Here is a 51578-nt window from a genome sequence, read left to right on the forward strand (position 1 = left end):
CGCAGCTTGATAGGGAATTGAGGGAGATACTGTTTTCAAATAAGGAATTAAAGGACTTGGGGGACTAAAAAAAATTTAATTTAATATAAAATTTAATTATAATATAATTATAAACTTATGCTAGGTTCATTTCCTTGTAAAGGTATTCTGGAAGTCTTGTCTCCTTTGGTATATCATTCTCGTCAATTGTTTCATTAATATTGCTTAAAGAAAAATATGCATCAAGGAATTTTTTGATATAAACATCATTTATCATGCCCATGGTTCCAATTCTAATTGTATTTCCCGATATCATTCCCATGCCCTTGGCAACAACTATATTTTTTTCGGCAAGTAATTTAATCTTTTCACTATTATTATTATCATAAAAGCACACCACAGTACTTGAATATGTATCTGAATTTCCAAATATCTGTATATTATTCTGATTAAGCATTTTTCTTATAAACTCAGAGGATGCAGCTATGCGTTTTGCCCTTTTTTCTATGGTTTCATCCTTTAATATTTTTAATGCAACGTTAAGCGCATTAAATATCCCTGTAGCAGGTGTATATGCCGTTTCATTTTTTTCAAGGAATTTTAATGATGTTTTTAAATCAAGATAAAATGGGACACCTGACATATCCATTTCCATTACATCATTGTATGCATCCTTGGATAGGAATATTATTGCTATTCCAGGAACACATGCTATATTCTTCTGGCTGCCAGTGGCCATTGCATATATACCATCCATATTTAAATTGTATCCTGCATATCCTGAAACATCATCTATTAAGAGTTTGGCATTTTTTGATTTTACTATTTTTACAATTTCCTTTATATTATACAATGCTGTGCCGTTTGAAGTTTCATTATGCACCAAAAATAAATAATCGTAGTCTCTTGATTGTATATCTTTAATAAGGCTTTCCGGATCCAATTCATTATAATTTACAAACTCTGCATTTTTTGTTTTTCTTTTTATTGAATCTATAAGGCGCTCTCCAAAATTTCCATAACTTATTGAAAGAACCTTTTTGTTTGTATCTATAAGTGAAAATACCATTGATTCAACAGCAAGTGTTCCTGATCCTGTTACCATGACAGTTTTATATGCACCTGATAGATAATTAAGCATCTCCTCATTTTCCGCCATTATCTCTCGGAATTTCGAGGATCTGTGATTATCAAGATATGTGGCAGCATCGAGAACAGATATCGGTACCTCAACCGGTCCAGGTATTAATAACATTTTTACCACTCTTTTAGAATATTTTCTGCGGTCATTATTGCAATTCTTTTTTGAGCCTCTGCACTCTGGGCCCCAAGATGTGGGGTTATAAGCACATTCGGCATCTTTAACATTTCAAATTCATAATCCTCCCTTGCAGGCTCATGCCAGAAAACGTCAGAAACAAATGATTTTATTGTGCCATCCCTGAGATACTTAAGCATATCCCTGCCATTTATTGCATTTGCCCTCGATGTATTAACAATAATAACCCCTTTTTTTAACATTGATAATTCCTGGTCATTTAATATATATGGTGAATCCTTTCTCATTGTTACATTTATGGATAAAACATCAGAATTTTTTAGCAAATCCTCCAGGGTAACCTTTTTAACAAAGTCCTGGTATTCAACCGGATATGGGTCATATGCAATAAAATTCATGTTAAATGCCCTGGCGGCATCTGCTATTGCATGGCCAATTCTTCCATATCCAAGAATGCCAAGGGTTTTACCTGCAAGCTCAAAGCCTTTTAACTTTGTAAAATCATTTTTTCTGGTGTTTTCAATGCCCTTAACAAGATCCCTGGCACCCATAACCATCATTGCCAGTGTAATCTCCACAACGCTTTCGGTTGAGGAACCTGGAGCGTAAACAATCTTTATATTTTTCGCCTCTGCATAATCTGTATCTATGTTATCCACGCCAATGCCAGCCCTGGCGATTATTTTTAAATTTTTTCCCCTGTCAATAATATCCCTATCTATTTTTGTTCTGCTTCTCACAACAACAACATTATAATCATTAATAATTGATAGAAGCTTATCACGGTTAATTTCGGGCTGATATTCAACATTAAATTTTGATTTTAGTTTTTCTATAAGCACATTATCCACAGGGTCACATATAAGAACTTTTCCTTCCATGACAGGGTATAGCATTATTGCTTATAAAAATTTGTTTAAACGTTATAAATTTTAGAAAAATTTAAAATTTTTAAGTCTATCAGAAATAAAATATTACCAATAAGTATATTTTTGAATATTTTTTACAGCTTAAAATAAATTCATAAATTATCTGGTCATTAAATTGATTACAAAAATTAAAATAATGTTAATTAATTAATTATAGAATGATTAAATTTGGTGTGGCCGGTATACCCCTAACCAGTAAAGGTAGAACATATGTTGATTCTATAGAGGATACTGCTAATTTGGGTTTAAATTCACTGGAAGTTCAGCTTTTAAGGGTTAATGTAAGTGAGGATCCGGCAATGGATTATGCAGGCATGTATCCGAAGGATGTTGAGGACTCAATAATAGTTGATGTATTACGGCCAGACGAATCGGGAAATTATAACAGCGTTGGTACTGATACAGTTATAGAGGAAGACGACATTATTCAGGAACTATTCTGGAATATGGCCAGAAATTATGACGACCTAAATATTGGAAAACAGGTTGCAGAAGAGCTTGACATAGATATATCCATGCATTCACCTTACTATATGGACCTTTTAAATGGTGGTGAGATTGCAGATAAGTCTTTTAATCATTTAAAATGGTCATTAATAATTGGCAGGGCAATGGGTGCCAAAAGAATAATAACACATACTGGATTTTATTGCAAAACAAAAAATTGCAGTTCTAAGAAGGCATATGAAATATATTCAGAACTTGCAAGGCTATTCCCGCATGAGAAGGGGTATCCTTATATAGGTGTGGAAGCCTCAGGGAAAAAGGACATCTTTGGGACGCAGAAGGATTTATTTACACTGGCAGACAAAATAAGTGACGTTGAACCAATACTAAATTTTCCGCACATACATGCCTTAAATAACGGGTCATTAATAGAAACAAAAGATTTTGACCATGTAATATCTGCATTTTCAAAGTATGCTAAGGGGGATCTTTATACAGAATTCGCTGGAGTGGAATATGATAATGGCAATGAAACCAAAATTACTGCAATAAAGCACGGAGACCTTAAATTTGAAACCCTTGCAGAGGTTCTTATTAACCTTGACCAGGACGTTACCATAATTTCCATGTCCCCACTCCTTGAACACGATGCTCAGTATATGGAACTAATGTACTGGCGTGCCTTGTTAAAAAAATATCAGAAAAAACTGGCCAAAAAGGCATAATGGTGGTTAAATATGGTTAGAGATTATCCTGTAAAAAAAGGAATTAAAATGGATAATGATTATATAAAATCAATTTTACAAGAGTTTGCTGGAGGCATAAAGGAGGAAGGTGGACATATAATATCCAATTTCCCTGGGCTTAAAAGGATAGAATTATGGACTGACGGCAAAAAATTATTTGCCATAACAGAAACAGATACAAGCTATGAAAAACCTCAGGAAACCATAAAGAATTACAATGCATTAATAGAGAAGCTTACGGGTTACACAGCAAAAGAGAGGAAAAAACTTTTATCAAAATGAATAAAATTAAAGTACAAAGGAGCATAATGTAAATATGGCAAAAGATAAATTATTTATTTTATTCACAATAATTTCCGTGGTTTCTATTATATTTTTTATAGCATCTTTAAACGGTTTGGTATTCCAAAACCCATCAGTAACCAGATTAATAAATATAAGCAAATTGGGTAGCTGGCAGTACTGGATTTTGGTGGCATCATTTATTATATTCATATATTTTGTGTATGAAACCTCAGCTTATGTAAATGATATATTCAAGTTTAAAAAAATGATAAATACTGAAAGCAAAAAAATATTCCTAAAAAATTTGCCTGAACTTGAAAAAATCTCTAAAAAATTTGGTGGCAGTTATAAAATCAAACTTAATGAGGTTAAAAAAAGGTGGAATATAAAAACAAAAAATTAGTCAATCAATTTTTTAACAAATTCTGGAAGTTTAAAGCAGCCATTAAGCACATCTTCGTTAAAATATTTACCAAAGGATTTTTTTTCATCCCTTATGGACATATCTTTATTAGAACCCATGGTAAATGACCAGAGTCCACTTGGATATGTCGGTATGAATGCAATATATGTTAGTACATTATTAAAAATCGATTTCATTCCCTTATTTGCCATGGATAGTGCCTCAGGCTGATAATATGGTGACCCAGATTGTGTCACCACTATACCGCCATCTGATAAGTGATCGGATACATTCTTGTAAAAATCTTTGGAAAAAAGACCCTCTGCTGGTCCCACAGGGTCTGTTGAATCTATTATTATTCTATCGAATTTTTCATTTGAATTTTTCATATATTTAATACCGTCCCCTATTATTAATTCCACCCTATTATTATCAAAAGATTTGGCTATTTCAGGGAAATATTTTTTGGAAACGTCAACAACGTTTCTGTCTATTTCTACATTTACTATCCTTTCAAAATTTAAATCAACCAATCTTTTAGCCGCACCCCCATCCCCGCCTCCAATAATCAGGGCTGATTTGGGTCTTTTATTAAAATAAAAAGGCACCATGGTGATCATTTCATGGTAAATATATTCATCCTTTTCAGTTAGCTGTACAGTTCCATCTATAGATAAAAGCTTGCCAAAATCATAAGTTTCAAAAAGATCTATTCTCTGATAGTCGGTTTTGATTGAAAGAAGCTGATCCTTTACCCTGAATGAAAGCTGCAAGTTTTCTGAATATCTCTCTGAAAACCAGTTCTCTATTAATCTCATGGTAGTGTATGGTTATACAATATATAATTCTTAGCAGATGTTTTTATTTTATTTTTTTTATTATATTTTTGGAATATTCCAGAACTTCGATTTTTCAATAACATAATAAAATTGTAAACGAAAGATTTTAATATGTCTATGTATATAATGGTATTGGTGAAATAATGGTAGGGATAAGTGAGCTTTCAAAAAGCATAGCAAAGAAAACCGGAATAACACAGAAAAAAACAGCAGAAATAATTAACGAATTCCTTAAGGAGACAGTTGAGCAGGTAAATAACGGTGCAAAAATAAACCTGGCCGGTTTTGGAATTTTTGAAAGGAAAAAGCAGAGCGCAAGAACAGCAAGAAACCCACAGACAAAGGCAGAAATACAGGTTCCAGCTAAAGATAAGTTTGTATTTAGGGCCTCTTCAAAAATAAAATACAAAGAATAAATTTCATATTTTTTATTTTAATATTTATCATTTTGATATTTATAAATTTAAGTTAAAATATTAAAATGTAATTATAATCAAATGATAGTTCTTGGTATAGAGGGTACAGCACATACGATTAGCGCTGGTATAGTTGATGACTCAAGAATTCTCGCAAATGCATCATCAACATACATACCTGATCATGGCGGCATACATCCAAGAGAGGCTGCAATACACCATGCAGATAAAATAATGGATGTTATGCATAAGGCCTTTGAGGAGGCTAAAATAGGGCCAGATAAGGTAGACCTTGTGTCGTTTTCTCAGGGTCCTGGACTTGGCCCATGCCTGAGAATAGCTGCTGTTGCCGCCAGATCATTTTCATTAAAATATAATATACCGATACTTGGTGTTAATCATCCCCTTGGGCATGTAGAAATAGGTAGAAAACTTTCAGGTGCCATAGATCCCATAATGTTATACATATCAGGCGGAAATACCCAGATTATTGCACATGAGGCAGGAAGATACAGGGTTCTGGGTGAAACAATGGATATAGGTCTTGGTAATTTACTTGATAAGTTTGCCCGTGATTCTGGAATTCCATTTCCTGGTGGGCCCGTTATAGAAAGGCTTGCATTAAAGGGTAGGAAGCTGTTGGACCTACCCTATTCTGTAAAGGGCATGGATACCTCATTTTCAGGCATATATACTGCCTCAAAAAGGTATCTGGAGACAGGTGAGAGGCTTGAAGATATATGTTTTAGCATACAGGAAACATCATTTGCAATGGTTATTGAGGTGCTTGAACGTGCACTTTATTATACCAGTAAAAATGAAATTCTCCTTGCCGGTGGTGTTGCAAGAAACGATAGACTTAGAAGCATGATTTTAGAAATGGCAGAAAGTTCGGGCTATAAGGCATACCTGACGGATAAAAAATACTGCATGGATAATGGTGCCATGATAGCACAGGCAGGTCTTTTAATGTATAAAAATGGTGCCAGGCAGCAAATTATGGAAACACGGGTAAATCAAAGATTCAGAATAGACGAGGTTGAGGTTCCATGGATAAAATCAGTAAAAATTGAGGCATGTGTAAATCGTGGTGCAGAATCCAAAATAACCAGAAAGGATTTCTATGGGCGCGATGTGATAATGAAGGAGCGGTTAATTAAATCGTACCGTAACAAAAAGCTGGATAAAAAAATCAGAAATGAAAGAACGAGAAATGAATTTATGATACTTTATAAGCTCCAATCAGCAGGCATAAAATCACCTATGGTTTATGATTATGATAAATATCAAAATATATTAACTATACAGTATATCCCTGGCATTACGCTTAATCAGGCACTAAATGATAACCATGATAAGGAATTCTATTTGGATTTGATGGATAAGCTTGGAAATACAATAGCATTAATGCATAATAATAAGATTTCACACGGAGACCTAAATCCAAATAATATTATAATAAATGGAACACAGATATATTTAATAGACCCAAGCATGGGAAAATACCTTGCAAAGGAAGAAGATCTGGCAGATGATATATTCTTATTTACCGAATCATTAAAAAATCTCTATGAAAATGGGAAAACTTTAGAAAAATTATTCATTGATTCATATAAAAAATATTACAAGAATCCAGAAGATGTGCTTGCACTTGTAAAAGAAATAGCAGATAGAAGGCGCTATGTTTGAAAATTTAGCCTGAATACATAAATATTATTTCCTGCAATAAATAACCAAAGTAATTAAACAATATTAATATTAGGATTTATGATTTATTTTGTTACCCATAATAAAAACAAATATATTGAGGCATATAAAGAATTTAAAGAAAATGGTATAGATATCTCATGGATAGAAATGGAATATCCAGAAGTACAGGGAAATGACAATGAATTTATTTCCCGCTGGAGCTGTGAAAGCCTGGTAGGCCAGGTAAATGAACCATTCTTTATTGATGATACCGGCCTTTATATTGAAAACCTTAATGGTTTTCCTGGTCCATATGCATCCTATGTCCATGATACGCTTGGAAATTCTCTGATAGTTCGACTTGCATCAGGGTCCAGAGCATATTTTAAGACAGTTATATCATTTTATTATAAGAATAATATCTACCAGTTTTCAGGAATTTTAAAAGGTATAATAGCAGATGTGGAACATGGTGGACATGCATTTGGATATGATCCAATATTTGTACCAGAAAACTCTAATAAAACGCTGTCTGAACTTAGCATTGAGGAAAAAAATAAAATATCACACCGTGGTAAGGCCATAAAGAAATTCATGGCATTTTTAAAGGATAATAGTATTGTTTAAACTTTGATTTAAAAATCTATAATTTTATTAATAAGCATATAATAGGGAATAAATCAAAAAATTATGGTGAAATATTATGGCAGTTGCAGTTATTGCTGATAAAAAAACCGGGAAAACGTACAAAAAAGAATTTTCAGACGATGTTCTGGGTTCTCTAACAGGCAGAAGGCTCGGTGAGGAAATAGATGGCATATTTTTTGATATGCCTGGGTACAAAATGAAAATTACGGGTGGAAGCGCAAAGGACGGTTTCCCCATGAGAAAGGACCTTCCAATCATGGGTAAAAAAAGATTATTAATAACCTATGAAAGGGGAGAAAAGGCAAAAAAGGGAATAAGGAAAAGGGTCACATTCAGGGGCAATGTTATAGGGTCCGATATAGCCCAGCTTAATTTGGTTATTACACAGTATGGCCCAAAACCACTAGAAGAAAATAATACTACTGAGGGAGAACAGTAAAAATGCAACAGCCTTCGGTAAATATAGGAATGGTTGGTCATGTTGACCATGGGAAAAGTACGCTTACATATGCATTAACCGGCAAAAAAACAGATGTGCATTCAGAGGAAGTTAAGCGTGGCATATCAATTAAACTTGGTTATGCAGATACACCAATATATAAATGCGTTAATGCTGAAGGCAAGGTCTTTTATAGCAATAAAAAAATTAATGATTCGTGTGAACTTTCAAGGGTTATATCAATAGTTGATGCTCCTGGCCATGAAACATTAATGGCAACAATGCTTGCAGGATCATCAATAATGAATGGTGCCATTCTTGTTATAGCTGCAAATGAAAAATGCCCCCAGCCACAGACACGGGAGCATCTTACTGCCTTGGAAATAATGGGCATAAAGGAAATTATTGTTGTTCAGAATAAAATAGACCTTGTGACCAGGGAAAGGGCAATAGAAAGTTATAATGAGATAAAGGCATTTTTGAAAGGGAGTATAGCTGAAAATGCACCAATAATTCCTGTTAGTGCATATCATAACACAAATATAGATGTCGTTCTGGAGGCTATTGAAAATATAATAAAAACACCGAAATTTAATGAGAATGATGATCCAATAATGTATGTTGCAAGGTCATTTGATGTAAATAAACCGGGAACAAAAATAAAAGACCTTAAAGGCGGAGTTCTTGGCGGCTCATTAATACGTGGCATGCTCAGTGTTGGTGATGAAATAGAAATATCACCAGGTATACAGATTAACCGTGGCAATAAAACGGTTTGGGAAAATATGACCACCAGAATAGTATCATTAATGGCAGGATCCGAATCATATGACAGAATATATCCCGGAGGCCTTGCGGCTGTTGGAACAACACTTGATCCCTTTTTAACAAAGGGGGATTCCTTTACAGGTAGGGTAATAGGAAGGATTGGGAAGGTACCAAAAACAATTTTCAATCTCTCCATGGATTCACACCTGCTCAAAAGGGTTGTCGGTTTTGATGAGGAGCAGAAGGTTGAACCATTAAAAATTAATGAAATGATAATGCTTACAGTGGGAACTGCAAATACCATCGGCGTTATAACCTCTATTAAAGATGGAAATGTTGAGGTTTCATTAAAATATCCGGTTGCGGCAAGTATTGGGGATAGAATCGCAATAGGTAGAAGAATTTCAAATAGATGGCGTTTAATCGGTTATGGTTCAATAAAAAATATATAAAATGATTTCTGGATTATTACAATGCATTTTTATTGCTTCTATATTTTTCACATGACATGGATAAAACAAATGCGATTGGTATTATTGCAAGGTGCATAATTAATGCAGATATTGTGCCATTCATAAATTTATCAGCTATGTTGCAACCAGTTTACAGTTTCTGCTAACAATGTTAACATGCACCTTTGTAAGCTATTTTCTCGTTAATGCTTAACCTTCCTGTATAAAACCCAATAACCTATAAACCTATATTCCGTTAAATTATTCAGAAATTGAATTTTTTATAATATATCACTTGTATAAATGGTTATCAGTATTATCGATAATATGTATGGTAACTGATTTATATACTAAATTTTTATTCGTATAATATAATAAGTTATTAAGTATTAATATTTAAAAACTATTTGGTGATAAAATATATAAGAAAAAATAATACTTTCTATTGGATTAAAGGTCATGGAGTTAGAAAATCGTGTTAAAAAATATTTTGCTATTGAGGAAGAGGCCCTAAAAAAGGTCAAAATATCAGTTCCAAAGGAGTCGCATTTATACCAAATAGCATCGGATCACCTTGAAATGGTAAAAAATTATTACAACGATGCACGATATTTTTATGAAAAAAATGATTTAATTAATGCTTTTGCAGCATTGAATTATTCATATGGCTGGCTTGATTCCGGGATTAGGCTGGGAATATTTACAGGTGGTCCGGACTACCGGTTATTTACTCAGTTTAGATGATTAACCTCATCAGCATTATTTTCAACGCTATATATATTAAGGTTTTTATCTTCTTTGGGTATCTCTGTTTTTATTAGTTTTTCAATTACAGGCTCAAGTCTTGAATTTAAATATTTTGATGCCTTATTAAAGGATTCAACAGTTTTATTTATGTTTCTTGATAAATCATTCAATGCACCTGTAAAATCATCCAGCTGTTTATAAAATTCCTTTACATCAGCAATAAGCGAATTAAAATTATTGTATGTGTTAACATCCCTCCATCCCATATGTATTGTTAATAAAAGTGATATTAGGGTTATGGGTGTTGCAATGATAACCTTTTTTGATATAGCATCCTCTATTATACTGCTTGAATTTTCCATTATTATACCAAGAAGTGATTCCAAAGGTATAAACATTATAACAAAATCTACAGAATTATTGAATTTTTCCCAGTATTTTTTATTTGAAAGCTCTCTAACGTGGTTATTAAAGGCGGATACATACCTGGTCAGTTGATCCTTATTTTCTGGATTTTCTAAGTACTCAAAATATCCTGTCATTGGAACTTTGGAATCTATTATTACCCGCCTATTATTTGGCATTCTTATTATCATATCTGGTTTTGCCTCACTGTCATTAGATGCTGTTTGTTCTGAAAAATCACAGTAGGGAGACATTCCGGCCATTTCAACTATCCTCCTTAAAGTTATTTCTCCCCATTTCCCCCTTATGGATGGATTTTTTAATGCATATACAAGCTTATTCGTATCTGTTTCAAGGGAGTTTATCTTTTTATATAAATTTTCAATATTGTTATTAAGTGACCCAAGTTCCATTTTTCTGCTTTTTTCTGCACTTTCTAAATATTCATTATAGCTCTTTAAAGATTCTTTTAATGGCTCAATTATACTGCTTATTTTTAAAAGATTTTTCTCATTTTCCTGCCTTTCAGTTTCAATGGCGTTTTTAAATACCATTGAACCAGTATTAATTAAATTACTGTTCTGATCATTTATATATTTATTAATGACATCCTTAAAATTCATATTAAGTTTTTCAAGCATTGAATTCATAGTTTTTCTGGAAATAACGTAATAAATTAAAATGCCTGAAATAATACCGGCACCCATGCCTGAAAGAAACCACTGAAGATTTATATTTAGCATGGTTATAGGATTTAATATAATAATTTAATCTTTGTCATACCTAGTCCAACAAATACTGTAAATTTATTAAATAGTTAAGCATGATATACTTAAAATTATAATTTAGAAAATTAATTAAATAAAATATATAATCTGCCTTATAAAAATATTAATTTTTAAATCACGCTATAAATTTAAGCGGGTCCGAAGGGATTTGAACCCTTGACCGATGGATTAAGAGTCCATCGCTCTACCTAGCTGAGCTACGGACCCACACCTATGTATAACAAAATAGTATTTTAACTTTTAATAATTATAATCCTCTGTTTAATACATTTAAAATAATAACTTTTAATATTAGTATTGAATATAACCCGTAAATGGTAAGGTATATACCAATTGGCAATGGAAAATTGCTTGTTAGCTTTAATAATGATTATAATCTTACGGATATATATTTTTCAAGAGAAATGGCTGAGAATCATAGTGGTGGTAGGCCGTTTAAATATGGTATTTCAGTGGATAATAATTTTGTCTGGATGAACAAAAATTTCCTTATTTCCAAAGATTATTTTGATCATACAATGATTGGAATTGCAAAATATAAAATTTCAGACGTATATTTTGAGGATCAAAATTTTGTTGATATCTATGAGGATATCTTTGTAAGAAAGGTTAAGATTTTGAATACAACTGATACGATTAAAAAAATTAAATTATTTTTCCACCAGAATTTTTCAATATACGGAAATAATATTGGTGATACAGCTTTTTATTACCCATACAACAATTCTATAATACATTACAAGGGAAGGAGATATTTTATGATATCCACCCTGGATGGTAATACCTCCTTTGATCAATATTCCGTGGGAATAAAGGATTTTAATGGTTTGGCAGGTACATGGAAGGATGCAGAGGATGGTGAACTTGCAATGAATACAATTGCAACCGGATCCGTTGATTCAATAATTAGGCATACAATTTCCATAGACCCAAAAGCATCATTTGAACTGTATTATTATATACTGGCAGCCAGAGATTTAAAATCACTTCTTGAAACATCAAAGGAGATAACTGTTGAGAACCTGGAAAGAATGCTTAAGAGAACTGAAAATTTTTGGGAATTATGGGTGTCAAAATTTCAGGTTAACCTTGACAATTCATTGAATGAAATGTTTAAAAAATCGTTATTTATCATAAGGTCACATATTAATGATAAGGGCGCGGTTCTGGCATCAAGCGATAGCGAAATCCTTAGAAGCAATATGGACTCATATTACTATTCATGGCCTAGAGACGCGGCATATGCAGCTATTTCAATGATTATGTCTGATCACGGAGACCCTGCAAAATTATTTTTTGATTTTTGTATATCCACAATATCAGATGATGGTTATTTTTATCATAAATACAATCCTGATGGTAAAATAGCAAGTAGCTGGCTTCCATATTACATGAATGGAAAAAGAATACTACCAATACAGGAGGATGAATCCGCCCTTGTCATCATAGCCATTTATTATTATTATTCCGTTTATAAGGATATAGAATATATATCTTATCTTTATGAAAAATTGATAAAAAAAATAGCAGATTTTCTATATGAATTTACATACGAAAACGGTCTTCCCAGGGAATCTTTTGATTTGTGGGAAGAAAGATTCGGAATTAACACATATACCGTGGCCACCGTGTATTCTGCACTTAAATATGCCTCAGCTTTTGCACAGATATTCAATGACATAGATCTCTCAAAAAAATATATGGATAAGGCTGATTTAATGCTAAAGACATTTAAGTCAACATTTTATTCTGATCTAACTGGTTATTATGGCAGAACAATGAATAATGGGAAGATTGACTTTACTCCAGATTCCTCGGTCCTATCACTTATAAACCTTGATGTGCTGCCCCCAGACGATCCGACAATAAAATCAACTGTTAATAATATTGTCTCCAGATTATGGGTTCCTGACACAGGTGGCCTGGCAAGATATGAAAAAGATTTTTATCAGAGACGGGATAACAGATATGATATTCCAGGAAATCCATGGATCATTACGACGCTATGGCTTGCGGACTACTATATCAAGATCAAAAATTTTGATAAGGCCAGAGATTTAATTTCATGGGTTGTGAATCATAGTGAGGCCTCAGGTATATTGTCTGAGCAAATAGACCCTATAACAGGTCAGCCTCTTTCAGTATCCCCATTAACATGGTCACATGCACAGTTTGTAATTACATTAATTAATTATAAAAATGCCATAAATCAAAAATAAAAATTTACAATTGTTTTTATTTAAAATAAAATATTTGAAGTAAAATTTCATATTATAAAACAATAGAACGTGTGATATCTAAATCAAATGTAATTCAATATAACAAAGTTAATAAATATTAAATTAATAACCTTAAAAAAACCATACACATTTGGGCAATGCATTTATGCATCCCGGTTTATCAGAAGTTCTTTCTGATATGGCAGGTGTAACGGTTGGTGATAAAAGATGGCAACTCCGCATCATTCCCGTAGGGGATCAATGGCGTACTATCCCAGGGTACGCGCTAAAAAAATTGGGGCTGATATTCGCTCTTGGCCTGAAATTGAGGGTAAGGCGAAAATTCAGGCATTCGCTGGCTATAAAGTTGGAATGACACATATACAGATGACAGACTATAGAAAAAATAGCGTTACAGCAGGTAAGACAATAATGGCTCCTGTCACCGTTGTTGAGGTCCCTCCGCTTAATGTAATAGCCATTCGTTATTATGAGGAAGGAGACAATGGTCTGCAGGTATTTGCAGAGGAACGTGCAGAAAATATAGATAAATCTGTATTTAGGAGAATACCAGAAATTAAAAATAAAAAGGAATTAAAGGTTGAGATTAAGGACGTTGCAGATGTAAGATTAATAGTCCATACAAATCCAAAAATGGTTCCAAGCATACCCTCAAAAACCCCAGAAATATTTGAGATAAGGATAGGTGGTTCAACAATAGAAGATAGAATAAAGCTTGCAAAGGAAAAACTTGGAAAGGAATTAATATTCAGTGATTTTGCATCTGCCGGCTCGTTTATTGATGTTATATCTGTAACAAAAGGAAAAGGATTCCAGGGCGTTGTAAAGAGATTTGGAGTCAAACTTCTTCCAAGGAAAAACAGAAAGCATAGAAGGATGATTGGTACACTTGGTCCATGGCATCCAGACTGGGTCAGGAATACTGTTCCCCAGGCAGGCCAGGTTGGATTTCATCAGAGAACACTTCATAATATAAGGGTTGTTAAAGTTGATACAAAAGATCATGTTGATGATATAAACGTTAAAGGAGGTTTTCTTAATTATGGCCTGGTTAAAAATGATTATGTCCTGCTTTATGGTTCAATATCCGGACCAGCCAAAAGGTTAATTAAACTAAGAGACCCGGCAAGACAGACAAGGCCAAATGTTGAAAATATAGATATAACCTATATATCAAAGGAATCAAAACAGGGTGATTAAACTTGAAGGTTAATGTATATAATATTGATGGTGAGGTCGAAAAACAGATAGATTTGCCTACTGTATTCGAAATTATGCCCCGGGAAGACCTTATACATAAAGCATTTAAAGCCATTACCTTATCATTACGGCAGCCATATGGGTCTAGCCCGGCTGCGGGAACACGCAGAGTTGGCCATAATCTGGGCCCAAACCATGGAATATCAAGAATACCAAGAATCGCTGGCGGTTCACGTGGAGTACTTCTGGCAAGCATGGTTGGTGGTAGGAGTGCCCACTCACCCAGAAGTGATAAGGTCTTATATAAGAAAATTAATAGCAAAGAATTAAAATATGCAAGATTAAGTGCAATAGCATTAACTGCCAGTAAGGAACATATAATAAAGAGAGGGCACAGGCTTGATGAGGATACAACATCAAATCTAACATTTCCAATAGTGGTTGATAATGACATTGAATCAATAAATAAGGCCAAGGATGCTATGAAATTCCTACAAAATCTTGGTCTTCTGGATGATGTTATTAGGGCAAAAAACGGTGTTAAGATAAGGCCAGGAAGGGGAAAAATGAGGAACAGGCCATATAAACATCCAAAAAGTGTTCTTATTGTTGGGTCATCACAGGAAAAACTTAGGGCATTTGCAGGCTTGCCGGGCGTTGATGTTGCCACAATAAACAGCCTTAGCATAAGGAAACTTGCCCCAGGAGGCAACCCCGGCAGGCTTACAGTTTATACCGAAAATGTAATTGAGCAGTTAAGAGGTGTTTATTAATGGATTATATAATTACTCCTATAATTACAGAAAAAACTACGTTGATGATGGAAAAGGAAAATAAACTTACATTTCTTGTTGACCGTAGAGGTAAAAAGGATCAGATTAAAAAAGAGGTAGAGGAAAGATTCAATGTTAAGGTTAAATCTATAAATATTATGATAACAAAGAAGGGCAAAAAAGCCATAGTTAAATTAACCGATGACTTTTCTGCTGAAGAAATAGGGGGGAGAATAGGAATATTCTGAGGTGAAAATAAATGGGAAAACATATAATTGCACAGAGAAGGGGGCACGGGTCACTTACTTACCGTAGCCCTAGCTTCAGGCACGTTTCCGAAATTAAACATTTAGGCGATGGTAATTATAAAATTGAGGATATAATACAGGCACCGGGCAGAAATGCACCTGTACTTGTATTAAAAAATGAAAATAATGAAAAAAAATATATGCTTGCATTCAACGGAGCATATGTGGGTCAGGAAATTACGGTTGGTAATGCTGAATCAACATCCGTTGGTTCCACAAATTTTCTTTCAAAAATAGATGACGGTGCCCTTGTATTTAATATAGAGAGCAGGCCAGGGGATGGGGGGAAATTCTGTAGAACTGCCGGATCCTATGGACTTGTTATAAGCCATGGTGAAAGTGTTTCGGTAAAGCTTCCATCTGGCAGAATTAAAGAGTTTAATCCGGGATGCCGTGCCACAGTTGGTGTTGTTGCCGGTTCTGGGGCACGTGATATACCTATATTAAAGGCCGGAACCCACATTAAATATCTGCAGAGCAAGGCAAAGAAGCCATATACAGTTAGAGGTGTTGCAATGAATGCTGTAAATCATCCACATGGTGGAGGTAATCATCAGCATGTCGGCGGCCCAAGCACTGTAGGTCGTGGTGCACCACCAGGAGCAAAGGTTGGAAGATTATCACCTAAAAGGAGGAATAAATCATGGTAGTTAGAAAACAGGCATCTGTAAAATCAATTAAGAGAAGATCACGAAAGGCGCAGAAGGCCATAACAGGGAGGGCAAAGGAATTCCTTTACCGTGGCCATACACTTGAGGAGCTTCAGGGTATGGAACTGGATGAGCTTTTACCGCTACTTCCTGCTAGGGCAAGAAGATCATACAGCAGAGAAATGAATCACGAACAAAAGAAGTTATTTGAAGATCTGCTCAGTGATAAGCAGGATATAAAAACACATGTAAGGGATATAATCATACTGCCACAGTTCGTGGGAAAAACCATAGAACTATATAATGGTCATAGCTATTTGAAGTTTGATATTAAGGGAGAAATGATCGGCCATTACCTTGGAGAGTTTGCCCCTACAAGGAAGGAGGTAAAGCATTCTGGTCCAGGTGTTGGTGCCACAAGGTCATCGAAGTTCCTTCCACTGAAGTGATATTATGAGAGGATACAGCATAAAAAATTTACCGGAAAAATATGCGCTTGCAAGACTTAAGGAAGAAGACATCTCACTTAAGGATGCAGTTAACATAGCACATTTCTTAAAGGGCAAAAAACTAGAATCCGCAAAAAATATACTTGATGGTGTTATAGAAAAAAAGGTACCTGTACCCTATTTTAGGTATCTTGACTCCGTATCACATAGAAAGGGCATCGGACCCGGCAGATATCCGGTTAAGGCTGCCAAGGCCTTCAAAAGGCTGCTTAACGATGTGTCAGCAAATGCTGAATTTAAGGGTCTTTCAGAAAATCTTTTAATATATTCCATAGCTGCATCAAAGGGCAGGGTAATAAAAAAATACACCCCAAAGGCCTATGGAAGGGCAGGCGCATTTTACAAGGAGCTTATTAACGTTGATGTTGTTGTAACTGAGGAGGGTCAGCAATGAAAGAGAAAAAATTTGTCAGTGACAATATAAGAAAGCTACTTGTTAGTGAATACCTAAGAAGGGAAAATGATAGCGCCGGCTTTGGTGGCATGGAAATGAAGAGAACACCATTTGGTACAAACATAACGCTGTATGTAAACAGGCCTGGGCTTGTTATAGGCCGGCATGGAACCAAGATAAAGGACATGACGGAGGAGCTGGAGAAAAAATATAAACTTGAGTCCCCACAGATAGAGGTAAAGGAGGTGGATAATCCAGATTTAAATCCACAGATTATATCAAAGAAGATAGCCCTATCTCTTGAGAAAGGCTGGAATTATAGAAAGGCAGGGAATACAACATTAAGGCGCGTTATAGATCAGCATGCACGTGGCGTATTAATAAGGATCGGCGGTAAAATATCAGGCGAAAGGGCAAGAACGCAGAAGTTTATGTATGGAGAAATTAAATACTCCGGGGAGCCTGCAAGGGCAGGAGTTGATGGCGGCTTCTCAGTTGCAATGCTTAAAACTGGTGTCATAGGCGTATATGTAAAACTGTTAAAATCTGATTACAGGCTTCCTGATGAGATTGGCATTAAACAAAACCCTGTACAGCCTGTAAATGAATCGCCTGAAAATAATGAGGTGGAGGATAATGGAACTGAAGAGTAAGGATTTAAGATCCATGAGCAATGAGGAGTTAAATCAAAAACTCAAATCCCTTAAGGATTCATTGCTAAGGGAAAGGGCATCTGTTGCAATGGGTGGTGCCCCATCAAGCCCTGGCAAGATGAGATCCATAAGGAGGCAGATAGCCAGAGTGTTAACAATAATGGAGGAAAAAGAAGAATGAAAGATAAAGATTTTACCGGGATGCCGAAGGAGCTGCAGCCATGGGAGGGCTTTAACAGGAATAATGAGGTAGTTAGAATAAGTGTAGATAAAAGACGGTACGGAAAAACAGTTACTGTTATTGAGGGAATAGACCCAAAATCCGAAAACCTCAACGATATTGCCAAGGTATTAAAGAAGAAGGCTGCCTCCGGAGGAACAGTTAAGGACGGTAAATCTATAGAACTTCAGGGAGACCATAGGGAAACCATTAAAAAAGAACTAGAAAATATGGGATTTAAGGTTCAATTAGTATGATAAATAATGATATATATCTTCAGGAATTCATCGGAAACTATATAGAAGTCATATCCTCATCAAATAACAACAACATTGGCCTGCATGGATATGTGGTTGATGAAACAAAGAATACATTGATTATAGATCATTCAGGCAAACAAAAGGTCGTACCTAAGGCATATTCAAAATTTCGAATATGGATATCAGGAAATCCGTATGATCTGGAAGGTTCATTAATAATAATGAAGCCTGAAGATAGGACAAAAGAAAAAAAGAAGATATTTAAAAAATTAAGGAGAAATGATTAAGATGAAAAACATAGGCATTGATGTTAAACTGCCGGAGAAGGAATGCACTGACGTTAACTGTCCATTTCACGGGCATTTGACAGTAAGAGGGCAGATAATAGTAGGTACTGTTGTATCCAATAAAATGAATAAGAGCATAGTTGTCAGAAAGGAATCCAAGGAGCTTATAAAAAAGTATGAGAGGTATGCAACGAAATTCTCCAAATATCATGCACATCTGCCGGATTGCATCGATGTAAAGCCCGGTGATAAAGTAAAAATTGCTGAATGCAGAAAGCTTGCAAAAACCATTAGTTTCGTTGTAATAGAAAAGGTGGATTAAATGAAGGGTATATCTGGGAATGAAGCAAGAGGTTTACCACTGGGTGCTGTTATCCCATGTGCGGACAATACCGGTGCAAAATTGGTTAGCCTTATAGGTGTAAAGGCACTTCATACAGTCGCAAGAAGAATACCTGCAGCCGGTGTTGGAGATTTATTAATAGCTAGTGTTAAGAAGGGCACACCAGAAATGCGAGCCAAGGTTGTATATGCAGTTGTGGTAAGGCAGAAACGCCCATACCGCCGTGCAGATGGTAACCTTATACAGTTTGAGGATAATGCTGTTGTTCTTGTTACCCCTGATGGCGAGGTTAGGGGCTCTGAGATAAAGGGACCTGTAGCAAGGGAGGCTGCTGAAAGGTGGCCCAGGATTGCTGCTATAGCTTCAACAATAGTGTGAGGTAAAATTATGATAAACAATAAAATAAATGTATCATTAAGTAAAGATTTAAGGAAAAAATATGGGATAAGGCGTTTCCCAATTTCTAAGGGTGATGTTGTAACCATAATATCAGGGTCAAGAAAAGGCGAGGGTGGCAAGGTAATTGATGTTAACCATAAAAATAAGAAGATATCAATTGAGGGCATAACAATAGCGAAGGCAGACGGTAAGCAGGTTGCATACTATGTGGATCATAGCAATCTGCAGATAACAAGGCTTGATCTATCAAGGACAGACAGACAGGCCAAACTTAGAGAGATAACTGCCGCCAGGAATCTGCCACCTCCAGAACCGGAAGAAATTAAACAGGAGGAAACCACAGAGACTGTAACAGAAGGCGGAGAGTCAGAAAAAACGGCAGAAGATGAAGGTAGTGAAGAGGAAATTAATGATGAAAATAATAAAGATGTAATAAAAGAAAATGGTGATAATAATGAAAACTAAAATAATGATGGCCTCAAATAGATTAAAAATACCCAGAAAAACCCATTTCTGGTCTGTTACACCATCTCCGGGTACCCATAAAAAGGAAGACGCACTACCATTATTAATTGCCTTAAGAGATTATCTGAAGCTTGGTGACAAGGAAAGGGAAATAACAAGAATACTTGCAAATGGAGATGTAATGGTAGACAACAAGGTTGTAAAGGATAGGAGATTTCCGGTTGGATTCATGGATACAATATCCATTAAGACCATAAATCAGGATTTTCTCGTACTTTATGATAAGAAGGGTAAAATAATAATTACAAAAAACCCCGAGGAAAATAAGGGAATGAAACTATTGCAGGTAAAAACAAAAACAGTAATTGGCAAGGATAAATATCAGATAGGGTTCCATAATGGCTTTTCAATAATAACGGATAAAAATGACCTAAATACATATGATGTTGTACTTGTAAAAATGCCAAAGGTTGAGATACAGGAGGTTATGAGATTAATACCTGGCAATAAAGCGTTTATTATCGGTGGATCACACGTTGGCGAAATAGGCACAATAAAATCTGTTGAGGTTAATAAATCCTCCGGAAGCAATTTTGTGCATTTCAATGAGGGATTTACAACCGTTAAAAACTATGTGTTTGTTATTGGCAATCCAAAATACACATTTAAAATACCAGAAAACGAGGTGATGGCATATGATGAGTGAACAGAAAACAAACCCCATGAGTGCAATTGTTATAGACAAGGTCGTTATAAATATCGGTGTTGGGGCTGCTGGAGAGCGCCTAAATAAGGCTGCAAAGGTTATAGAACTGTTAACACACCACAAACCAGTGTTTACCAAGGCAGAAAAAACAATAAGGGATTTCAATATAAGAAAGGGACTTAGTATTGGTGCCAAGGTAACATTAAGAAAAGATGATGCATACAAGTTTTTAAAGGAAGCATTTTATGCCAAGGATTATAAAATACCCGTATATTCATTTGATAGGCAGGGTAATGCATATTTTGGAATAACAGATTATACAGATTTTAAGGGAATGAAATATGATCCCGATATAGGTATATTTGGCATGGATATAGCAATAGTTTTTAGAAGGCTCGGAGGATACAGAATATCAAAAAGAAGAATAAATCCAAAGCACATACCCAATAAAATAAGAATAACCAAGGAAGAGTCCATGAAATTTTTAGAGGATAATTTTAATGTAAAAATAGTGAGGTGAACATAAATGAGTCAAATAAAGCTTCAACCAAAGAAAAATTTCGGGCATGTAAACGGCTGTGTGAGGTGTGGCAGAAAACGCGGTATTGTAAGAAGATATGGAATCAATATGTGCAGGCAGTGCTTTAGGGAAACTGCAGGGAAAATTGGATTTAGAAAATACAGCTGAGGTGATATTAATATGAAAAGTGATCCATTAAATGATGTAATAAATTCAATAAAAATGGCTTCAAGAATAGGAAAGAATGAAATATATCTATCACCAGCATCGGTAGTCATAGGACGTGTGCTAAAGGTTATGCAGGATTATAACTATATAAAAAGCTTTGAGGTGGTGGATGAAGAAAGAGGAGGAAAATTTAAGGTGGTTTTAAGCGACACAATAAATAACTGTGGTGTAATAAAGCCCAGATTATCTGTAAAAAAATCCAATATAGAAAAATACGAGGCAAGATACCTCCCAGCCCAGGACTTTGGTATTATAATACTTACAACCACGAAGGGCATTATGAGCCATCTTGAGGCCAGAAAATATGGTATTGGTGGGAAACTAATGGCCTATGTTTATTAAAATAAATGGTGTTTAAAATGATAAAGTGGGAAGAAAAATCAAGAATAAAAATTCCTGGAGACGTTCAGGTTTCAATGGATGGAACCATCCTTAAGGTTAAGGGTAAGCTTGGGGAAACATCCAGAAACTTTAGGGATAAATATGTAAGGGTATCAATATCAGAAAATAATGTAATTATTGAGGCAAGCAAGGAAAACAAGTTCATAAAGGGCATAGTTGGAACATGGGTGTCTGAAACCAATGCAATGTTTGAGGGTGTCACAAAAGGCTATAAATATGAAATGAAAATAGATTTCACACACTTCCCAATGAGGGTCTCAGTACGTGGTGATAGCCTGTATGTTGAGAATTTCCTTGGTGGAAAGTCCCCAAGAATAGCAAAAATTCTTAAAAACTGCAAAGTTTCAGTCAAGGGTGACAGGGTAATAATTGAGGGCATAGACAAACGCGACATTGGTGATACTGCAGCCAACATAGAAAAGGCAACATACATTAAGCACTTTGATTCAAGAGTATTTCAGGACGGCATTTATTTATTAAAGGGGGTGAATCCTGATGAGTTATAAACCCGCACTATCTAAGGAACAAAAGAGATTATTGAAGAAGAAGAATGAGGATAACAGAAGGCGTGTTGAATTCCACAGGCAGGAATGGTTCAGATATAAGAAGCTTGGTGATTCATGGAGAAGGCCAAGAGGCAAGCATTCAAAGATGGCAAACCATGTTGGTTACCGTCCTCCTGTAGTAAAACCAGGATACAGAACGCCAAAAATAGTGCGTGGTCTGCACCCCTCAGGATTTAAGGAAGTTCTTGTCCATAACGTTGCTGAACTTAAAAAACTTAATCCGGATCTTGAAGGTGCAAGGGTGGCATCAGCCGTTGGATATAAGAAAAGGATTGAAATAGAAAGCGAGGCTGAAAACCTTGGAATTCATGTGTTCAATAAGGTGGTAAGATGAAAATGGAAAGCGTTAAGGCTATAGCTGCTGAGGAACTCAAGGTTGGAAAATCAAGGGTATGGGTGGATACAAATAACCTTGATAAGGTGCTTGATACAACATCAAGGGATGATGTTAGAAAGCTTATAGACCTTCATATAATACAGAAAAAAAATAAAAAAGGCAATTCAAATTACAGGTTAAAGAAGAGGATTTCCCAGCTTCAAAAGGGAAGGAGAAGAGGACCAGGTTCCGTTAGAGGAACAAAATATGCTAGATATCCACGTAAAAGAAGATGGATCACATTAATAAGGGCTCTTAGATCAGAATTAAGAACCTTAAAGGCTGAAAACAAAATAGATCAAAAAGTATACCGCAGATATTATAGAATAATCAAAAGCGGAACTTTTACCTCAAGGGCCCAGCTGGTTTCACATCTAAAATCTTCATCAAATATGGCAGGTGATAAAAATGAAAACAATACCAGTTCTTAAGAGAAGAAAGGAAGGAATTACAGATTATTATAAAAGATACAAACTTCTGAAGGCCGGGGCAACCAGGGCTGTTGTAAGGCCGAGCAATAAGGGCTTTACAATACAGTTTACAGATTATTCCCCAGACGGGGACAGAATTTTACTTACAGTTACAGATAAAACACTAAAAAAGATATACAATCTTAAGGGAAATAACATTCAGATGTATTACCTTGGCGGTTATCTAGCAGGTAAAATGGCAAAGCAGAAGGATATAAGCGAGGCCGTTCTGGATACCGGCAGGTATAAGTTCATGCATGGTGGGCGTTTTGCCGCAGCATTGAAGGGTATGATAGACGCCGGTATTGACATACCTGCTGATGAATCAGTGTTTCCATCTGAAGAAAGATTAAACGGTGGACATTTAAAAAATGCAATAAATCTTGAAGAATATAAAAATAAGGGTGTATAAATATGGATGAGGAATGGGTTCCAAAAACAGAACTAGGAAGACTTGTGGCAAACGGCCAGATCAATACAATAGGTGAGGCACTTCATACTAAATTACCATTGAAGGAATACCAGATAGTTGACTATCTTGTTCCTGATCTTAAGGATGAAATTATAAATATTGAAAGGGCTCAGAGAATGACCGATTCCGGTAGGAGAATGAATTATTCCATAACAGCTGTTGTCGGCAATGGCAATGGTTATGTTGGTATTGGCATGGGAAAGGCAAAGGAGGCTGCACCTGCCATAAGGAAGGCAATAAACAATGCAAAAACCAATATAATAGAAATAAAAAGGGGATGTGGCTCATGGGAATGTGGTTGCGGAAGGCCACACTCATTACCATTTTACATTGTTGGAAAATCCGGATCGGTTACAGTAAAATTGAAGCCTGCGCCACAGGGAGTTGGTCTTGCTGTAGGTGATGTGGCAAAGGTTATACTTAAAATGGCAGGAATAGAAGATGCATGGGGATTTGCATCAGGCCATACAAAAACAACAGTCAATTATGCGCTTGCCACTTTTGATGCGTTAAAGAAAACGGTATCTATGAAAATAAATCCAAAGATTACGCTTTCAACGCCAATTTATGTAGGGGGTATAGGAAATGATAGCAATAATAAGGATTAGAGGAAGCACAGGAATAAAACCAGGTATAGAAAAAACATTAGAACTTTTGAACCTTCACAGCATTAATCATATGGTAGTTTATGATGAGACGCCAAGCATTAAGGGCATGCTTCAAATAGCCAAAGATTATCTAACATGGGGAGAGGTTGATGCAGATACACTTGAATTATTACTTGAAAACCGTATATTACTGAGAGGCAGGAAAAAAATAGACGATGAGCATCTTAAGGCCATGGGATTCTCATCATATAGGGATCTTGCTGATGCAATTATATCAGGAAAAGTTAAATTAAATAAATCTAATGATATAATTCCTGTAATAAGGCTTAATCCTCCCAAAGGTGGATATGAGGCAATACAGAAGCAGTATAAACAGGGCGGATCTGCAGGTTATCGCGGGAAAAATATTAATGAATTAATTAAAAGAATGATTGTATCTGGGGTTGATTTAAATGGTCAGAACGAGAACTAAAAAGCTAAGAGGTGGCCATTACGGCCGAGGAATGAAAGCCGGTAGAGGCAAGGGTAAGAAAGGAGGAAATGGAATGGCCGGCCTTGGTGGCCATAGAAAGATCTGGCTCCTTAAGAACGATAGAAATCATTATGGTGTTCATGGTTTTCACTCACATGCACAAAAATATGAAAATTCAATTACATTAAATCAGCTGATGAATATCTATGATGATCTTAAGGCAGATGGGTATGTCAATGATGATGTAATAGATTTAAAATCAGCAGGATATACAAAGCTCCTTGGTACCGGTAATTTTAACATTAAGTCGAAAATAATTATAGACAATGCAACCGAAAAGGCTATTAATAAGCTTTCCAATTACGGTATTACGATAGAAAATGACAGAGATTCACAGGAATAAAGGGGCTGCCATTCCAGTTATATTCGTATTTGCAATACTACTTGTAATTTTTTATTATTTTGATCATTACACTGGCCTTAAACTGGCAATTGCAGGAATTCTTGTTGCACCCGTTTTCTATATAGCATATCTTTTGTTAAGCTATACAGGGCCAAAGAAAAGCAGGTTATACGGTCTGGAAAACCTAACTGCAAAACTTCCTGCAATAAAAAAGCCATCCGGGCATGTGGAATTCAAGTATAAGATGTTATGGACAGTCCTGATTGTCCTGCTTTATTTTGTTTTAACAAATGTTTACATATATGGTTTAAATACAAAGGATACAATAGATGTATTTGCATCTTTTAGGGCAATATTCGCAGGTGCTTCAGGATCATTAATGGATTTAGGTATTGGCCCCATAGTTACTGCAAGTATTGTTATGCAGTTATTTGCCGGGGCCAAGATTTTCAATTTAGACCTTACAAATGCCGAGGATAAGGCCATTTATCAGGGTGTTCAAAAGCTGCTTGTTATTATCATGATATTTGTTGAGGCAATACCCCAGGCCTTTGGTTTCCTGGTTCCGGATGCCTCTCTTGTTTCAAACCTTAATGCGGCTGCTCCTGGCTATGGAGAATTTCTTGCACAGTCAATTATAGTTTTGCAGCTTTTCTTTGGATCATACCTTGTATTTTTAATGGATGAGGTTGTTTCCAAATATGGTATAGGTTCAGGTATTTCATTATTCATCGCTGCAGGTGTATCACAACAATTATTTACAGGTACATTTAACTGGGTGCCATCCACAATTACAGCCCCATTATCGGTAAGCAACCCACCTGCAGGTGCAATACCCAAGGCAATATACCTATTTTTAAACAGTCCGGCCAGTTTAACAAATACCGGCATGGAGCAGATACTATTTGCGCAGCCAAATCCCATGATAGCATTAGTCGGCACCCTGTTAATATTCTTTATTGTTGCATATTTCCAGAGCAGCAAAATAGAATTGCCAATATCACATGAAAGGGTAAGGGGTGCAAGGGGAAGGTACCCGCTTCAATTATTATACGCATCAAATATACCGGTCATACTTGCCACAGCACTTCTGGCCAATATATCAATGTGGACATTATTATTCTGGAGCAGTCCTGTGCTAAGCAAGATACCCATACTTGGTCATAATAAACTTCTTGGTGGCTATCCATCAGCAACACAGGTAACCGCATTGGGAATATCAAACACAACCCCAACCAGCGGTCTAGCATACTACTTATACACACCAAATGGGCTATCGGACTGGCTGTTCCCTATACTCGAACCAAAAGTTTCCCAGAATGTACTGTTAGGGCACACACCAATAGAGGAGGTTATACACGTCATTGTATTTATGGCATTTCTCGTTGGTTTCAGTATTTTATTCGCTAAATTCTGGATAGAAACTACAAACATGGGTGCAGGTGCCGTTGCCAGGCAGATAAGGTCAAGCGGCATGCAGATACCTGGTTTTAGAAGGGATCCGAGGGTAATGGAAAAGGTTTTAAGCAAGTACATACCTGCAATCACAATATTTAGCGGCGCCATAGTTGGTTTGCTGGCCGGTGGTGCAGATTTAATAGGAACCGTTGGTGACACCAGTGGTACCGGCCTTTTACTTGCTGTTGGTATAGTAATTCAGTTCTACGAGGCAATGGGAAGGGAGCAGTTAATGGAAATGCATCCCATGATAAGACAGTTTTTCATTGGTGGATAAATGAGGGTAATAGTTTCTGGTATTCCGGGGGTTGGCAAGTCCACTGTTATCGATCTGGTTTCGCAGAGATCCGATTATAGTGTTAAGAACTTTGGCACAATAATGTTTGAAACTGCAAGAACAATGTATCAAATTAATAACAGGGATGAAATGAGGAAGCTGGACATAAAGGCCCAGATAGAACTTCAGAGAAATGCGGCCATTGAACTTGGAAAGATGGATAATATAATTATCGACACACATATGTCAATTAAATCACCATCAGGATATCTTCCAGGACTTCCTGAATGGGTTCTTAAGGAGCTAAATATATCATCATATTTTCTAATTGAGGCGGACCCTGATAAAATACTAACTCATAGATTGAATGACCCCACAAGGATTAGGGATAATGACACAGAAAAAGATATAAAAGAACATCAGGAAATAAACAGGTATTATGCCGTTGCCTATTCTGTTTATTCAGGTGCCACAGTTAACTTTATATATAATCCAGAAAATCATCCAGAGGAAGCAGCAGAAAATATTTTGAGGAGGTTATAAAAATGCAACAGGCAAATAAACCCGCAGCCCAGCAGCAGATGCAAAAGTTTTTGATGATAGAGTTTATATTCATGTTTGCTGGTCTTGGGTTAATATTTATTATTAGCGATCCAGCAATAAGGAATCCCATAGGATACGATATGAACAAGGTATTTATGCCAATACTTGGATTTCATTATCAGTACCCTATCTTAACCATAATGCTTACAGGTATTATATTAGGTTTAATATCATCGATACCAAGGTATTTTTTCACTGACTGGATTAAAATGGGTAAGGCACAAACTGTCAGCAGGGCATATCAGCAGGCGATGAGACAGGCGATGCGTGATGGTGACAGGGTAAAGGTTCAGAAACTGCAAAAAATGTCCATGGAGAGACAGATGGATCAGGCTGCAATATCAATGAATACAATGAAACCTCTATTTGTTACAGAGGTTTTTTTCTTTTTGATCTTTATCTGGCTTTATGTATTCATACTGACATTAAATTATCAGGTTGTTGCAATGCCATGGGATTTTGATCTTAACATAGTAACCACAAAGGTTTATATAATACCATTATGGATGGCCCTTTATACACTTGGAAACTTGGCTGTCGGTTATTTTGTAACAATGATCATGAAATATGTTGATTTTACATACAAAATAAAGAAAATTGAGGAGGAGGAAGCCTCTTCACTATGATAGTTACAATAAGTGGTGAATCAGGATCAGGTAAAACAACGGTTGGAAAATTACTGGCAGATAAATTAAATTATAGATTTTATTCTGGTGGTTATTTTTTTAGAAAGAAGGCTGAAGAGTACCACATGAGCCTGATTGAGTTTAGCAAATACGCAGAGGAAAATAAAAATATAGATATGGAGGAGGACAATTCAATTCTTAATTTTATGAGGGAAAATGACAATATAATAATAGAATCAAGGTTGTGTGGATATCTTTCAAAACATAATAATATAGATGCCTTAAGAATTTTTCTGGAGGCTGATGAAGAGACACGTATATCAAGGATATATTCACGCGATAATAATGCCGGGAGATCATCAATAATATGCCGTGAGAGGTCTGAATTAAGAAGATATATGACATTTTATGGTATTGATTATCGAAATTACATATATTATGATTATATAATTAAAACAGAACTGTACCGGCCGGAGGATATTGTTAATTATATTTATTCTATTATCAATAGATAACATGGAAAATATTAAGTGCATAATCTCAATAAAGCTGTAACTTATGGAAAATATTGAAAACAGTATAAATGGATTCATTGTACTAGATAAACCGGCAGGTCCAACAAGCCATCAGGTGGATTCGTGGGTAAGGGATATTACCGGTGAAAAAAAGGTTGGCCATATAGGCACTCTTGATCCAAATGTTTCTGGGGTTCTTGTCATGGCCCTGGGCAAGGCCACAAAGCTAATTGACATAGTGCATGAAAGGCCAAAGGAATATGTTGCAGTTATGAGATTTTATAAAGAACTTCAAGAAAAAGATATAAGATCAGTATTCTCCCAATTTACTGGAAAGATATACCAGCTTCCACCAGTAAGGTCGGCCGTAAGCAGGGAATTAAGGATAAGGGAAATATATTCATTGGATGTACTTGAAATAAAGGATAAGCTTGTTTTATTTAAGGTGAAATGTGAATCCGGTACTTACATAAGAACATTATGCACTGATATAGGTTATGTTGCAGGCCCAGGCGGACAGATGGCAGATTTAAGGCGGTTATCGACTGGAGATTTCACAGAGAATATGGCACACACCCTGCAGGATTTGAGTGATGCTGTTATTTTGTCAAAACTTGGTAAGCCCGAATACCTTAATAATATGATTATAGGTATGGACTTTATTTTTAAGAACACACCAAAAATTATAATTAAAAAGAGTGCCATTAAGAACATTCTTAAGGGATCAGATATATTCCCACCCGGCATTAAAACTGTGCTGGGGAACCCCAGAAAGGGGGACAGGGTGGCAGTGTATTCAGAGGAAAATGAATTAATAGCCTATGGAACAATGCTTGTGGATACACTTAATGACCTAAAGGCTGTTGACATAGATGGGCTTCTTGTGGAGAGTGATAACGGTGGAAAAGATAATGTGGTACGGCGTGGTGAGGAACGGAAAAATATACCGGTTTATAAACCTGGAAAAAGATTACATAAAAATACTGAACATGCTAAGGAGCGGAATAATACCGGAAACGGAAAAAAACCCATCAGAAACCATACCGGATTTAAGGGAAATAATTCTTTCTTACGAAAAGGAAAGAATAAATGAGGAATTCTCAGGAGACCAGTACATTATAAAAATATATTCGGTTAAAAGGGAACTTGATGAGATTATAAATTTATATCTTGAAAAATTACTGTCAATTTATATGATTATGGACATAAACTACGGTAACGATCCATGTGCATATTTTAATAAATTATTAAATTCCGATGTAAATGATATAGACCGGCTAATAGCAAATATGGGCATTGAGTTATGCCAGTTCAGGGAGAAAATAAGCGATTATCTTTATTCAAAATTAAACAATTACATGCCAAATACAGTAAAATTAATAGGGTATGATTTATGCCTGGAATTTCTCTGGAAAAGTGGTGGTTTAAAAAATCTTGTAAAGTACCCTGCAAGTACATTACAAATTCTGGGTGCTGAAAAGTCATTTTTTAAGCATATGCGTACAGGGTCACCATCACCAAAATATGGCATACTTTTTAATTATCCCGGCCTTTCCTCACTTCCGGTAAAAAAGCGTGGAAAGATAGCAAGAATAATTGCCAATAAGATGGCCATAACCATAAAAATGGATTATTTTGGGAGGTCAGGAGACGTGCAATCCATGAGGGATTATATACTTGAAAAAATGAAAAATTAGGTATAATTTGGCTTTGCAAACGGTGGGATTTCCTCAGGATATCTGCCTGTCAGGCAGCCAGTACACAGATTTGATATGCCTATGGCCTTTTTAAGCCCGTTTATTGAGAGATACCCCAGTGAATCCGCACCTATCTCATTTTTAATGTTCTCCACTGTCTTTTCGTTTGCAATAAATTCATCCTTAGTTTTCATATCCACACCAAAATAGCAGGGTGCAATAATTGGAGGTGACCCTATCCTTACATGAATTTTTCCCGCGCCATCCTTTTTAAGCAGGCTAATAATGAATTTCATTGTATTTCCACGAACAATACTATCATCTATAAGAACAATATCCTTACCTGATATCTCTGATTTTATGGGGTTAAGTTTTAATTTTATTGCATTATACCTGCTTTGCTGATCAGGCATGATAAAGGTTCTATCAGAATATCTATTCTTGATCAGCCCCTCACTGTACGGTATTCCAAGCTGCACTGCATATCCCAGGGCCTGCGACCTTCCAGAATCAGGTACAGGTATTACAACATCAGCCACTGCAGGTTCTTCTATTGCAAGTATTTTCCCCAGATTATACCTGACATTAAAAACCTCCCTGCCATCTATAATGCTATCAGGCCTGGCAAAATAGACATACTCAAACATACAGTGGGAATGCTGCCATTCTATGGTAAATATGCTTTTAATTACACCATTGTTTATCTCAACAAGCTCACCTGGTTTAACATCCCGTATCAATTCACCTGAAACTGTGTCTATTGCAGCGCTCTCTGAGGCTATCATGATGCCATCAGAATTCTTTCCTATTACCAAAGGCCTGTATCCCCTGGGGTCTCTTAAAGCATATAATGTATTATTAATTAGTATGGCCGCTGCATATGAACCTTTAAGTTTAAACATGGCCTTTTTAATTCCATCATATATTCCATATTTATTTATCTCACTGGCCATTAAAATGAGCATTACCTCAGTATCGCTGGAGCTTGTGAATATATATCCATTTTTTTTAAGTTCCTCCCTGAGATCATGTGCATTGGTTATCTCACCATTGTGTGATATCCCTATATAACCAAGAGAACTGGAAATAACAAAAGGACCAGCATTTTCAATTCCCTTGGAACCTGAGGTAGAATACCTGTTATGGCCTATTCCTATATTACCAGGCAAAGACGACGATTTAAAAACCTCTGATACAAGTCCCATGCCCTTGTTTATATGTATACTTCCATCATAGGTGGCCATTCCTGAACTTTCCTGGCCTCTATGCTGAAGGGCCTTTAATCCAAACAAAATATTTATAAAGGCATTATTACCGTAGTATCCAACCACGGCACATTCTTCACTTGGCTTTTGCCCAGTTGTAGTGTCTGATTCTGGGTGATGGGAATCCACAGTAGGAACACCTTTTTTGCCTTATATTATAACTGTTATGGCCGCACCTTCTGCAACGTATGTGCATTTTTTTATTATTCATTTTTCCCATTGCTGCTGTACCATTGCTCATTTTAATCTCCTCCTGATGGTGATATAAATATTATATTGTCACCTCTTAAAAGCATCTTATCAAACACACCCTTATTCTCTCCATTAATTGTTTCTGATACATTTTTAAGTACCAAGTTCATGTATATATCATACCCTTCAAGTATCCCTGAATAGCTTCTGGATCCCTTAACATCTATCATAATGTTTTTCTCAAGTGAATTTTTTAATGTATCCATGGGTCTCGCAATGAATCCTGGTTTATTATTTGCCATTATTTTCACCATCCAAATTATTAATTACAACGTAATATAGAAATGATATAATAACTTTTATGAAACTTATATAATTTATGTTTAATTATATATATTATTGGTTATCTATTTTAAAAAATCTATTGGGTTTTTTTAATATTTTGTCTTGATATTATAAAGCTTGAAAATGAAAGTGCCACAATTAAAACTGAAATTGATATAATCTCATTAAATTCTATTGCGGAAGAAAATTTGGCCTGAAAAATTATTAATAATATTTCCCTTGCTGAAAACGAGATGGCTGCATTTAAGATATACTGTACTGTTTTGCCTGTACCATCAAAAAAGTCTGATACACTTTCATATATCTCAAAAATAACAACCGCTAAAAGGGAATTTTCAACTATTATATCTATGAATGTATATAAAATGTTCTCCCCGCTGCCTTTATAATACAAAACACTGTTATATATTGCAATGATCATGTAAACTATTACAGCAATAAATGCCGCCAGAAGAAGAATTTTTAACAAAACTGTAATCGCATTAATAAGCTTTTTATCCAGATTTTCAAATCTATAGTTCATGTAAAATTGCATCATATAGATTTATTTAATTATTTTTCTAAATCAATTTAGTAAAAATATGTAGGGAATTTTTAATTGAAAAATTCTAAATTCTTAAAAGGTATTAACAATAATGAATTCTGAGGAATTATTTAAGGAGGCACAAACCTTATTTCCAATGGGTGTCAATTCACCGGTGCGTTACTATAAGCCAGTCCCTGTAATATTTAAACATGGATATGGGTCCAAAATTTATGATGTTGAAAATCACGAATATATTGACTATTCCCTTGCATTTGGCCCCATGATACTTGGCCATGCCAATAAAACTGTAGCAGAAAAGATAAAAAATCAGGTGGATTCAGGCATACTTTTTGGCTCACTTACCGAAAATGAGGTAAAGCTTGGAGAGATTATACGGAATGCGGTAGGATCGATAAAAATGATGAGGTTTACCAACTCTGGAACAGAGGCAACAATGCATGCTATAAGGCTTGCCAGGGGGTTTACCGGCAGAAAGCTTATAGTAAAGATGGAGGGTGGATATCATGGTGCACATGATTATGCATTGATTAAATCTGGAAGTGGAAATATAACATTCGGCGTCCCATCATCTGCCGGCGTTCCAGAAGAGGTTTCAAAGACTGTTCTGGTTGGACAGTATAACGACATTGAAAGTATAGAGACATTATTTAAACAGTACGGCAATGATATAGCATGTGTTATAACAGAACCTGTACTTGGAAACATAGGCGTTGTAAGTCCAAAAAATGACTTTTTAAAATCTCTCAGGGAAATCACAGAAAAATATTCTTCCCTTTTGATTTTTGATGAGGTTATTACTGGATTCAGATTCGCCTTTAAGGGTTATCAGGACATTATTGGCATAAAACCTGATCTTACAACCATGGGTAAAATTATAGGTGGTGGAGCCCCAATAGGTCTTTTCGGAGGCCGTGAGGACATCATGGAAAAGATCAGCCCAAGCGGGGATGTCTATGAGGCTGGAACATTTTCAGGAAATCCATTATCAACCGCTGCAGGGATAGCCACACTGGAAATTTTAAGAAATAAGGATTATAACTACATTAATAACTATGCCAGCATGCTGGGAAAGGCTCTGGAAGAAATTACATCAGAACTGCATATGGATGTCCAAATAAATGTTGCATATTCAATGCTCCAAATGTTTTTCAATAAAACTCCTGTTGTTGATTACAGAACTGCCATTTCATCAGATGCAAATAAGTTTAGGAGGCTCTTTATGGAATTATTAAAACTTGGCATATATGTACCCCCAAGCCAATTTGAAACACAGTTCATAAGCTTTGCACATACAGATTCAGATCTAAATAAAACTGTGGATGCATACACAAAGGCCCTGGAAAGCATTAGAGATTAATATAAGTGATATATAAACAAATTATGGCTAAATTTTTTAGTTATTAAAATTTTTCATTTACCAACTAATTTATATAATTTCAAATTATTAAGATTAGACACGTATGTCCCTAATAGACCTAGTTTCCTGGAATTATAAGGATACACCAGAAGAGTTTAATAAACAGGTTAGAAATGGGTACGAATATTTTGAGGATTTAATGATTAAAAATTCAATAGATAACTTTGTAATTCTAATAACATGTAACAGAATAGAGATATATTTTGAAAATAAGTTGCAAAAAGAAATACCTGCTGATGGTGCAATAAAACTTTCGTATCCAGAATCGGTTTTTCATTTATTTAATGTATCCTCCGGTCTTGAATCAATGGTTGTTGGTGAAAATGATATACTAAGGCAGATTAAGGACGCAGCAGATTTATCAAGAAAAAGGATGCATATGAGCAAGATTTTGGATTTTACATTTCAGAAGGCACTATCTATTGGAAAGCTTGTAAGAACCCAAACGAATATAGCACATGGAAAAACCTCAATGGCAGCCATTGCCACCGATATTATAGAAAATAAATATAATTCTTATCATAATTTATGTATAATAGGTACTGGCAAAATGGCAGAATCACTTTTAAATTATTTAAAGGGTAATAATGGTATTAAAATAACAGTTGCTGGAAGAAATATAGAGCATGCAAAAGATCTTGCCATAAGATATGGATGTTATTATTCAGATTTAAGCGATATAAATGGTATTGTAAATAAAAATGATATTATAATCACGGCCACATCATCAAAAAAATACATAATAGATTCTGGGATTCTGGCAGGAATTAATGATAAAAGAATCTTAATTGATCTTTCAAACCCCCCCAATATAGAAAAAATTGGCAGGAAAAATATCGAAATTTATTCATTTGAAGATATTGGGAAAATATCTGAAGAAACCAGAAAACAGAGGGACATAGAGATAAGAAAGGCAAGAAGTATAATAGAAGATGAATTTAAATTATATGAGTATAAAATTAACCAGATAAGATCAGATGATATAATAGCAATATTTTATAAATTTGCTGAAAAAGTAAAGGAAGATGAAGTAAATGAACTTACAAAAAAGGTTGACCTTAACGAGGTTCAGTTAAAATACATTAATTTGATGATGAATTCATTTACAAATAAGATATTATCACCATACACAAACAGCGTTAAAACATTTATTAAAAATAATGAAAGGTATTCATATATACTCAATGAGTATGAAAAAATGCTTAATGAACGCCTTGGCAGCAATTTAAAAAAGTTATTGGAGGAAAATTAACTTCCATAGATGATATTATATTATTATAACATTGATTTTTAATAATTACCCAGAATCGTATAATTAAATTAATTTAAATGGATGAATTTTCAATATGGTTAATATTAGGCTAATTAGAAATATGAATGTTAAATATGGTGCAGTATAAATAAACAGTCTAAATGAAGAATTTTTATCATTATTTTTAATAAATAAATATGAATAATAAATGACAGGTATTGATAATATTAAAACTATAATAAGATAGATATAATTGAATATCCCTATAAAATAAGGTATAATTGAGAATACTATCAAAAGTATTGATGAGAATGATATGGCAATTGCTGTTGTTTTATCTGAATAAACTACAGGAAGCATCGGGACATTTGCCTTTTTATAATCGTCCTTATACCTGAAGGCAAGGCTCCACACATGAACAGGAATCCATATCATAACAAGTATAAACAGTATCCAGGGAAGCCATGAAAATGAGTTTGTAATTGAATACCAGCCAATTAAAACAGGAAAAGCGCCGGAAAAGCCACCAAATATTATGCTAAATGGTGATATCTTTTTAAGCCAGTAACTGTAAATCACAACGTTATCAAAGATTCCAAGAAGCATAAATAATGCTGAAATAAATTTTAAAAAAATTATTAAAATTACTATTGAGGATATTGACAGTATGTAACCGAATAAAAGTGCCCCTTTCTTTGATATCTCTCCCCTTGGTAATGGCCTGCCCTTTGTTCTTTCCATAACAGAATCCATGTTATAATCTATGTAATTTGTAAGGCTCTCTGCACCCATTGACCCAAGCATAACTGAAACTGTTGCTATAATAATATATATTACATTTTCAACACTATAATCTTTAACTGCCAAAATTGCACCTGCAAATCCTGTAAAAACTAGTAACCACCATACTCTTGGCTTTGTATATTTAATGTAAATCGAAATTTTATTTGACATCCATACGCCTTGATATTAACCAGATATTTAACTTAAATAAATAACTTTATTGATTTTAAATGAAATAATGTGTAATTGAAATGACGGTATGTTATACTCAGGCTTCATAATAAATATAAAAAGTAAAATATACGTAAAATACAAAATTCAGTATTGGGCTTTAAAAGTAGTGTTTGTGGGGTTATATTATTTTTCAATAATTAAAATATGAAAAATTTATAAATAAGTTAACAATAGATATGTATGTCACAGTCAGATAATATTAATAAAATAATTAACAAGGCAAGATTAAACAACTCATTAAGAGATTTACCATCGGTCCTTGTTCCAGTATGGCAGATAAAGATAAGGGAAAGATTTGGCATTAATGTTGATAGGGAAATAGCAGAATATATAGTTCTGGCAGCTCATGAGAGTGGAACGTGGAAGAGGCAGAGGGCCATTAGAAAGATAGAGAAGCTTCTTATCGAAAGGGGTGGAGATAAAACCGAATCATATAATATTGCAAAAAATATAGTGGAGATGGCAGTTGGTAACCCACAGCAATAACATTTCCAGGAAAAGCCTTGAAATATTTCTTCAGAATATTGAAAAAATTTCATCTTATAAAATAAATTTAGAGCAGTATCCCACTGATTCCTATACTGCATCATTTATCTTGTGGAATGCCTATTTCGATGGGAACATAGCACAAAAAAATGTAATAGACCTTGGAACTGGAAATGGCATCCTTGCCATGGGATCAGTATATCTTGGGGCTGCAAGTGTAACCGCTGTAGATATAGACCCTGAGGCAATAGAAATTGCAAGGCGCAACTCCATTGAGAATGGCCTAAATATAAATTTTAAAAACCGCGATGTTTCAGACATTTCAGGTGAATATGACACTGTTATTATGAACCCTCCATATGGGTCAGTAAACCGGCATGCAGATCTGCCTTTTATTAAAAAAGCATTTGAAATAGGTTATTATATATATTCAATACATAATTTTAAATCTCTTGATTTTGTAAGAAAATTATATGAAGAGTGTGGGGAAATAATAAGAATGAATGAAATTGAAATTGCCGTTCCGCATATTTATCAGCATCATAAAAAAGATTTGTACCATATAAAATCAGTGCTCATTTATGCAAAATCCAAAAAACATGAAAAAATTATATAGCTAAAAGTAATATTAAGCAAAACCTGATCCAGTATGGTTTTATAATGGCCGGGGTGGGGTAATGGATATCCTTGGGGACTGTGGATCCCCGGACCCGGGTTCGATTCCCGGTCCCGGCCCTCTTTTTATATAATGCAAAAATTAACCATAGTTTATCTGGTATTAATATTGTAATATTAAAATATTTTAAAATTAAAATCCACGTAAAGAGACTTAATTATATTTTTATATTTATTTTATATATTGTTATATGGCAGATCAAATAAACAGAGATGAGCTATTAAAAGACCCGGTTAAAGATGAGCATATTAATAAAAATACAACCCTTGGAGAATTAATTAATATTTTTGCCAAGAGTGGTGGATTTACCTCCAAAAAAATTTATGAGGGGTATGAAATACTAAAAGAAGAATTTACAAGTGATGAAACCACATTTCTGTCCTTTCCTGCAGATATTATATCAACAGGAACAAGAGGTATTATAAATCAGCTTGTAAAAAATAAACTGGTGGATGTTATAATTACAACAAACGGTACACTAGACCATGATATAGCCAGAACATATACAAATTATTATGCAGGTACATTCAATTTCGGTGATACCTTATTAAGGGATTTAAGAATCAACAGGCTTGGTAATGTGTTTGTACCGGACGAAAGTTACGGTGAAATTATAGAAAAAAAGGTAATGCCAGTACTCGAGGAGCTTTATAAGGTCAAGAAGGAATGGGCAGGCTGGGAACTCATAAGGGAAATAGGGCTTAAAATGCACGATGACAACTCAATATTGTACAACGCGGCAAAAAATGATATACCCATATTTGTTCCCGGCATTACTGATGGTTCTGTTGGTTCACAGCTCTGGTCATTTTATGAAATGAACCATGACTTTAAAATAAATTTATTGGAGGATGAGCATAAATTATCTGACATAATATTTGATGCAAAAAAAACAGGTGCATTAATGATAGGTGGCGGCATATCAAAGCACCATACAATATGGTGGAACCAGTTCAGGGATGGTCTGGATGAGGCGGTTTATGTAACAACAGCCCAGGAGTATGATGGGTCATTATCTGGTGCAAAACTTGAGGAGGCAATAACCTGGAAAAAGGTTAAGGAAAATGCAAAATTTGTAAATATTTATGGAGACGCTACAGTTATATTGCCAATACTTCTTGGGCCATTCCTGTAAATTTAATTTATTTTTAATAAATTATTATCATTTGTTCTGATATTTATTTAAATTTTTACGTAAGGGATTTATTTTTTGTTTCGGGTGCGTATTTAATTGTAATTATAAGTCCTATTAACTCGAATACTGCGAAGTATATTACTATTGTTTTTAAACCATACAATGCATCAATAATTGGAAATGAAAAAACTGCAAGTATGGAACCAAGTCTTGATACAGATGTTGCAAAGCCCATTGCTGTTCCCCTTATACGTGTTGGGAAAATCTCTACAGGATATGCATATGTCATTGGGCTTGGCCCCAGATTATGGAAGAAATGTACAATACCAAATGCACTGAAGGTCATAATTAACCCAACAACCATGTATATATTCATGAAAAAGAATATAATAAGTGCAATGAACGATCCTAAAAATCCAATTATTAGGAGAGATTTTCTGCCTATTTTATCCACATAGTATATTGCTATTAAAAATCCTATAAATACTGGTATGGATTCTGCCATACCTGTAAACACTATATAAAGGTCTGCATAATAGGATGTGATCTCTGTTGAAAATATCAGGGGTGAATATGTCCATATGCCATAGCTAACAATGTCATAGGAAAACCATGCAACTGAAATAAAAATGGAATAGACAAGATATTTCCCCTTTAAAACGTCCCTGATTTTAGAACCACCAACCTCAAGTTCAGGGATTTTATTTATTCTGTATCCTGTATATTTTTCCATTTCAAGCCTTGCCCTCTCACCAGCATTTTTACCAAATTTGTGCTGTATCCAGTATGGGCTCTCTGGCATTTTTTTCCTAGAATATAATACCAAAATGGGGAATATTGCACCGATTATATACATAAATCTCCATGCATTTACACCAGTAAAAAGCACCAATGGAACGGCGACAAATAAAAAAATTATTGATCCAATTGAAAATGAAAAAATGTTAATTAAAAGGTATTTTCCCCTTACCTTTTTTGGAGAAAATTCGGCCTGTATTGATGAGCTTATTGGATAATCAGCACCAATACCCAACCCCACAAGAAATTGAAAAATTGAAAAGTTTACGTAATTTGTTGAAAATCCAGTTAAAAAAATAAATATGGAAACTGCTATTAAATCGTAGACATAAATATATCTCCTGCCATAAATGTCTGCCATTTTACCAAAAATAATGCTGCCAGCAAAAACTCCCAGAATTGATGAAATACCCATAATTGAAATCTCATAGCTTGTTAATGCCATTACCTTTATTAAATATAGAAGGGCATATGAGAATACAGTAAGTGTGTATCCATCCATCATTATACCCATGGAGGATAGAATTGTTATTTTCTTTAACATGGGGGTTTGTGGTATGTCCTCAATAGTGTTATACGCCATCATTAAATGTTAATTACAGGTAAATATATAAAAATTTTTGTAATTACTCATATATAAGTAATATTGTCCATCCATTACCGCGAAAATATTATATACCGGCATGTAATTTCTATTAGACGACGGCCATAACATCGGGGAAATACCAGGTCTCTTTCCGAACCCGACGGTGAAGCCCGGTGTGTTTCATACTGTACTATCTTCCGCGAGGGGATGGGAACTATGTTTCGCTGTCGTTATTTATATTTAACAAAATTAATTAACCCTCTTATTATTACCTTTTATGATTAACCCTTGGAGTTCAAAACAATATTTTGATTATGAAAAATTAAAAAAGGATTTTGGAATAGAAAATACAGATAATTTTTTTAATCATTACCTTTTTACAAGGAGATTAATCTTTGGTCAGAGATCCATAAGTTATATAGAGTTTGCAATAAAGAATAAAATGCCTTTTAATGCCGTTACAGGGCTAATGCCATCTGGAGAAATGCATCTGGGGAATAAGATTACCATAGACCAGATGATGTATTTTCAAAGCCTTGGTGCCAGGGTTACAATAGCAGTTGCTGACCTTGAATCATATGCAACAAGGGGCATATCATTTGAAAAGGCAAGAAATATTGCAATAAATAATTATATTGTTAATTACATATCCATGGGATTAAAACCCTGCAATATATACTTTCAATCAGAAAATTTTGATATGCAGAAAACTGCATATGTTTTATCAAACGAAACAAACATGTCTGAACTGAAGGCAATATATGGCCTGGAGGATTCATCATCCATTTTACATGTAAATGCCCCAATAATACAGGCATCAGACGTACTTCATGTGCAGTTAGGAAAATACGGTGGCCCTGCTCCAACAATTGTTCCTGTCGGAGTTGATCAGGACCCTCATATAAGATTAATGCGCGATCTTGCCCAGCGGTACAGAATATACAATGTAAAGAAGGAAAATACTGGAATATCAGTATATATCAGGGGAAAAAATGACCCGCATGAGTTTATTGATAGGGCTGTTGAAATCCTTTCAAAGAATTTATACAAAACCGAAATTAATTATGAATACAGATCAATAAAAATATCAAATTCAGTCCCAGAGGATGATATTAAAATCGATATCATTCTGGCAAACCTTGAAAAGGACTTTAATGATATGACATTTATAGGGCCATCTGCAACATTCCAGAAGCTTGAAACTGGTCTAAAGGGCGGAAAAATGTCCTCATCTGTACCAGATTCATTGATATCACTCAATGATGATCCAAAGGAGGCTGAAAGGAAAATAAAAAATGCGGTCACCGGAGGAAAAAAAACTATTGAGGAACAGAAACAGTTTGGCGGCAATCCAGATATATGCCCGGTCTTTGAACTTTATGCCTACCATAATCCTGATAATGAATATGTTACAAGGGTGTACGATGAGTGCAAGGGTGGTGCAAGAATGTGTGGCTCATGCAAGGCCGAGGCTGCTGAAAATATATCAAAATTCTTAAAAGATTTAAAAGAAAAAAGGGATGAATCCATGACAAAGATTAATGATTATCTCATGAATAAATCCCTTTGAATCATGGAATACAGATTCTTTAGCTCCTCTGGTTTAAATAAACCATATTCAGTTATAAAGGCGGTTACATATTCATGTGGGGTAACATCGAATGCAGGATTTCTTGCATGGCTTTCTGCCGGGCCCAAATGCTTATCATTTACAATTAGAACCTCATTTTCATCACGCTCTTCTATTGGTATTTCATCACCTGATTTGATTGAAAAATCAAATGTGCTTCCTGGAGCAGCAACATAAAATGGTATGTTGTTTACCCTTGCCAGTACTGCCTTTTCATATGTGCCTATTTTATTTGCAAAGTCACCATTGGCCGCTATTCTATCGGCCCCAACTATTACAAGATTTACATCCTTATTTTTCATGAAATATCCGGCCGCATTGTCTGCTATGATTGAATGTTCTATTCCCTCCTGCTGAAGTTCCCATGCAGTAAGTCTGGCCCCCTGCAATCTGGGCCTGGTCTCGTCAACGTAAACAAAAATATTTTTGCCGCTATCGTGTGCAATTCTCATCGGTGCCAGTGCAGTACCCCAGTCAACCACGGCCAAAGCTCCAGCATTGCAGTGTGTTAGTATCTTATCACCAGACTTTATTAATTCATTGCCGTATTCCCCTATTTTTTTTGATCTGGCTGTAATTTCCATTGCATACCTCCTTGCTGCCGATTCTGCAAATTTATTATTTTTCATATAATCAATAGCCTTAAAGAGATCATATGCTGTCGGCCTAGATGATGCAATGCGCTTAACAGCCTCATCCATATTTTCCTTATTCTTACTGGCCATGGCAAGACCATATGCGGCTGTTACGCCAATTGCGGGGGCACCCCTAACCACCATGTTTTTAATTGCATAATATATATCATCACTATTTTTAGCGGTAAAAATTTCAATTTTATCTGGTATCAATCTTTGGTCTATCAGCTTTACCTCTCCATTTTCATACCAAACAGCAAGCAGTGTTTTTGTTTCACCATCAATATTAACTTTCATGTTTAGATAATATCAAATCAAATATTAAATTTGCCCATTATCTTAATTTATTGCAAAATAATCTGGTTTATCAATTTTATTTAGGTTATTATCTAAAAAATTAAAACCTGAATTGACCAACAAATTTTCAGAATACTAATATGATAAAATATCTATAATATTCATTGGTGTAATAAATAAGTGTATTAAAATTAAAAATAATAGATAACCGGTGAAAAATCAACATAAAAAAGTAAAAATTTAAAATACTATTTCGTGATATGGTTAAATACACAAAAAGTTATATCCATAAATAATATATTATAGCGAGCTACTTTGTATGGGTCCGTAGCTCAGCTAGGTAGAGCGTCTGGCTTTTAACCAGGCGGTCAGGGGTTCAAACCCCCTCGGACCCGTTTGGTGATAAAATGAGTAAGTTTAATGTGCTTGAGCACGAGATAGTGCCTGAACACCATTTGGTGCCTGTTGAAGAGGAATATAAAGTTTTAAAAATGCTGAATGTTACAAAGGAAAACCTCCCAAGGATAAGCATTAATGATCCTGCCGTTAAGGCACTGGAGGAAATCCATGGAAAGTTAGAGCCTGGGAGAATAATTAAAATTATACGGAAGAGTCCGACTGCAGGCTACTATGAATATTATAGAGTAATTGTGAAGAGTGTGATATAAATGAACCCAATTTTGGATGCTTTTTTTAAATCGGAAAGTGTTGTAAACTATCAGATTGACTCCATGAATTATTTTTATGCATCAAAAACAAACCCGGATAATATAATGCAGCAGATTGTTGATGAGACAAAAATATCTGATGATGCCACACCAGGTGTTATAGAACTTGACACAGCAAAAACCCATGGCCGTGAAATTAAAATCTATTTTGGCAGGGAAAGGGATGAGAATGGAAAACCTGTGGGTGACCCAACAATATGGGTTGATAAACCTGAAATTAAGGAGGCCTCAGGTGCATCAAATCAAATAACACCGCAAGAGGCAAGATTAAGGGACCTAAATTATATGGCCCCTATTATACTTCGCTTAAAGGTTGTCGAAGATGGAGTTGAAAAGGATACAAGCACAATAAAAATTGGTGAAATACCAGTCATGGTAAGATCAAAAATATGCACGCTGTCCGATCAAAATCTTGATTTATATATAGAAAAAAATAACGGCCCTATTGACGGAACAAGGGAGGAGAAATTAAAATATGTTGATGAGGACCCAACAGACCCCGGGGGATATTTCATTATAAAGGGAACAGAAAAGGTCATTGTCTCACTTGAGGATCTTGCACCAAACAAGATACTTGTTGAATATGAGGAGAAATACGATTCCAAGGTTGAGGTTGCCAAGGTTTTCTCACAGAAAGGCGGATTCAGGGCATTAATATCAATGGAAAAGGGCAATGATGGAATTATTAATGTATCAATACCCACAGTTGCAGGCAGCGTTCCACTTGTTATTTTAATGAAGGCTCTTGGAATAGAGAAGGATGTTGATATACACAATGCCATATATTCTGATATAAGAATGGATCCATTAATTTATGCAAACATAGAAGATGCAAAGAATCCAAAAATATTACCACCAAATGGTGTCAATACAAAGGATGATGCCATATCATACCTGGAAAAAAGATTTGCAGCGGGCCAGGCCAAGGAATTCAGGGATAAAAAAATCGTACAGATGCTTGACCGTGCGCTATTGCCACATCTTGGTGGAGATGTTTCAGACAGGCTTAAAAAGGGCATATACCTTGGAAGAATGGCAAGATCACTTTTGGAATTAAATCTTGGTATAAGAAATGTTGATGATAAGGATCATTATGCAAATAAAAGGATAAAATTATCCGGTGACCTTCTTGATGAGCTTTTTAGAAATGCATTTCAATCTGTAATGAAGGATCTAAAATATCAGCTTGAAAAAACCTATAATAAAAAGAGGGGAATAAGGCTTAGACCTGCTGTTAGGCAGGATCTATTAACACAAAAAATCCTTCATTCAATGGCCACAGGAAACTGGATAGGCGGTAGAACTGGTGTTTCACAGCTTCTTGATAGAACATCCAATATGGCCACGCTAAGCCATCTTAGAAGGATTATATCGCCATTAACCAGATCACAGCCGCATTTTGAGGCGAGGGATTTGCATCCAACACAGTGGGGAAGAATATGCCCCAATGAAACACCCGAGGGCCAGAATTGTGGACTGGTTAAAAATGCCTCATTAATAATCAATGTAACCCAGGGTATTGATCCTGATATAGTTTATAATGAACTGAAAAATATGGATATTTATGAAATAACACAGGAGGAATTCTCAGGCAGGGTATATTTAAACGGAGACTTTATAGGTTATCATGACGACCCTGCAACATTAACAGAAACAATAAGGAATTTAAGGAGATCCGGAAAGATATCCAATGAGGTTAATGTAAAATATGATAGAAATACAAACGAGGTTATTATAAACTGCGATCGTGGAAGATTAAGAAGGCCACTGCTTGTGGTTAAGGATGGCAAAACAGTCCTTAACGAGGACATGCTTGAAAAATTAAGGATGGGTGACTATACAGTCAATGATCTGGTAAAGCTTGGGGCTATTGAATGGCTTGATGCAGAGGAGGAGGAAAATGCATACATTGCAGTTTATCCATTTAGCTTCCCGGAAAAATGTCCAAACTGTGGCGAGGTTCTGTATAGAAATTCAGTAACATGGGTAAATCCTGGCGAGGATAATGTTGTTCTTGAATGCGATAAATGTCATGCAAGGTTTAAGGGCACAAATCTTCTAGAAAAGGATCATACACACTGTGAAATTGACGCATCAATGATCCTTGGTGTTGTTGCATCCTTAATACCATATCCTGAGCATAATTCATCTCCAAGAATTACAATAGCCTCTGCAATGATTAAGCAATCCATAGGGCTTCCCGCCGCAAATTACAGGATAAGAACAGATACGAGAGGTCACCTGTTGCACTACCCACAGGTACCACTGGTAACAACAAAGGTTATGGACTTTATAAAATATTACAGAAAGCCTGCAGGCCAGAATTTTGTTGTCGCAATATTATCATATCATGGTTATAACATGCAGGATGCCATAATAATGAATAAGGCATCAATAGAAAGGGGCCTCGGAAGAAGTGCATTCTTTAGAACATACACAGCAGAGGAAAAGAGGTATCCAGGAGGCCAGGAGGATAAATTTGAGATACCGAGCCATGATGTAATAGGCGCCAGGGCAGAAGAATTTTATAAAAATCTGGATGAGGATGGTATAATAGAGCCAGAATCCAGGGTTGAAGGTTCCGATGTTCTTGTTGGAAAGACATCACCACCAAGATTTCTAGAGGAGGAAAATGCCGACAAGCTTGGGCCTTTAAGGAGGAGGGAATCCTCTGTTACGGTAAGACCAAATGAGTCAGGTTATGTTGACAATGTATTCCTTACGGTTTCAGAAAGCAACAGCAAGATAGTTAAGGTGAAGGTCAGGAGCGACAGGATACCTCAGCCAGGAGATAAATTTGCCTCAAGGCATGGACAGAAGGGTGTAATCGGCCATGTTGTTCCTCAGGAGGATATGCCATTTACCGAGGATGGCATAATCCCGGATTTATTATTTAATCCTCATTCAGTGCCTTCAAGAATGACCCTTGGACATGTGCTTGAGATGATGGGCGCAAAGGTTGCAACCATGAGTGGAGAGAATATAGATTCAACAATATTCGATGGCCAGCCTGAAAAGAGTCTAAGAGAGGAACTTAAAAGATACGGTTTCAGGGAATCAGGTAATGAGGTAATGTATGATGGTATAACTGGCAGAAAATTTAAGGTTGATATATTCATAGGGGTTATTTATTATCAGAAGCTTCATCACATGGTGGCAAGCAAATTCCATGCCAGATCCAGAGGGCCAATACAGATATTAACAAGACAGCCCACAGAGGGCAGATCAAGACAGGGAGGTCTCAGATTTGGTGAGATGGAAAGGGATACATTAATTGCCCACGGTGCATCAATGGTTATAAAGGATAGGCTGCTGGACCAGAGTGATGGAACAATACTTTATGTTTGCGGCAACCCCTCATGCGGCCATATAGCAATATATGATTTCAGAAAGGGTACATTAAGATGCCCTGTATGCGGTAATACAGGAAATATATATCCAATAGAGACCAGTTATGCATTTAAATTAATGAGAGATGAATTAAGCTCCATGGGAATTGTCATGAGGCTTGAACTGGGTGATATGAAATGAGTTTTAATAATGTTTCTAAAAGAATTGAAAAAATAAAATTTGCATTACTTTCACCTGAGGAGATTAGAAAAATGTCCCAGGTTAGGGTTATTACACCAGATACCTACGATGATGATGGTTACCCAATAGAAAAAGGGTTAATGGATCTTCACATGGGTGTTATTGAACCAGGACTTAAATGTGCCACATGTGGTGGCAGGGTAGATGAATGTCCCGGTCATTTCGGGCATATCGAACTTGCCATGCCTGTTGTACATATTGGCTTTGTTAAGGAAATTAAAAACATGCTTGATTCTGCATGCAAATCATGTGGGAGAATTAAATTAACAGATGAGGAAATAGAAACATATAAAAAGCAGTTAAGTGCAATAAATTATGAAACAGAGGATCCTGAAATAATAGATCTAACATTAAAGAAGATCCTTGACGTTGCAGCACAGAGGGTAAAATGCCCTCACTGCGGTGCTGACAGCCCAAAGGTAATACTGGATAAGCCAACAACATTCAGGGAGGGTGGAATAAAAATAACACCCAAGGAAATAAGGGAAAGGCTTGAAAAAATACCGGATGATGACCTTATATTTTACGGTCTAAATAAGGATGCAGCAAGGCCGGAATGGATGGTTTTAACAGTATTACCGGTTCCACCAATTGATGTAAGGCCATCAATAACATTGGAAACAGGAGAGAGAAGTGAGGATGATCTTACACATAAGCTTGTTGATATAATAAGAATATCCCAGCGGCTTAGGGAAAGCAGGGATAATGGATCACCACAGTTGATTATAGAGGATTTGTGGGACCTCCTTCAGTACCATATAACAACATATTTTGACAATCAGACTGCTGGAATACCGCCTGCAAGGCACAGGTCTGGCAGGGCATTAAAAACCCTTGTTCAGAGATTAAAGGGTAAGGAGGGTAGATTCAGGGCAAATCTATCAGGTAAAAGGGTAAACTTTTCATCGAGAACTGTTATATCACCCGAGCCATTCCTATCAATTAATGAGGTGGGAATACCTGAAATAGCAGCCAGGGAGCTTACAGTTCCTGTAATAATAAACTCATTCAATATAGACAAAATGAAGGAATGGATAAAAAGGGGGACATCACCAAGAACGCCTGACGGCAAGTACATTGCCGGAGTCAATTATCTTATCAGGCCAGATGGGCGCAGAATAAAGATTACAGATCAGAATGCTGAAATTAACAGTGAAAGGGCCGACATAGGATGGACAGTGGAACGCCAGATGACCGAGGGCGATATAGTCCTGTTTAACAGGCAGCCATCACTTCACAGAATGTCAATGATGGCCCATACAGTGAGGGTACTTCCTGGAATGACATTTAGATTTAATCTTGCTGTTTGCACACCTTACAACGCAGATTTTGACGGGGACGAGATGAACCTCCATGTTATCCAGAGTGAGGAGGCCAGGGCAGAGGCAAGAATAATAATGAAGGTTCAGGAACAGATTTTATCCCCAAGATTTGGAGGGCCAATTATAGGGGCAATACACGATCATATAACAGCCCTTTTCCTCCTAACACATAATAACCCATTATTCTCAGAGGAGGAATTTATACACATAACATCCTACTTAAATATAGATAAAATGCCTGATCCTGTTATAAAGGATGGCAAAAAATATTATCACGGCAGGGATATTTTCTCACTTATACTGCCAGAGGGCATAAATATGAAATTTAAGAGCCATCTCTGTGCCGGTTCCAAGGATAAATGCGAGTATGAAAATGACCCTGAGGATACATACGTTGTCATAACCAACGGAAAATTAATACATGGTACAATAGATGATGAGGCTGTTGGCCCATTCTCCGGTGTAATTGTAGATAGAATATTTAGAAAGTTTGGACCTGACGCTGCCGCCAAATTTGTTGATAATGTAACACGCCTTGCCGTTGGGTTCCTGAGTTTTAATGGATTCTCAACCGGAATTAAGGATTATGATATACCTGCAGATGCAATTGCAAGGATAGAGGAAATATCAAACGAGACCATAGAAAAGATAGACAAGCTAGTTGAGGCTTTCAGGGCAGGACAATTACAGCCAATGCCTGGAAGATCAATTGAGGATACACTTGAGGTTGAAATACTTGGTGAAACTGGTTCAGTAAGGGATGAATCAGGTAAAATAGCATCATCGTACCTTGGTCTAAATGACCCATCAGTTATTATGGCAAGATCAGGTGCCAGGGCAAAAATGCTGAACATTGCAGAGGTTGCGGGTATGGTTGGCCAGCAATCAGTTAGAGGTGGAAGGCTTAATAGAGGTTATGCAAACAGAACCCTGCCGCACTTCAAGGAGAATGATCTTGGTGCCTATGCGAGAGGATTTATTAAATCATCCTACAGGGCAGGGTTGAGTCCCACAGAGTATTTCTTCCACAGTATAGGAGGAAGGGAAGGCCTGGTGGATATCGCCGTACGTACTTCAAGGAGTGGATATATGCAGAGAAGATTAATTAATGCATTTGAAGATCTTAAGGTAGATCCAGAAAGAAGGGTTGAGGATACTGTTGGGTCAATAGTACAGTTTAAGTACGGTGAGGATGGCATAGATCCAACACGCAGTGATGAGGGCAAAACCATTGATATTGATTATATAGCATACGATGAGCTGGGTGATGAACAATGAATGTAATTCTATGGAAGGATACAAAAAAGAATATTTCAGATATAGAAAAAAAGGCTCCATGTTATTATGCCATAGATTTTGATATACCCGCAGATATAACAAAGGGATACATAACCACAGATAAAAAGAATTTTGAGTATGAAACATCAATTTCTGAGATAAAAAAGTATGATGAAAACACAGATAAGGATTTATTATTCAAAAAGAAGCCCGCATCTGTTACTGTTATAAAAATTGATTCAATTAAAAAGATAGATAAAAAACCAATTTCAGATTTTAAACTTAATGATAACAAATCAGAGATTGATTCATTTGCAGTAGGGGAGGAATTTACAGTTGAATATAAGGAAAAATCTGAATATAAGATTCCAGAGAAGGATGAGGATGTTATTGCGGATCTTAAGGCACGTGGATATAACTTTCCATTATCTGTTGTTGATAAGCTGGCAAAGTATAAAAAGGAACTACCACCAGATAAGTATGAAAAACTATTAAAAAGGGTTAATTTGGAAATAGAAAAACGTGAGGTCGACCCATATGAGGCTGTTGGCATTATCGCAGCCCAGAGCATAGGTGAACCCGGAACACAGATGACTATGAGGACATTCCACTTTGCAGGTGTGGTGGAAATGAACGTTACCCTCGGCCTTCCAAGATTAATCGAAATAGTCGATGCAAGAAGGATACCAAGCACACCGTCAATGACAATTTATCTTACCAAGGAATACAAAAATGATGGTGAGAAGGTAAAGCAGCTCATAAAAAATCTTGAAAATACAGCCATAATCGATGTTGCGGATATTATTACAGATGTTGGAGACATGTCCCTTACAATTAAACTTGATGCATATAAAAGTAAGGACAGGCTTGTAAATATTTCTGATGTAATTAACGCCCTTGATAAGATAAAGGGGATAATATACAATCAGGTAGATAATGAGAGAATTTTAATAAAATTACAGCAGGAATCATTTAAGAGGTTATACCAGCTACAGGAGCAGTTAAAGGTTACACCGATAAAGGGCGTGCCAAAAATAAAGAGGGCAATAGCAAGATATGATAATTCCAGCAATGAGTGGATATTATACACGCAGGGTTCCAATCTAAAGGATGTATTAAATATAGAAGGCGTTGATCCAACAAGGACATATACAAATGATATAATAGAGATAGAAAACGTTCTTGGAATAGAGGCTGCAAGGAATGCAATATACCGTGAGGCTGAAAACACATTAAGCGAGCAGGGACTTGACGTGGATAAACGGCATTTAATGCTTGTATCTGATATGATGACCTTCTCAGGTGCTGTAAGGGCAGTTGGAAGGCAGGGAATATCTGGAAGAAAAAGCAGTGTACTTGCCAGGGCCGCATTTGAAATTACATCAAAGCATCTGCTTAAGGCGGGCCTTCTTGGAGAAATTGACCCATTAAGTGGTGTGGCGGAAAACATTATTGTTGGACAGCCCATAACACTTGGTACCGGTGCAATAGATCTTGTCTATAAGGGGCAGAAAAAATAAATGGTAGGGTAATTTATATGAATGAAATAACTCTTGATAATACAACGCTTGGTTATATTAAGCTATTTGAAAGCTACACAAAAACAAATGTTTATGAATGCCTTGAAAATGAGGAGATGGTATTATTCGTAGTTGGGGAGCGAAAGCTGGCAGAGATATTTAAAAAACATGAAAAAATTATAACAGACCTAAAGGATAAAATAAATAAAAGAATACTCATGGCCGAATATTCTCCAGACCTTCTTACATTTGTGCATAACCTGTTTTTTAGGTACGATGTCAAGGAAATAGATCTGATCTGGAAGGATAATGCAACCAATGTGTTTGTGTCAATTGCACCTGAAAATATCGGAAGGGCTATAGGAAAGGAGAGCAGAAATGTAAAATTAATGAGGGATGCCATTGCCAGATATTTTAAGATTAAAAATGTGATTATAAAGCAAAGATAAATATCGGAAGGGCTATAGGAAAGGAGAGCAGAAATGTAAAATTAATGAGGGAT

Annotated in this window: 62 protein-coding genes, 3 tRNA genes and 1 rRNA gene; 54 read left to right on the top strand and 12 right to left on the bottom strand. The window is 35.7% G+C overall.

Going from position 1 to position 51578, the window contains the following annotated elements; all coding sequences use genetic code 11:
- Window positions 1-115: 115 nt before the first annotated feature.
- Entirely contained in the window at window positions 116-1234 is a 1119-nt protein-coding gene (locus AOG54_RS00005; RefSeq protein ID WP_054964256.1) for a pyridoxal-phosphate-dependent aminotransferase family protein, read from the bottom strand.
- Between the two features lie 2 nt (window positions 1235-1236).
- The gene (locus AOG54_RS00010; protein WP_054964257.1) at window positions 1237-2139 is read right to left on the bottom strand and encodes an NAD(P)-dependent oxidoreductase; all 903 of its coding nucleotides are present in this window, start codon (window positions 2137-2139) and stop codon (window positions 1237-1239) included.
- Between the two features lie 206 nt (window positions 2140-2345).
- On the opposite strand from AOG54_RS00010, the gene AOG54_RS00015 reads away from it, so the two are divergent.
- The 3 genes from AOG54_RS00015 to AOG54_RS00025 are packed head-to-tail and all read left to right on the top strand — an operon-like array spanning window position 2346 to window position 4068.
- Entirely contained in the window at window positions 2346-3359 is a 1014-nt protein-coding gene (locus AOG54_RS00015) for a TIM barrel protein (protein ID WP_054964273.1), read from the top strand.
- A gap of 12 nt (window positions 3360-3371) precedes the next feature.
- Window positions 3372-3662: a DUF5611 family protein gene (locus tag AOG54_RS00020; protein ID WP_048101781.1), complete on the top strand. Its 291-nt coding sequence runs from the start codon at window positions 3372-3374 to the stop codon at window positions 3660-3662.
- 34 nt (window positions 3663-3696) lie between these two features.
- Window positions 3697-4068 carry a DUF3198 domain-containing protein gene (locus AOG54_RS00025; RefSeq protein WP_048101780.1) on the top strand — a complete coding sequence of 124 codons (372 nt, stop codon included), beginning with the start codon at window positions 3697-3699 and terminating at the stop codon, window positions 4066-4068.
- Here the strand turns inward: AOG54_RS00025 and speE are convergent.
- The gene (speE, locus tag AOG54_RS00030) at window positions 4065-4886 is read right to left on the bottom strand and encodes a polyamine aminopropyltransferase (RefSeq protein ID WP_052656781.1); all 822 of its coding nucleotides are present in this window, start codon (window positions 4884-4886) and stop codon (window positions 4065-4067) included. The two genes, AOG54_RS00025 and speE, sit on opposite strands and share 4 nt — an antisense overlap.
- A 164-nt stretch (window positions 4887-5050) precedes the next feature.
- Between speE and AOG54_RS00035 the strand changes: the two genes are divergently transcribed.
- The 6 genes from AOG54_RS00035 to AOG54_RS00060 all read left to right on the top strand — a co-directional run bounded on the left by AOG54_RS00035 (window position 5051) and on the right by AOG54_RS00060 (window position 10063).
- The gene (locus tag AOG54_RS00035) at window positions 5051-5323 is read left to right on the top strand and encodes an HU family DNA-binding protein (RefSeq protein ID WP_048101779.1); all 273 of its coding nucleotides are present in this window, start codon (window positions 5051-5053) and stop codon (window positions 5321-5323) included.
- An 81-nt stretch (window positions 5324-5404) separates the two neighbouring features.
- Complete coding sequence (locus AOG54_RS00040; protein ID WP_048101778.1) at window positions 5405-7012, top strand: bifunctional N(6)-L-threonylcarbamoyladenine synthase/serine/threonine protein kinase; 1608 nt, start codon at window positions 5405-5407, stop codon at window positions 7010-7012.
- A 78-nt stretch (window positions 7013-7090) separates the two neighbouring features.
- Window positions 7091-7639, top strand: coding sequence for an RdgB/HAM1 family non-canonical purine NTP pyrophosphatase (gene rdgB, locus AOG54_RS00045; RefSeq protein WP_048101777.1), 549 nt, complete (start codon window positions 7091-7093; stop codon window positions 7637-7639).
- Window positions 7640-7715: 76 nt separating this feature from the next.
- Window positions 7716-8099: a 30S ribosomal protein S6e gene (locus AOG54_RS00050; RefSeq protein WP_048101776.1), complete on the top strand. Its 384-nt coding sequence runs from the start codon at window positions 7716-7718 to the stop codon at window positions 8097-8099.
- 2 nt (window positions 8100-8101) lie between these two features.
- Entirely contained in the window at window positions 8102-9319 is a 1218-nt protein-coding gene (gene eif2g / locus AOG54_RS00055) for a translation initiation factor IF-2 subunit gamma (protein ID WP_048101775.1), read from the top strand.
- Between the two features lie 459 nt (window positions 9320-9778).
- Window positions 9779-10063, top strand: coding sequence for a DUF357 domain-containing protein (locus AOG54_RS00060; RefSeq protein WP_048101774.1), 285 nt, complete (start codon window positions 9779-9781; stop codon window positions 10061-10063).
- Here AOG54_RS00060 and AOG54_RS00065 read toward each other — a convergent pair.
- Entirely contained in the window at window positions 10051-11214 is a 1164-nt protein-coding gene (locus tag AOG54_RS00065) for a DNA recombination protein RmuC (protein ID WP_048101773.1), read from the bottom strand. The two genes, AOG54_RS00060 and AOG54_RS00065, sit on opposite strands and share 13 nt — an antisense overlap.
- A 178-nt stretch (window positions 11215-11392) precedes the next feature.
- Window positions 11393-11466: transfer RNA gene (locus AOG54_RS00070), tRNA-Lys, on the bottom strand.
- 107 nt (window positions 11467-11573) lie between these two features.
- On the opposite strand from AOG54_RS00070, the gene AOG54_RS00075 reads away from it, so the two are divergent.
- The 31 genes from AOG54_RS00075 (at window position 11574) to AOG54_RS00220 (ending at window position 30359) form a co-directional block, all read left to right on the top strand.
- Entirely contained in the window at window positions 11574-13478 is a 1905-nt protein-coding gene (locus AOG54_RS00075; RefSeq protein WP_048101772.1) for a glycoside hydrolase family 15 protein, read from the top strand.
- Window positions 13479-13706: 228 nt separating this feature from the next.
- On the top strand, window positions 13707-14699 hold the full coding sequence (gene rpl3p, locus AOG54_RS00080) for a 50S ribosomal protein L3 (RefSeq protein WP_048101771.1): 993 nt from the start codon (window positions 13707-13709) through the stop codon (window positions 14697-14699).
- A 2-nt stretch (window positions 14700-14701) separates the two neighbouring features.
- Window positions 14702-15472, top strand: coding sequence for a 50S ribosomal protein L4 (gene rpl4p, locus AOG54_RS00085; protein WP_048101770.1), 771 nt, complete (start codon window positions 14702-14704; stop codon window positions 15470-15472).
- Window positions 15472-15720, top strand: coding sequence for a 50S ribosomal protein L23 (locus AOG54_RS00090; RefSeq protein WP_048101769.1), 249 nt, complete (start codon window positions 15472-15474; stop codon window positions 15718-15720). Before rpl4p ends, AOG54_RS00090 begins: the two co-directional genes overlap by 1 nt.
- A gap of 11 nt (window positions 15721-15731) precedes the next feature.
- A complete protein-coding gene (locus tag AOG54_RS00095) occupies window positions 15732-16430 on the top strand; it encodes a 50S ribosomal protein L2 (protein WP_048101768.1) in 699 nt (232 codons plus the stop codon).
- Window positions 16424-16879 (top strand): 30S ribosomal protein S19, encoded by a 456-nt coding sequence (locus AOG54_RS00100; protein ID WP_048101767.1) that lies wholly within the window; start codon window positions 16424-16426, stop codon window positions 16877-16879. The genes AOG54_RS00095 and AOG54_RS00100 overlap by 7 nt, the downstream gene beginning before the upstream one ends.
- 4 nt (window positions 16880-16883) lie before the next feature.
- The gene (locus AOG54_RS00105) at window positions 16884-17333 is read left to right on the top strand and encodes a 50S ribosomal protein L22 (protein WP_048101766.1); all 450 of its coding nucleotides are present in this window, start codon (window positions 16884-16886) and stop codon (window positions 17331-17333) included.
- Window positions 17330-17986 (top strand): 30S ribosomal protein S3, encoded by a 657-nt coding sequence (locus AOG54_RS00110; RefSeq protein WP_048101765.1) that lies wholly within the window; start codon window positions 17330-17332, stop codon window positions 17984-17986. Before AOG54_RS00105 ends, AOG54_RS00110 begins: the two co-directional genes overlap by 4 nt.
- Window positions 17970-18167 (top strand): 50S ribosomal protein L29, encoded by a 198-nt coding sequence (gene rpmC / locus AOG54_RS00115; RefSeq protein ID WP_048101764.1) that lies wholly within the window; start codon window positions 17970-17972, stop codon window positions 18165-18167. The genes AOG54_RS00110 and rpmC overlap by 17 nt, the downstream gene beginning before the upstream one ends.
- Window positions 18164-18463, top strand: coding sequence for a translation initiation factor (gene yciH / locus AOG54_RS00120; RefSeq protein WP_048101763.1), 300 nt, complete (start codon window positions 18164-18166; stop codon window positions 18461-18463). Before rpmC ends, yciH begins: the two co-directional genes overlap by 4 nt.
- On the top strand, window positions 18460-18753 hold the full coding sequence (locus AOG54_RS00125) for a ribonuclease P protein component 1 (protein WP_048101762.1): 294 nt from the start codon (window positions 18460-18462) through the stop codon (window positions 18751-18753). The genes yciH and AOG54_RS00125 overlap by 4 nt, the downstream gene beginning before the upstream one ends.
- Before the next feature lies 1 nt (window position 18754).
- Window positions 18755-19075, top strand: a complete 321-nt coding sequence (locus AOG54_RS00130; protein ID WP_048101761.1) for a 30S ribosomal protein S17 — start codon at window positions 18755-18757, stop codon at window positions 19073-19075.
- A complete protein-coding gene (rpl14p, locus tag AOG54_RS00135) occupies window positions 19076-19474 on the top strand; it encodes a 50S ribosomal protein L14 (RefSeq protein ID WP_048101760.1) in 399 nt (132 codons plus the stop codon).
- A 9-nt stretch (window positions 19475-19483) separates the two neighbouring features.
- Window positions 19484-19960 carry a 50S ribosomal protein L24 gene (gene rplX, locus AOG54_RS00140; RefSeq protein ID WP_048101759.1) on the top strand — a complete coding sequence of 159 codons (477 nt, stop codon included), beginning with the start codon at window positions 19484-19486 and terminating at the stop codon, window positions 19958-19960.
- Complete coding sequence (locus tag AOG54_RS00145) at window positions 19950-20666, top strand: 30S ribosomal protein S4e (RefSeq protein WP_048101856.1); 717 nt, start codon at window positions 19950-19952, stop codon at window positions 20664-20666. The genes rplX and AOG54_RS00145 overlap by 11 nt, the downstream gene beginning before the upstream one ends.
- A complete protein-coding gene (locus AOG54_RS00150) occupies window positions 20656-21186 on the top strand; it encodes a 50S ribosomal protein L5 (protein ID WP_156150319.1) in 531 nt (176 codons plus the stop codon). The genes AOG54_RS00145 and AOG54_RS00150 overlap by 11 nt, the downstream gene beginning before the upstream one ends.
- A gap of 6 nt (window positions 21187-21192) precedes the next feature.
- Window positions 21193-21354 (top strand): 30S ribosomal protein S14, encoded by a 162-nt coding sequence (locus tag AOG54_RS09465; RefSeq protein WP_048101758.1) that lies wholly within the window; start codon window positions 21193-21195, stop codon window positions 21352-21354.
- 12 nt (window positions 21355-21366) lie between these two features.
- Window positions 21367-21756, top strand: coding sequence for a 30S ribosomal protein S8 (locus AOG54_RS00155; protein ID WP_048101757.1), 390 nt, complete (start codon window positions 21367-21369; stop codon window positions 21754-21756).
- Window positions 21757-21773: 17 nt separating this feature from the next.
- Entirely contained in the window at window positions 21774-22322 is a 549-nt protein-coding gene (locus AOG54_RS00160; protein WP_048101854.1) for a 50S ribosomal protein L6, read from the top strand.
- Window positions 22312-22716 (top strand): 50S ribosomal protein L32e, encoded by a 405-nt coding sequence (locus AOG54_RS00165; protein WP_048101756.1) that lies wholly within the window; start codon window positions 22312-22314, stop codon window positions 22714-22716. Before AOG54_RS00160 ends, AOG54_RS00165 begins: the two co-directional genes overlap by 11 nt.
- Window positions 22713-23189: a 50S ribosomal protein L19e gene (locus AOG54_RS00170; protein WP_048101755.1), complete on the top strand. Its 477-nt coding sequence runs from the start codon at window positions 22713-22715 to the stop codon at window positions 23187-23189. Before AOG54_RS00165 ends, AOG54_RS00170 begins: the two co-directional genes overlap by 4 nt.
- Window positions 23167-23640, top strand: a complete 474-nt coding sequence (locus AOG54_RS00175; protein ID WP_048101754.1) for a 50S ribosomal protein L18 — start codon at window positions 23167-23169, stop codon at window positions 23638-23640. The genes AOG54_RS00170 and AOG54_RS00175 overlap by 23 nt, the downstream gene beginning before the upstream one ends.
- 2 nt (window positions 23641-23642) lie before the next feature.
- Window positions 23643-24308 (top strand): 30S ribosomal protein S5, encoded by a 666-nt coding sequence (locus tag AOG54_RS00180; RefSeq protein ID WP_048101753.1) that lies wholly within the window; start codon window positions 23643-23645, stop codon window positions 24306-24308.
- Entirely contained in the window at window positions 24286-24780 is a 495-nt protein-coding gene (locus tag AOG54_RS00185) for a 50S ribosomal protein L30 (RefSeq protein WP_048101752.1), read from the top strand. The genes AOG54_RS00180 and AOG54_RS00185 overlap by 23 nt, the downstream gene beginning before the upstream one ends.
- Complete coding sequence (locus AOG54_RS00190; protein ID WP_048101751.1) at window positions 24761-25183, top strand: uL15m family ribosomal protein; 423 nt, start codon at window positions 24761-24763, stop codon at window positions 25181-25183. Before AOG54_RS00185 ends, AOG54_RS00190 begins: the two co-directional genes overlap by 20 nt.
- On the top strand, window positions 25161-26918 hold the full coding sequence (secY, locus tag AOG54_RS00195; protein ID WP_048101750.1) for a preprotein translocase subunit SecY: 1758 nt from the start codon (window positions 25161-25163) through the stop codon (window positions 26916-26918). Before AOG54_RS00190 ends, secY begins: the two co-directional genes overlap by 23 nt.
- Window positions 26919-27461 carry an adenylate kinase gene (locus tag AOG54_RS00200; RefSeq protein WP_048101749.1) on the top strand — a complete coding sequence of 181 codons (543 nt, stop codon included), beginning with the start codon at window positions 26919-26921 and terminating at the stop codon, window positions 27459-27461.
- A 2-nt stretch (window positions 27462-27463) separates the two neighbouring features.
- Entirely contained in the window at window positions 27464-28147 is a 684-nt protein-coding gene (locus tag AOG54_RS00205) for a DUF106 domain-containing protein (RefSeq protein ID WP_048101748.1), read from the top strand.
- On the top strand, window positions 28144-28662 hold the full coding sequence (gene cmk / locus AOG54_RS00210; RefSeq protein WP_048101747.1) for a (d)CMP kinase: 519 nt from the start codon (window positions 28144-28146) through the stop codon (window positions 28660-28662). Before AOG54_RS00205 ends, cmk begins: the two co-directional genes overlap by 4 nt.
- Window positions 28663-28705: 43 nt before the next feature.
- Complete coding sequence (locus AOG54_RS00215; RefSeq protein WP_048101746.1) at window positions 28706-29755, top strand: RNA-guided pseudouridylation complex pseudouridine synthase subunit Cbf5; 1050 nt, start codon at window positions 28706-28708, stop codon at window positions 29753-29755.
- Window positions 29652-30359: a hypothetical protein gene (locus AOG54_RS00220; protein WP_052656779.1), complete on the top strand. Its 708-nt coding sequence runs from the start codon at window positions 29652-29654 to the stop codon at window positions 30357-30359. Before AOG54_RS00215 ends, AOG54_RS00220 begins: the two co-directional genes overlap by 104 nt.
- On the opposite strand, the gene purF is transcribed toward AOG54_RS00220, so the two are convergent.
- From purF to AOG54_RS00240, 4 genes are all read right to left on the bottom strand, one after another.
- On the bottom strand, window positions 30356-31753 hold the full coding sequence (gene purF, locus AOG54_RS00225) for an amidophosphoribosyltransferase (protein WP_048101745.1): 1398 nt from the start codon (window positions 31751-31753) through the stop codon (window positions 30356-30358). The genes AOG54_RS00220 and purF overlap by 4 nt on opposite strands.
- A complete protein-coding gene (locus tag AOG54_RS00230; protein WP_048101744.1) occupies window positions 31701-31865 on the bottom strand; it encodes a 50S ribosomal protein L37e in 165 nt (54 codons plus the stop codon). The genes purF and AOG54_RS00230 overlap by 53 nt, the downstream gene beginning before the upstream one ends.
- Window position 31866: 1 nt before the next feature.
- A complete protein-coding gene (locus AOG54_RS00235) occupies window positions 31867-32118 on the bottom strand; it encodes an LSM domain-containing protein (RefSeq protein ID WP_048101852.1) in 252 nt (83 codons plus the stop codon).
- A gap of 119 nt (window positions 32119-32237) precedes the next feature.
- On the bottom strand, window positions 32238-32684 hold the full coding sequence (locus tag AOG54_RS00240; RefSeq protein ID WP_048101743.1) for a phosphate-starvation-inducible PsiE family protein: 447 nt from the start codon (window positions 32682-32684) through the stop codon (window positions 32238-32240).
- A gap of 112 nt (window positions 32685-32796) precedes the next feature.
- Here AOG54_RS00240 and hemL point away from each other — a divergent pair, with 112 nt between their 5' ends.
- Window positions 32797-34065, top strand: a complete 1269-nt coding sequence (gene hemL / locus AOG54_RS00245) for a glutamate-1-semialdehyde 2,1-aminomutase (RefSeq protein ID WP_048101742.1) — start codon at window positions 32797-32799, stop codon at window positions 34063-34065.
- Between the two features lie 103 nt (window positions 34066-34168).
- Window positions 34169-35377 (top strand): glutamyl-tRNA reductase, encoded by a 1209-nt coding sequence (hemA, locus tag AOG54_RS00250; RefSeq protein ID WP_048101741.1) that lies wholly within the window; start codon window positions 34169-34171, stop codon window positions 35375-35377.
- A gap of 63 nt (window positions 35378-35440) precedes the next feature.
- On the opposite strand, the gene AOG54_RS00255 is transcribed toward hemA, so the two are convergent.
- The gene (locus tag AOG54_RS00255) at window positions 35441-36331 is read right to left on the bottom strand and encodes a heme o synthase (protein WP_048101740.1); all 891 of its coding nucleotides are present in this window, start codon (window positions 36329-36331) and stop codon (window positions 35441-35443) included.
- A 243-nt stretch (window positions 36332-36574) separates the two neighbouring features.
- On the opposite strand from AOG54_RS00255, the gene AOG54_RS00260 reads away from it, so the two are divergent.
- The 4 genes from AOG54_RS00260 (at window position 36575) to AOG54_RS00275 (ending at window position 38691) form a co-directional block, all read left to right on the top strand.
- Window positions 36575-36880, top strand: a complete 306-nt coding sequence (locus AOG54_RS00260; protein ID WP_048101739.1) for a hypothetical protein — start codon at window positions 36575-36577, stop codon at window positions 36878-36880.
- Window positions 36861-37496: an METTL5 family protein gene (locus AOG54_RS00265; protein ID WP_231563425.1), complete on the top strand. Its 636-nt coding sequence runs from the start codon at window positions 36861-36863 to the stop codon at window positions 37494-37496. The genes AOG54_RS00260 and AOG54_RS00265 overlap by 20 nt, the downstream gene beginning before the upstream one ends.
- 47 nt (window positions 37497-37543) lie before the next feature.
- Window positions 37544-37615, top strand: a tRNA-His gene (locus AOG54_RS00270).
- A 131-nt stretch (window positions 37616-37746) separates the two neighbouring features.
- The gene (locus AOG54_RS00275; RefSeq protein WP_048101738.1) at window positions 37747-38691 is read left to right on the top strand and encodes a deoxyhypusine synthase; all 945 of its coding nucleotides are present in this window, start codon (window positions 37747-37749) and stop codon (window positions 38689-38691) included.
- Between the two features lie 55 nt (window positions 38692-38746).
- Here the strand turns inward: AOG54_RS00275 and AOG54_RS00280 are convergent, their stop codons facing one another.
- Entirely contained in the window at window positions 38747-40075 is a 1329-nt protein-coding gene (locus AOG54_RS00280) for an MFS transporter (RefSeq protein ID WP_052656774.1), read from the bottom strand.
- 112 nt (window positions 40076-40187) lie between these two features.
- Between AOG54_RS00280 and rrf the strand changes: the two genes are divergently transcribed.
- Together rrf and AOG54_RS00290 are read left to right on the top strand one after the other, a co-directional pair.
- Window positions 40188-40308 (top strand): 5S ribosomal RNA (gene rrf / locus AOG54_RS00285).
- A gap of 44 nt (window positions 40309-40352) precedes the next feature.
- A complete protein-coding gene (locus AOG54_RS00290; protein WP_048101737.1) occupies window positions 40353-41645 on the top strand; it encodes a tryptophan--tRNA ligase in 1293 nt (430 codons plus the stop codon).
- On the opposite strand, the gene mtnA is transcribed toward AOG54_RS00290, so the two are convergent.
- Window positions 41621-42637 carry an S-methyl-5-thioribose-1-phosphate isomerase gene (gene mtnA / locus AOG54_RS00295; protein WP_048101736.1) on the bottom strand — a complete coding sequence of 339 codons (1017 nt, stop codon included), beginning with the start codon at window positions 42635-42637 and terminating at the stop codon, window positions 41621-41623. The genes AOG54_RS00290 and mtnA overlap by 25 nt on opposite strands.
- A 321-nt stretch (window positions 42638-42958) precedes the next feature.
- On the opposite strand from mtnA, the gene AOG54_RS00300 reads away from it, so the two are divergent.
- From AOG54_RS00300 to AOG54_RS00325, 6 genes are all read left to right on the top strand, one after another.
- Window positions 42959-43032: transfer RNA gene (locus AOG54_RS00300), tRNA-Lys, on the top strand.
- 12 nt (window positions 43033-43044) lie between these two features.
- Entirely contained in the window at window positions 43045-43305 is a 261-nt protein-coding gene (locus AOG54_RS00305) for a DNA-directed RNA polymerase subunit H (protein WP_054963859.1), read from the top strand.
- Entirely contained in the window at window positions 43306-46896 is a 3591-nt protein-coding gene (locus tag AOG54_RS00310; RefSeq protein ID WP_048101735.1) for a DNA-directed RNA polymerase subunit B, read from the top strand.
- Complete coding sequence (gene rpoA1, locus AOG54_RS00315; protein ID WP_048101734.1) at window positions 46893-49556, top strand: DNA-directed RNA polymerase subunit A'; 2664 nt, start codon at window positions 46893-46895, stop codon at window positions 49554-49556. The genes AOG54_RS00310 and rpoA1 overlap by 4 nt, the downstream gene beginning before the upstream one ends.
- A complete protein-coding gene (rpoA2, locus tag AOG54_RS00320; RefSeq protein ID WP_054963858.1) occupies window positions 49553-51076 on the top strand; it encodes a DNA-directed RNA polymerase subunit A'' in 1524 nt (507 codons plus the stop codon). Before rpoA1 ends, rpoA2 begins: the two co-directional genes overlap by 4 nt.
- Window positions 51077-51093: 17 nt before the next feature.
- On the top strand, window positions 51094-51525 hold the full coding sequence (locus tag AOG54_RS00325; RefSeq protein WP_048101732.1) for a NusA-like transcription termination signal-binding factor: 432 nt from the start codon (window positions 51094-51096) through the stop codon (window positions 51523-51525).
- Window positions 51526-51578: the final 53 nt, after the last annotated feature.

This window comes from Acidiplasma aeolicum (assembly GCF_001402945.1).
GTDB classification, from domain to species: domain Archaea; phylum Thermoplasmatota; class Thermoplasmata; order Thermoplasmatales; family Thermoplasmataceae; genus Acidiplasma; species Acidiplasma aeolicum.

What these genes read in the sequence shown, in the direction of transcription:
- AOG54_RS00230 (WP_048101744.1), bottom strand. Translation starts at nt 31,865, where the DNA reads ATGAGCAATGGTACAGCAGCAATGGGAAAAATGAATAATAAAAAAATG.
- AOG54_RS00075 (WP_048101772.1), top strand. Translation starts at nt 11,574, where the DNA reads ATGGTAAGGTATATACCAATTGGCAATGGAAAATTGCTTGTTAGCTTT.
- AOG54_RS00060 (WP_048101774.1), top strand. Translation starts at nt 9,779, where the DNA reads ATGGAGTTAGAAAATCGTGTTAAAAAATATTTTGCTATTGAGGAAGAG.
- AOG54_RS00310 (WP_048101735.1), top strand. Translation starts at nt 43,306, where the DNA reads ATGAACCCAATTTTGGATGCTTTTTTTAAATCGGAAAGTGTTGTAAAC.
- AOG54_RS00200 (WP_048101749.1), top strand. Translation starts at nt 26,919, where the DNA reads ATGAGGGTAATAGTTTCTGGTATTCCGGGGGTTGGCAAGTCCACTGTT.
- AOG54_RS00205 (WP_048101748.1), top strand. Translation starts at nt 27,464, where the DNA reads ATGCAACAGGCAAATAAACCCGCAGCCCAGCAGCAGATGCAAAAGTTT.
- cmk (WP_048101747.1), top strand. Translation starts at nt 28,144, where the DNA reads ATGATAGTTACAATAAGTGGTGAATCAGGATCAGGTAAAACAACGGTT.
- AOG54_RS00125 (WP_048101762.1), top strand. Translation starts at nt 18,460, where the DNA reads ATGATAAATAATGATATATATCTTCAGGAATTCATCGGAAACTATATA.
- hemA (WP_048101741.1), top strand. Translation starts at nt 34,169, where the DNA reads ATGTCCCTAATAGACCTAGTTTCCTGGAATTATAAGGATACACCAGAA.
- AOG54_RS00175 (WP_048101754.1), top strand. Translation starts at nt 23,167, where the DNA reads ATGAAAACAATACCAGTTCTTAAGAGAAGAAAGGAAGGAATTACAGAT.
- AOG54_RS00130 (WP_048101761.1), top strand. Translation starts at nt 18,755, where the DNA reads ATGAAAAACATAGGCATTGATGTTAAACTGCCGGAGAAGGAATGCACT.
- AOG54_RS00050 (WP_048101776.1), top strand. Translation starts at nt 7,716, where the DNA reads ATGGCAGTTGCAGTTATTGCTGATAAAAAAACCGGGAAAACGTACAAA.
- AOG54_RS00260 (WP_048101739.1), top strand. Translation starts at nt 36,575, where the DNA reads ATGTCACAGTCAGATAATATTAATAAAATAATTAACAAGGCAAGATTA.
- AOG54_RS00160 (WP_048101854.1), top strand. Translation starts at nt 21,774, where the DNA reads ATGATAAAGTGGGAAGAAAAATCAAGAATAAAAATTCCTGGAGACGTT.
- AOG54_RS00165 (WP_048101756.1), top strand. Translation starts at nt 22,312, where the DNA reads ATGAGTTATAAACCCGCACTATCTAAGGAACAAAAGAGATTATTGAAG.
- AOG54_RS00020 (WP_048101781.1), top strand. Translation starts at nt 3,372, where the DNA reads ATGGTTAGAGATTATCCTGTAAAAAAAGGAATTAAAATGGATAATGAT.
- AOG54_RS00005 (WP_054964256.1), bottom strand. Translation starts at nt 1,234, where the DNA reads ATGTTATTAATACCTGGACCGGTTGAGGTACCGATATCTGTTCTCGAT.
- AOG54_RS00275 (WP_048101738.1), top strand. Translation starts at nt 37,747, where the DNA reads ATGGCAGATCAAATAAACAGAGATGAGCTATTAAAAGACCCGGTTAAA.
- AOG54_RS00305 (WP_054963859.1), top strand. Translation starts at nt 43,045, where the DNA reads ATGAGTAAGTTTAATGTGCTTGAGCACGAGATAGTGCCTGAACACCAT.
- AOG54_RS00170 (WP_048101755.1), top strand. Translation starts at nt 22,713, where the DNA reads ATGAAAATGGAAAGCGTTAAGGCTATAGCTGCTGAGGAACTCAAGGTT.
- AOG54_RS00150 (WP_156150319.1), top strand. Translation starts at nt 20,656, where the DNA reads ATGATGAGTGAACAGAAAACAAACCCCATGAGTGCAATTGTTATAGAC.
- eif2g (WP_048101775.1), top strand. Translation starts at nt 8,102, where the DNA reads ATGCAACAGCCTTCGGTAAATATAGGAATGGTTGGTCATGTTGACCAT.
- mtnA (WP_048101736.1), bottom strand. Translation starts at nt 42,637, where the DNA reads ATGAAAGTTAATATTGATGGTGAAACAAAAACACTGCTTGCTGTTTGG.
- rpl14p (WP_048101760.1), top strand. Translation starts at nt 19,076, where the DNA reads ATGAAGGGTATATCTGGGAATGAAGCAAGAGGTTTACCACTGGGTGCT.
- secY (WP_048101750.1), top strand. Translation starts at nt 25,161, where the DNA reads ATGACAGAGATTCACAGGAATAAAGGGGCTGCCATTCCAGTTATATTC.
- AOG54_RS00100 (WP_048101767.1), top strand. Translation starts at nt 16,424, where the DNA reads ATGGTAGTTAGAAAACAGGCATCTGTAAAATCAATTAAGAGAAGATCA.
- rpmC (WP_048101764.1), top strand. Translation starts at nt 17,970, where the DNA reads ATGGAACTGAAGAGTAAGGATTTAAGATCCATGAGCAATGAGGAGTTA.
- AOG54_RS00145 (WP_048101856.1), top strand. Translation starts at nt 19,950, where the DNA reads ATGAAAACTAAAATAATGATGGCCTCAAATAGATTAAAAATACCCAGA.
- AOG54_RS00190 (WP_048101751.1), top strand. Translation starts at nt 24,761, where the DNA reads ATGGTCAGAACGAGAACTAAAAAGCTAAGAGGTGGCCATTACGGCCGA.
- AOG54_RS00235 (WP_048101852.1), bottom strand. Translation starts at nt 32,118, where the DNA reads ATGGCAAATAATAAACCAGGATTCATTGCGAGACCCATGGATACATTA.
- AOG54_RS00255 (WP_048101740.1), bottom strand. Translation starts at nt 36,331, where the DNA reads ATGTCAAATAAAATTTCGATTTACATTAAATATACAAAGCCAAGAGTA.
- AOG54_RS00010 (WP_054964257.1), bottom strand. Translation starts at nt 2,139, where the DNA reads ATGGAAGGAAAAGTTCTTATATGTGACCCTGTGGATAATGTGCTTATA.
- AOG54_RS00095 (WP_048101768.1), top strand. Translation starts at nt 15,732, where the DNA reads ATGGGAAAACATATAATTGCACAGAGAAGGGGGCACGGGTCACTTACT.
- rplX (WP_048101759.1), top strand. Translation starts at nt 19,484, where the DNA reads ATGATAAACAATAAAATAAATGTATCATTAAGTAAAGATTTAAGGAAA.
- AOG54_RS00280 (WP_052656774.1), bottom strand. Translation starts at nt 40,075, where the DNA reads ATGATGGCGTATAACACTATTGAGGACATACCACAAACCCCCATGTTA.
- AOG54_RS00215 (WP_048101746.1), top strand. Translation starts at nt 28,706, where the DNA reads ATGGAAAATATTGAAAACAGTATAAATGGATTCATTGTACTAGATAAA.
- AOG54_RS00035 (WP_048101779.1), top strand. Translation starts at nt 5,051, where the DNA reads ATGGTAGGGATAAGTGAGCTTTCAAAAAGCATAGCAAAGAAAACCGGA.
- AOG54_RS00040 (WP_048101778.1), top strand. Translation starts at nt 5,405, where the DNA reads ATGATAGTTCTTGGTATAGAGGGTACAGCACATACGATTAGCGCTGGT.
- AOG54_RS09465 (WP_048101758.1), top strand. Translation starts at nt 21,193, where the DNA reads ATGAGTCAAATAAAGCTTCAACCAAAGAAAAATTTCGGGCATGTAAAC.
- rdgB (WP_048101777.1), top strand. Translation starts at nt 7,091, where the DNA reads ATGATTTATTTTGTTACCCATAATAAAAACAAATATATTGAGGCATAT.
- AOG54_RS00325 (WP_048101732.1), top strand. Translation starts at nt 51,094, where the DNA reads ATGAATGAAATAACTCTTGATAATACAACGCTTGGTTATATTAAGCTA.
- rpoA2 (WP_054963858.1), top strand. Translation starts at nt 49,553, where the DNA reads ATGAATGTAATTCTATGGAAGGATACAAAAAAGAATATTTCAGATATA.
- rpl3p (WP_048101771.1), top strand. Translation starts at nt 13,707, where the DNA reads ATGGCAACTCCGCATCATTCCCGTAGGGGATCAATGGCGTACTATCCC.
- AOG54_RS00155 (WP_048101757.1), top strand. Translation starts at nt 21,367, where the DNA reads ATGAAAAGTGATCCATTAAATGATGTAATAAATTCAATAAAAATGGCT.
- speE (WP_052656781.1), bottom strand. Translation starts at nt 4,886, where the DNA reads ATGAGATTAATAGAGAACTGGTTTTCAGAGAGATATTCAGAAAACTTG.
- AOG54_RS00105 (WP_048101766.1), top strand. Translation starts at nt 16,884, where the DNA reads ATGAGAGGATACAGCATAAAAAATTTACCGGAAAAATATGCGCTTGCA.
- hemL (WP_048101742.1), top strand. Translation starts at nt 32,797, where the DNA reads ATGAATTCTGAGGAATTATTTAAGGAGGCACAAACCTTATTTCCAATG.
- AOG54_RS00015 (WP_054964273.1), top strand. Translation starts at nt 2,346, where the DNA reads ATGATTAAATTTGGTGTGGCCGGTATACCCCTAACCAGTAAAGGTAGA.
- AOG54_RS00065 (WP_048101773.1), bottom strand. Translation starts at nt 11,214, where the DNA reads ATGCTAAATATAAATCTTCAGTGGTTTCTTTCAGGCATGGGTGCCGGT.
- AOG54_RS00185 (WP_048101752.1), top strand. Translation starts at nt 24,286, where the DNA reads ATGATAGCAATAATAAGGATTAGAGGAAGCACAGGAATAAAACCAGGT.
- AOG54_RS00025 (WP_048101780.1), top strand. Translation starts at nt 3,697, where the DNA reads ATGGCAAAAGATAAATTATTTATTTTATTCACAATAATTTCCGTGGTT.
- rpoA1 (WP_048101734.1), top strand. Translation starts at nt 46,893, where the DNA reads ATGAGTTTTAATAATGTTTCTAAAAGAATTGAAAAAATAAAATTTGCA.
- AOG54_RS00240 (WP_048101743.1), bottom strand. Translation starts at nt 32,684, where the DNA reads ATGAACTATAGATTTGAAAATCTGGATAAAAAGCTTATTAATGCGATT.
- AOG54_RS00290 (WP_048101737.1), top strand. Translation starts at nt 40,353, where the DNA reads ATGATTAACCCTTGGAGTTCAAAACAATATTTTGATTATGAAAAATTA.
- yciH (WP_048101763.1), top strand. Translation starts at nt 18,164, where the DNA reads ATGAAAGATAAAGATTTTACCGGGATGCCGAAGGAGCTGCAGCCATGG.
- AOG54_RS00180 (WP_048101753.1), top strand. Translation starts at nt 23,643, where the DNA reads ATGGATGAGGAATGGGTTCCAAAAACAGAACTAGGAAGACTTGTGGCA.
- AOG54_RS00090 (WP_048101769.1), top strand. Translation starts at nt 15,472, where the DNA reads ATGGATTATATAATTACTCCTATAATTACAGAAAAAACTACGTTGATG.
- AOG54_RS00220 (WP_052656779.1), top strand. Translation starts at nt 29,652, where the DNA reads ATGCTAAGGAGCGGAATAATACCGGAAACGGAAAAAAACCCATCAGAA.
- AOG54_RS00110 (WP_048101765.1), top strand. Translation starts at nt 17,330, where the DNA reads ATGAAAGAGAAAAAATTTGTCAGTGACAATATAAGAAAGCTACTTGTT.